The sequence below is a fragment of the Streptomyces malaysiensis subsp. malaysiensis genome, assembly GCF_040653035.1.
Lineage (GTDB): Bacteria > Actinomycetota > Actinomycetes > Streptomycetales > Streptomycetaceae > Streptomyces > Streptomyces malaysiensis.
This window is the reverse complement of record NZ_JBEZNG010000004.1, coordinates 343,058-397,535: the sequence shown is the minus strand read 5'-3', so window position 1 is coordinate 397,535 and position 54,478 is coordinate 343,058. Positions and strand designations below refer to the sequence as shown.

The 54,478-nt window shown below is 71.6% G+C and carries 49 protein-coding genes and 2 pseudogenes (1 of these 51 only partly in view); 35 read left to right on the top strand and 16 right to left on the bottom strand.

The window, feature by feature from the left end; translation table 11 throughout:
• Window positions 1-463: 463 nt before the first annotated feature.
• The 4 genes and pseudogenes from AB0E24_RS11295 to AB0E24_RS11280 form a co-directional block, all read left to right on the top strand.
• Window positions 464-694: pseudogene (locus AB0E24_RS11295) on the top strand ((2Fe-2S)-binding protein); the annotation flags it as partial.
• A 2-nt stretch (window positions 695-696) separates the two neighbouring features.
• Complete coding sequence (pucD, locus tag AB0E24_RS11290; RefSeq protein ID WP_359376212.1) at window positions 697-3,096, top strand: xanthine dehydrogenase subunit D; 2,400 nt, start codon at window positions 697-699, stop codon at window positions 3,094-3,096.
• Window positions 3,097-3,191: 95 nt separating this feature from the next.
• Complete coding sequence (locus tag AB0E24_RS11285; RefSeq protein ID WP_359376210.1) at window positions 3,192-4,343, top strand: XdhC family protein; 1,152 nt, start codon at window positions 3,192-3,194, stop codon at window positions 4,341-4,343.
• 177 nt (window positions 4,344-4,520) lie between these two features.
• Window positions 4,521-6,236 (top strand): glycoside hydrolase family 6 protein, encoded by a 1,716-nt coding sequence (locus AB0E24_RS11280; RefSeq protein ID WP_359376207.1) that lies wholly within the window; start codon window positions 4,521-4,523, stop codon window positions 6,234-6,236.
• A gap of 9 nt (window positions 6,237-6,245) precedes the next feature.
• Here the strand turns inward: AB0E24_RS11280 and AB0E24_RS11275 are convergent, their stop codons facing one another.
• The 3 genes from AB0E24_RS11275 to AB0E24_RS11265 all read right to left on the bottom strand — a co-directional run bounded on the left by AB0E24_RS11275 (window position 6,246) and on the right by AB0E24_RS11265 (window position 9,891).
• Window positions 6,246-7,136, bottom strand: coding sequence for a phosphatidylinositol-specific phospholipase C (locus AB0E24_RS11275; protein WP_069867103.1), 891 nt, complete (start codon window positions 7,134-7,136; stop codon window positions 6,246-6,248).
• A 143-nt stretch (window positions 7,137-7,279) separates the two neighbouring features.
• On the bottom strand, window positions 7,280-8,452 hold the full coding sequence (locus AB0E24_RS11270; RefSeq protein WP_079259353.1) for a magnesium and cobalt transport protein CorA: 1,173 nt from the start codon (window positions 8,450-8,452) through the stop codon (window positions 7,280-7,282).
• 482 nt (window positions 8,453-8,934) lie between these two features.
• Window positions 8,935-9,891, bottom strand: coding sequence for a helix-turn-helix transcriptional regulator (locus AB0E24_RS11265; RefSeq protein ID WP_069867101.1), 957 nt, complete (start codon window positions 9,889-9,891; stop codon window positions 8,935-8,937).
• Between the two features lie 85 nt (window positions 9,892-9,976).
• Here AB0E24_RS11265 and AB0E24_RS11260 point away from each other — a divergent pair, with 85 nt between their 5' ends.
• Window positions 9,977-11,719, top strand: a complete 1,743-nt coding sequence (locus AB0E24_RS11260; protein WP_359376203.1) for an AMP-binding protein — start codon at window positions 9,977-9,979, stop codon at window positions 11,717-11,719.
• A gap of 73 nt (window positions 11,720-11,792) precedes the next feature.
• Window positions 11,793-13,517 carry an AMP-binding protein gene (locus AB0E24_RS11255; RefSeq protein WP_079259355.1) on the top strand — a complete coding sequence of 575 codons (1,725 nt, stop codon included), beginning with the start codon at window positions 11,793-11,795 and terminating at the stop codon, window positions 13,515-13,517.
• Between the two features lie 157 nt (window positions 13,518-13,674).
• On the opposite strand, the gene AB0E24_RS11250 is transcribed toward AB0E24_RS11255, so the two are convergent.
• Together AB0E24_RS11250 and AB0E24_RS11245 are read right to left on the bottom strand one after the other, a co-directional pair.
• Window positions 13,675-14,439 carry a neutral zinc metallopeptidase gene (locus tag AB0E24_RS11250; RefSeq protein WP_232637385.1) on the bottom strand — a complete coding sequence of 255 codons (765 nt, stop codon included), beginning with the start codon at window positions 14,437-14,439 and terminating at the stop codon, window positions 13,675-13,677.
• A 134-nt stretch (window positions 14,440-14,573) separates the two neighbouring features.
• Complete coding sequence (locus AB0E24_RS11245; protein WP_069867097.1) at window positions 14,574-15,278, bottom strand: hypothetical protein; 705 nt, start codon at window positions 15,276-15,278, stop codon at window positions 14,574-14,576.
• Window positions 15,279-15,416: 138 nt separating this feature from the next.
• On the opposite strand from AB0E24_RS11245, the gene AB0E24_RS11240 reads away from it, so the two are divergent.
• The 5 genes from AB0E24_RS11240 (at window position 15,417) to AB0E24_RS11220 (ending at window position 19,368) form a co-directional block, all read left to right on the top strand.
• Entirely contained in the window at window positions 15,417-15,668 is a 252-nt protein-coding gene (locus AB0E24_RS11240; protein ID WP_069867096.1) for a hypothetical protein, read from the top strand.
• Complete coding sequence (locus tag AB0E24_RS11235; RefSeq protein WP_069867095.1) at window positions 15,665-16,036, top strand: helix-turn-helix domain-containing protein; 372 nt, start codon at window positions 15,665-15,667, stop codon at window positions 16,034-16,036. Before AB0E24_RS11240 ends, AB0E24_RS11235 begins: the two co-directional genes overlap by 4 nt.
• A 146-nt stretch (window positions 16,037-16,182) precedes the next feature.
• Window positions 16,183-17,052 (top strand): 2-oxo-4-hydroxy-4-carboxy-5-ureidoimidazoline decarboxylase, encoded by an 870-nt coding sequence (gene uraD / locus AB0E24_RS11230; protein ID WP_359376200.1) that lies wholly within the window; start codon window positions 16,183-16,185, stop codon window positions 17,050-17,052.
• A 5-nt stretch (window positions 17,053-17,057) separates the two neighbouring features.
• Window positions 17,058-17,939, top strand: a complete 882-nt coding sequence (gene pucL, locus AB0E24_RS11225) for a factor-independent urate hydroxylase (protein ID WP_359376198.1) — start codon at window positions 17,058-17,060, stop codon at window positions 17,937-17,939.
• A 58-nt stretch (window positions 17,940-17,997) separates the two neighbouring features.
• Window positions 17,998-19,368 (top strand): 8-oxoguanine deaminase, encoded by a 1,371-nt coding sequence (locus AB0E24_RS11220; protein ID WP_359376195.1) that lies wholly within the window; start codon window positions 17,998-18,000, stop codon window positions 19,366-19,368.
• Window positions 19,369-19,485: 117 nt separating this feature from the next.
• On the opposite strand, the gene aceB is transcribed toward AB0E24_RS11220, so the two are convergent.
• The gene (aceB, locus tag AB0E24_RS11215; RefSeq protein WP_359376193.1) at window positions 19,486-21,105 is read right to left on the bottom strand and encodes a malate synthase A; all 1,620 of its coding nucleotides are present in this window, start codon (window positions 21,103-21,105) and stop codon (window positions 19,486-19,488) included.
• Between the two features lie 137 nt (window positions 21,106-21,242).
• Entirely contained in the window at window positions 21,243-21,851 is a 609-nt protein-coding gene (locus AB0E24_RS11210; RefSeq protein WP_359376191.1) for a nucleotidyltransferase family protein, read from the bottom strand.
• 275 nt (window positions 21,852-22,126) lie between these two features.
• On the opposite strand from AB0E24_RS11210, the gene AB0E24_RS11205 reads away from it, so the two are divergent.
• Complete coding sequence (locus AB0E24_RS11205) at window positions 22,127-22,444, top strand: DUF5955 family protein (RefSeq protein WP_069867090.1); 318 nt, start codon at window positions 22,127-22,129, stop codon at window positions 22,442-22,444.
• Between the two features lie 212 nt (window positions 22,445-22,656).
• Here AB0E24_RS11205 and AB0E24_RS11200 read toward each other — a convergent pair whose 3' ends face one another.
• Entirely contained in the window at window positions 22,657-23,436 is a 780-nt protein-coding gene (locus AB0E24_RS11200; protein WP_069867221.1) for an IclR family transcriptional regulator, read from the bottom strand.
• Between the two features lie 75 nt (window positions 23,437-23,511).
• Complete coding sequence (locus AB0E24_RS11195) at window positions 23,512-23,790, bottom strand: hypothetical protein (protein WP_359376188.1); 279 nt, start codon at window positions 23,788-23,790, stop codon at window positions 23,512-23,514.
• Between the two features lie 96 nt (window positions 23,791-23,886).
• Here AB0E24_RS11195 and AB0E24_RS11190 point away from each other — a divergent pair, with 96 nt between their 5' ends.
• A complete protein-coding gene (locus AB0E24_RS11190; protein ID WP_359376186.1) occupies window positions 23,887-25,374 on the top strand; it encodes an NCS1 family nucleobase:cation symporter-1 in 1,488 nt (495 codons plus the stop codon).
• A 250-nt stretch (window positions 25,375-25,624) separates the two neighbouring features.
• Window positions 25,625-26,770 carry an allantoicase gene (alc, locus tag AB0E24_RS11185; protein WP_359376184.1) on the top strand — a complete coding sequence of 382 codons (1,146 nt, stop codon included), beginning with the start codon at window positions 25,625-25,627 and terminating at the stop codon, window positions 26,768-26,770.
• 8 nt (window positions 26,771-26,778) lie between these two features.
• Here the strand turns inward: alc and AB0E24_RS11180 are convergent, their stop codons facing one another.
• The gene (locus AB0E24_RS11180) at window positions 26,779-29,955 is read right to left on the bottom strand and encodes an NACHT domain-containing protein (RefSeq protein ID WP_359376182.1); all 3,177 of its coding nucleotides are present in this window, start codon (window positions 29,953-29,955) and stop codon (window positions 26,779-26,781) included.
• A gap of 64 nt (window positions 29,956-30,019) precedes the next feature.
• Window positions 30,020-30,628, bottom strand: a complete 609-nt coding sequence (locus tag AB0E24_RS11175) for a hypothetical protein (protein ID WP_141765303.1) — start codon at window positions 30,626-30,628, stop codon at window positions 30,020-30,022.
• Between the two features lie 404 nt (window positions 30,629-31,032).
• Here AB0E24_RS11175 and AB0E24_RS11170 point away from each other — a divergent pair, with 404 nt between their 5' ends.
• The 4 genes and pseudogenes from AB0E24_RS11170 to AB0E24_RS11155 all read left to right on the top strand — a co-directional run bounded on the left by AB0E24_RS11170 (window position 31,033) and on the right by AB0E24_RS11155 (window position 32,973).
• Window positions 31,033-31,233: a hypothetical protein gene (locus AB0E24_RS11170; RefSeq protein ID WP_232637403.1), complete on the top strand. Its 201-nt coding sequence runs from the start codon at window positions 31,033-31,035 to the stop codon at window positions 31,231-31,233.
• Between the two features lie 368 nt (window positions 31,234-31,601).
• Window positions 31,602-31,817, top strand: a complete 216-nt coding sequence (locus tag AB0E24_RS11165; protein WP_217489762.1) for an EF-hand domain-containing protein — start codon at window positions 31,602-31,604, stop codon at window positions 31,815-31,817.
• Window positions 31,818-31,990: 173 nt separating this feature from the next.
• Window positions 31,991-32,282 (top strand): annotated as a pseudogene (locus AB0E24_RS11160) (allantoicase); the annotation flags it as partial.
• 127 nt (window positions 32,283-32,409) lie between these two features.
• A complete protein-coding gene (locus AB0E24_RS11155) occupies window positions 32,410-32,973 on the top strand; it encodes a dihydrofolate reductase family protein (RefSeq protein WP_069867084.1) in 564 nt (187 codons plus the stop codon).
• Between the two features lie 14 nt (window positions 32,974-32,987).
• Here AB0E24_RS11155 and AB0E24_RS11150 read toward each other — a convergent pair whose 3' ends face one another.
• Window positions 32,988-33,845, bottom strand: a complete 858-nt coding sequence (locus AB0E24_RS11150; protein WP_347234064.1) for a LysR family transcriptional regulator — start codon at window positions 33,843-33,845, stop codon at window positions 32,988-32,990.
• Window positions 33,846-33,915: 70 nt separating this feature from the next.
• Here AB0E24_RS11150 and AB0E24_RS11145 point away from each other — a divergent pair, with 70 nt between their 5' ends.
• Complete coding sequence (locus AB0E24_RS11145; RefSeq protein WP_359376177.1) at window positions 33,916-34,647, top strand: SDR family oxidoreductase; 732 nt, start codon at window positions 33,916-33,918, stop codon at window positions 34,645-34,647.
• A gap of 365 nt (window positions 34,648-35,012) precedes the next feature.
• On the opposite strand, the gene AB0E24_RS11140 is transcribed toward AB0E24_RS11145, so the two are convergent.
• Window positions 35,013-35,870 (bottom strand): SCO6745 family protein, encoded by an 858-nt coding sequence (locus AB0E24_RS11140; protein ID WP_359376174.1) that lies wholly within the window; start codon window positions 35,868-35,870, stop codon window positions 35,013-35,015.
• Between the two features lie 170 nt (window positions 35,871-36,040).
• Between AB0E24_RS11140 and AB0E24_RS11135 the strand changes: the two genes are divergently transcribed.
• Window positions 36,041-36,871, top strand: coding sequence for an AIM24 family protein (locus tag AB0E24_RS11135; protein ID WP_359376171.1), 831 nt, complete (start codon window positions 36,041-36,043; stop codon window positions 36,869-36,871).
• Between the two features lie 55 nt (window positions 36,872-36,926).
• Here the strand turns inward: AB0E24_RS11135 and AB0E24_RS11130 are convergent, their stop codons facing one another.
• Window positions 36,927-37,142, bottom strand: coding sequence for a DUF6126 family protein (locus AB0E24_RS11130; RefSeq protein ID WP_069867081.1), 216 nt, complete (start codon window positions 37,140-37,142; stop codon window positions 36,927-36,929).
• A complete protein-coding gene (locus AB0E24_RS11125) occupies window positions 37,139-37,816 on the bottom strand; it encodes a helix-turn-helix domain-containing protein (protein ID WP_250850907.1) in 678 nt (225 codons plus the stop codon). Before AB0E24_RS11125 ends, AB0E24_RS11130 begins: the two co-directional genes overlap by 4 nt.
• A 168-nt stretch (window positions 37,817-37,984) precedes the next feature.
• On the opposite strand from AB0E24_RS11125, the gene AB0E24_RS11120 reads away from it, so the two are divergent.
• The 15 genes from AB0E24_RS11120 to AB0E24_RS11050 all read left to right on the top strand — a co-directional run bounded on the left by AB0E24_RS11120 (window position 37,985) and on the right by AB0E24_RS11050 (window position 52,695).
• Window positions 37,985-38,413, top strand: a complete 429-nt coding sequence (locus AB0E24_RS11120) for a ribonuclease (RefSeq protein WP_359376167.1) — start codon at window positions 37,985-37,987, stop codon at window positions 38,411-38,413.
• A 275-nt stretch (window positions 38,414-38,688) separates the two neighbouring features.
• Entirely contained in the window at window positions 38,689-39,657 is a 969-nt protein-coding gene (locus AB0E24_RS11115; RefSeq protein WP_079259369.1) for a sugar kinase, read from the top strand.
• Window positions 39,658-39,915: 258 nt separating this feature from the next.
• A complete protein-coding gene (locus AB0E24_RS11110) occupies window positions 39,916-40,569 on the top strand; it encodes a bifunctional 4-hydroxy-2-oxoglutarate aldolase/2-dehydro-3-deoxy-phosphogluconate aldolase (protein WP_069867078.1) in 654 nt (217 codons plus the stop codon).
• A gap of 249 nt (window positions 40,570-40,818) precedes the next feature.
• A complete protein-coding gene (locus tag AB0E24_RS11105; RefSeq protein ID WP_359376163.1) occupies window positions 40,819-41,718 on the top strand; it encodes a transporter substrate-binding domain-containing protein in 900 nt (299 codons plus the stop codon).
• A gap of 171 nt (window positions 41,719-41,889) precedes the next feature.
• Window positions 41,890-42,540, top strand: coding sequence for a TetR/AcrR family transcriptional regulator (locus AB0E24_RS11100; protein ID WP_079259370.1), 651 nt, complete (start codon window positions 41,890-41,892; stop codon window positions 42,538-42,540).
• 282 nt (window positions 42,541-42,822) lie between these two features.
• Window positions 42,823-43,461 (top strand): HAAS signaling domain-containing protein, encoded by a 639-nt coding sequence (locus AB0E24_RS11095; RefSeq protein WP_359376160.1) that lies wholly within the window; start codon window positions 42,823-42,825, stop codon window positions 43,459-43,461.
• A gap of 152 nt (window positions 43,462-43,613) precedes the next feature.
• Entirely contained in the window at window positions 43,614-44,381 is a 768-nt protein-coding gene (locus AB0E24_RS11090) for a GntR family transcriptional regulator (RefSeq protein ID WP_093701010.1), read from the top strand.
• A 282-nt stretch (window positions 44,382-44,663) separates the two neighbouring features.
• On the top strand, window positions 44,664-45,653 hold the full coding sequence (locus AB0E24_RS11085; protein ID WP_359376157.1) for a sugar ABC transporter substrate-binding protein: 990 nt from the start codon (window positions 44,664-44,666) through the stop codon (window positions 45,651-45,653).
• Window positions 45,650-46,702 (top strand): ABC transporter permease, encoded by a 1,053-nt coding sequence (locus AB0E24_RS11080; RefSeq protein ID WP_069867073.1) that lies wholly within the window; start codon window positions 45,650-45,652, stop codon window positions 46,700-46,702. Before AB0E24_RS11085 ends, AB0E24_RS11080 begins: the two co-directional genes overlap by 4 nt.
• A complete protein-coding gene (locus AB0E24_RS11075; protein ID WP_093701008.1) occupies window positions 46,699-47,547 on the top strand; it encodes an ATP-binding cassette domain-containing protein in 849 nt (282 codons plus the stop codon). Before AB0E24_RS11080 ends, AB0E24_RS11075 begins: the two co-directional genes overlap by 4 nt.
• 227 nt (window positions 47,548-47,774) lie before the next feature.
• The gene (locus AB0E24_RS11070; RefSeq protein WP_069867071.1) at window positions 47,775-48,929 is read left to right on the top strand and encodes an ROK family glucokinase; all 1,155 of its coding nucleotides are present in this window, start codon (window positions 47,775-47,777) and stop codon (window positions 48,927-48,929) included.
• A complete protein-coding gene (locus AB0E24_RS11065) occupies window positions 48,926-49,645 on the top strand; it encodes a hypothetical protein (protein ID WP_359376154.1) in 720 nt (239 codons plus the stop codon). Before AB0E24_RS11070 ends, AB0E24_RS11065 begins: the two co-directional genes overlap by 4 nt.
• A gap of 65 nt (window positions 49,646-49,710) precedes the next feature.
• Complete coding sequence (gene pcaDC, locus AB0E24_RS11060; RefSeq protein ID WP_359376151.1) at window positions 49,711-50,997, top strand: bifunctional 3-oxoadipate enol-lactonase/4-carboxymuconolactone decarboxylase PcaDC; 1,287 nt, start codon at window positions 49,711-49,713, stop codon at window positions 50,995-50,997.
• A gap of 125 nt (window positions 50,998-51,122) precedes the next feature.
• Window positions 51,123-51,770: an MBL fold metallo-hydrolase gene (locus AB0E24_RS11055; protein ID WP_351371233.1), complete on the top strand. Its 648-nt coding sequence runs from the start codon at window positions 51,123-51,125 to the stop codon at window positions 51,768-51,770.
• Between the two features lie 145 nt (window positions 51,771-51,915).
• Window positions 51,916-52,695, top strand: coding sequence for an exodeoxyribonuclease III (locus AB0E24_RS11050; RefSeq protein WP_359376148.1), 780 nt, complete (start codon window positions 51,916-51,918; stop codon window positions 52,693-52,695).
• Between the two features lie 75 nt (window positions 52,696-52,770).
• Here the strand turns inward: AB0E24_RS11050 and AB0E24_RS11045 are convergent, their stop codons facing one another.
• Window positions 52,771-54,478: the 3' portion of an SGNH/GDSL hydrolase family protein gene (locus AB0E24_RS11045; protein ID WP_359376145.1), read on the bottom strand. The gene runs 101 nt beyond the window's last position; the window shows 1,708 of its 1,809 coding nt (coding positions 102-1,809); the start codon falls outside the window, past its right edge — the gene reads right to left on this strand; the stop codon is at window positions 52,771-52,773.

Genomic DNA, 54,478 nt, shown 5'->3' with positions numbered 1-54,478 from the left:
CGTGGCCCGCCCCGTGGAGCCCGAGGCCCGCCCCGTGGAGCCCGAGGCCCGCCCCGTGGAGCCCGAGGCCCGCCCCGTGGAGCCCGAGGCCCGCCCCGTGGAGCCCGAGGCCCGCCCCGGGGGGCCCGGGGTCGGCCGCGCCGACGAGCAGCCCGAGGCGGGCCATCCTGGGGCGCCTGGGGCGACCCGCCCCGTGGGGCCTGATGCGGCCCGATCCGTGGCACCCGAGGCCCGCCCCGTAGAGCCTGATATGGCGCGTCCCGTGGAGCCCGGGGGCGGCCGCCCTGTGGGGCCTGAGGCTGCCCGCCCGGGGAAGTCCGGGGTCGGCGGCCCCGTGGGGCCCGGGACGGGCCGCCCCGGCGAGCCTGATGCGGCCCGTCACGCGGGGCCCGACGCGGGCCACCCCGTAGCGCCCGAGGCCGTCCGTCCCCGGCGGCCCGGGCCATCCCGCCCCGGGCAGGCCGCCCCGCTGGCCCCGGTGCAGCAGGCGTTCATCGACGCGGGCGCCGTCCAGTGCGGCTTCTGCACCCCGGGGCTGCTGGTGGCCGCCGATGAGCTGCTGGAGCGCAACCCCGACCCCTCCGACGCCGATATCCGCGAGGCGCTCTCCGGCAACCTCTGCCGCTGCACCGGCTACGAGAAGATCCTGGACGCGGTCCGCCTGGCGGCCGCACGCACCGGGGAGGCGGTCTGACCATGGCGGCCGACCGCACCACCAGTGCCCCCACCACCCTCACCCAGGCCACCGGAGCCGCCAGGGGGACCGTCGGCGAGTCCACCCTGCGCCCCGACGGCACCCTCAAGGTGACCGGCGAGTTCGCGTACTCCTCGGATCTGTGGCACGAGGACATGCTGTGGGGCTTCACCCTGCGCAGCCCGCACGCCCACGCCGCGATCAGATCCATCGACACCGGCGAGGCGCTCGCCCTGCCCGGGGTGTACGCCGTGATGACTCACGCCGACCTGCCCGCCGAGACCCACTACGGCCTGGAGATCCGCGACCAGCCGGTGCTCGCGAAGGACCGGGTCCGCTACCACGGCGAGCCCGTCGCGATCGTCGCCGCCGACCACCCCGAGACCGCCCGCCGCGCCGCCGCCCGGATCGCGGTGGAGTACGAGGAGCTGCCGCTGGTCGTCGACGAGGCCACCGCCACCGCACCCGACGCCCCGCTGCTCCACCCCGGCCGCCGGGACCACCACGCCGCCCACGTCCCGCATCCGAACATCGTGCACCGGCAGCCGGTCCGGCGCGGCGATGTGGCCGCCGCCAGGGCCCGCGCCGATGTGGTGGTCCGCCGGGACTACGAGGTGGGCATGCAGGACCAGGCGTTCCTCGGCCCGGAGTCGGGGCTCGCGGTGCCCGCCGAGGACGGCGGTGTGGACCTCTACATCGCCACCCAGTGGCTGCATGTGGACCGCGATCAGCTCGCCCCGGTCCTCGGGCTGCCCGCGGACAAGGTGCGGCTGACGCTTTCGGGGGTGGGCGGGGCGTTCGGCGCGCGCGAGGACATGTCCATGCAGGCCCACGCATGTCTGCTGGCGCTGCGCACCGGACGGCCCGTCAAGATCGTCTACAACCGGTACGAGTCCTTCTTCGGCCATGTCCACCGCCACCCCGCCAAGCTCACCTACGAACATGGCGCGACCCGCGACGGCACCCTGCTCTACGTCCAGTGCCGGATCGTCCTGGACGGCGGTGCGTACGCCTCCTCCTCCCCGGCGGTGGTCGGCAACGCCGCCTCCCTGTCGATCGGCCCCTATGTCGTCGAGAACGTCGATGCCGAGGCCATCGCCCTCTACTCCAACAACCCGCCCTGCGGTGCGATGCGCGGCTTCGGCGCCGTCCAGGCGTGCTTCGCCTACGAGGCGCAGATGGACGCGGTGGCGGCCGAGCTCGGCCTCGACCCGGTGGAGTTCCGGCAGCGCAACGCCATGTCCCAGGGCGCCACCATGCCCACGGGGCAACTGGTCGACTCCCCGGCCCCGGTCGCCGAGCTGCTGCGCCGGGTCAAGGCGCGGCCGATGCCGCCCGAGCGCGCCTGGGAGGCGGCGGGCGGCCCGGTGGACGTACGGGCCCTGCCGGGCGGGCTGTCCAACACCACCCACGGCGAGTCCGTGGTGCGCGGAGTGGGCTATGCGGTCGGCATCAAGAACGTCGGCTTCTCCGAGGGTTTCGACGACTACTCCACGGCCCGGATCCGGCTGGAGGTGATCGGCGGCGAGCCGGTGGCCCTGGTGCACACCGCGATGGCCGAGGTCGGCCAGGGCGGTGTCACCGTGCACGCCCAGATCGCCCGCACCGAGCTGGGCGTGGACCGGGTCACCCTCCACCCGGCCGACACCCGGGTCGGCTCGGCCGGCTCCACCTCCGCCTCCCGCCAGACGTATATGACGGGCGGCGCCATCAAACACACCTGCGAGGCGGTCCGGGAGGAGGTGCTGCGGCGCGGCCGTGAGCGGTTCGGCGCCGCCCACCCGGCGTGGGCCGCGGCCGAGGCGCCGCGGCTGGCGGACGGCAAGGTGGTCACCGACGGCGGCGAGGTGATCGGTGACCTCGCCGAGATCCTCGGCGACGGGGCGATCGAGCTGGAGCGGGAGTTCCGGCACCGGCCGACCGAGCCGTTCGATCCGCGCACCGGACAGGGGTTCGGCCATGTGCAGTACTCCTTCTGCGCCCATCGCGCGGTCGTCGAGGTGGACACCGAGCTGGGTCTGGTCAAGGTGGTCGAGCTGGCGGCCGCGCAGGACGTGGGCAAGGCGCTCAACCCGCTGTCGGTCGTCGGGCAGATCCACGGCGGTTCGGCGCAGGGGCTGGGGCTCGCCGTGATGGAGGAGATCGTCGTCTCGCCGGACGGGGCGCGGGTGCGCAACCCGTCGTTCACGGACTATCTGATCCCCACCATCCTGGACACCCCGGCCATGCCGGTGGAGGTGCTGGAGCTGGCCGACGACAACGCCCCGTACGGGCTGCGCGGTGTCGGCGAGGCGCCCACGCTCTCCTCGACCCCGGCCGTCGTCGCCGCGATCCGCGCCGCCACGGGCCTGCCCCTGAAGCGCGTGCCGGTCCGTCCGGAGCATCTGATCGACGGGCGCTGACCAGGGCATCGCCGCCGCCCTCCCGGGCCGGGGCAGATATCGGAAGGTAGATGTGTTGTTCCGGTTATAGACCCGCCCTCAAGGAGCTGATCACCATGCTGGACATCGCCGCCGAGCTGCACCGTTGGTGCGAGGAGGGCCGGGACTTCGCCGTCGCCACCGTGGTCTCCGTGGGCGGCAGCGCGCCCCGGCAGCCCGGCGCCGCCCTCGCCGTGGACGCCGACGGCACGGCGATCGGCAGTGTGTCCGGCGGCTGTGTCGAGGGCGCGGTGTACGAGCTGTGCCAGGAGGCGCTGCAAACCGGCGAGACCGTCCGCGAGACCTTCGGCTACTCCGACGAGGACGCCTTCGCGGTCGGCCTGACCTGCGGCGGGGTCATCGATGTCCTGGTCACCCCGGCCCCGGCGGCCGACCGCCGGGTGCGCCCGGTGCTCGCCGCCGCGGCGTCCGCCGCCGCCGAGGGCCGGACGACGGCGCTGGCCCGGATCGTGGACGGCCCGCCCGAGCTGCTGGGCGGCGCCCTGCTCGTCCACCCGGACGGCGGCTGGGACGGCACCCTGGGCGGCCACCCCGAGTTGGACCGTACGGCGGCCGCGGAGGCCCGCGCCCTGCTGGACGCCGGGCGCACCGCGACCGTGGTCATCGGCGCCGAGGGGAGCCGCTGCGGGCGGCCGGTCACCCTGCTCGCCGAGTCCAGCGTGCCGCCGCCGCGCATGATCGTCTTCGGGGCGGTCGACTTCGCGAGCGCGCTGGTGCGGATCGGGAAGTTCCTGAACTACCACGTCACGGTCTGCGACGCCCGTCCGGTCTTCGCGACCGCGCTCCGCTTCCCGGACGCCGACGAGGTGGTCGTCGACTGGCCGCACCGCTATCTCGACGGGACCGAGGTGGACGCCCGCACGGTGCTGTGCGTGCTCACCCACGACGCGAAGTTCGATGTGCCGCTGCTGGAGCGGGCGCTGCGGCTGCCGGTGGCGTACGTCGGCGCCATGGGCTCCGCCCGCACCCACCGGGACCGGCTGCGGCGGCTGCGCGAGGCCGGGGTGGACGAGCCGGAGCTGGCCCGGCTGCGCGCCCCGATCGGGCTCGACCTCGGCGCCCGTACGCCCGAGGAGACGGCACTGTCCATCGCGGGCGAGATCGTGGCACACCGGCGGGGCGGCAGCGGAATGCCGCTGACGGGTTCCGGGACCCCGATCCACCACGACGCGCGGGAGCCCGCGGAGCGGATCGGCTCGGTCGCCTGAGCCTGATCGCCTCGTCACCCAAAAACAGATCAGATCACAGAAGGATCTTCTGACATAAGGCCACTCCTGAGCGGGAAAAACCCTCCGCCAGCTGGCGGAAGGTTCATTTGCCGGGTGCCGGTTCCTGAGTGAGAGTCAGAAACCGACCTTGGTCCTGCCGCCCCCTGGAGTGCGCACGTGCGTAAGAGACGCAAGATCATCACCGTGTCGACGGCCGTCGCGGCCGCTGCCACCCTGCCCCTGCTGATGAGCCCCGTGGTGAGCGCGGCCGTGCTGGAGGACGACGACGAGTCCTCGCGCATGACCCGCCTCTACGCCCCGCCTCCGGACCGGGACTCCTACCGCCAGGTGGCCCGGCTCGCCTGGCGGGGCGACTTCCGCGACTCCGCCGGGCTCCTCTCCATGGTGCGGACGCCGCAGGCGGTCTGGTACGGGGACGAGACCCCGGAGCAGGTCGAGCGGCTGGTCCGCAGGACGACGCGGAGCGCCGACTGGCAGGGGAGGCTGCCGGTCCTCGCCCTCTACAACGTCCCGGGCCGTGACTGCGGCAGCTATTCGAGCGGGGGAGCGGACAGCCTCGCCGAGTACGAGGCGTGGATCGACGCCGTCGCGGCGGGCATCGGCGACCGCGAGGTGCTGATCATCCTCGAACCCGATTCGCTGGCGCTGCTGCCCTCCGACTGCGCCGACGCCTCGAACGCCGCTCAGACCGCCGTCGAGCAGCAGACCGTCATCGAGGAGCAGACAACCGCCGACGGGCAGACAACTGCGGACGAGCAGACAGCTGCCGATGGGCAATCAGCTGCCGATGGGCAACCGGCCGCTGACGGGCAACCGGCTGCCCAGGAGCAGCCGGCCGCGGAGGAGTCGCCCACCGAACTTCCGCCGCTGCCCGACCCCGGCGCGTCCACGGCCCCGCCCACCGGAACGGCCGCCCCCGGCACCGGCCAGGAGGCAGCGCAGACCCCGGGGCAGCAGCTCCCGGACGCGCTGCCCGCCACCTCCGAGACCCCGGCGCCCAAGCCCCCGGAAGTCCAGGAGCCCGCCGCCCTCGAGCCCTCCGCGTCCCAGACCCCCGCCCCCGAGCCCTCCACCGAGCAGCCCGGCACTCTCCCCGAGCTGCCCCCGCTCCCCACGCCCGACCCGGTGACCCCGGAGCCCGGGAACTCCGTCGACCCTGACGAGCTGGACACCCCGGTGGTCGAGGACCCGGAGACCGCCGCCCGCTACTCCGAAATCAACTACGCGGTGGACGTCCTCACCGCGCTCGGCCAGACATCGGTGTACCTGGACGCGGGCCACGCCGGCTGGCACTCCGTCAGCAGCATCGTGCCCCGTCTGATCAAGGCCGGGATCGACCGCGCCACCGGCTTCGCCCTCAATGTCTCCCACTACCAGACCGACCCGGACAGCACCTGGTACGGTCGGCTGATCTCCTCCTGCCTCGCCTACGCGGACGAGGGCGGGGACCCCGAGAAGTGCGCCGACCAGAGCTGGTCGCGGCGGCACGCCCGCCGCTGGCTGCGCGCCCACGCACCCGACGACCCGGCCGGTATGAAGCACTACGTCACCGACACCAGCCGCAACGGCCAGGGCCCCTGGACCCCCAGGGACAGGCACATCGACGCGCAGTCGTGGTGCAACCCGCCGGGGCGGGGCCTGGGCAGGCGCCCCACCACCCACACCGGCGACGCCCTGATGGACGCCGCGCTGTGGGTGAAGACGCCGGGCGAGTCGGACGGGCGGTGCCTGCGCGGCACGGACGGGCCCCTGGACCCGGTGCGCGGCACGGTCAACCCCGAGGCCGGGGAGTGGTTCCCCGACCAGGCGCTGGAGCTCGTGCGCTACGCGGACCCCGCGGTCAAGGTCTTCCGCCGGACCGCCGGCCGCTGACCGTCGCGGTCAGCCCGCCGGATTGTGCCGGACGAGGGCGTCGACCAGGCCGGACGTGGTGTTCGGGAAGTCCATCGGAACGATCCCGAGCCCGGTCCAGCCCTGTGTCTCGGCGCCCTCCAGGAACGACTTCACCCGGGGGTTGAGCCGGTCCGAGTTGGAGCGGGGCGGCAGCAGGGCGGCGGTGGACACATAGTTGATGAACAGCTTGCCGGGCTCGGCCGCCGCCTTGCGGAACTGCGCCTCGATCTTGGGGTACTTGCCGATGGGCTCCGCCATGTAGTCGTCCTGGATGTCGAAGAGCGACCCGTCGCCGTACCGCACCCCCGGCATGTTGTCCGAGTCGGCGAGCAGCACCACCCTGCCCCGGGCCTGGCCCAGGGTGGGGAGGGTGTTGTCCAGGCGGAACAGCGAGCGCCAGCCCTTGTCGTCCAGATAGGTGTCGAAGATCCGGCGGAACTCCGCGGCGCTCTCCTCCGAGTACTCCTGCTTGACCCGCATCAGCACGGTCTCCGACGGATGCGCGGAGAGGAAGGAGCGGCAGGCGCCGAGCACATCGTCGAAGTTGAGGTTCTGGTAGAAGGCGCCGTGGTGGATGGGGAAGGCGTTCTCGAAGGCGCGGCAGCGGATGTCCAGGAAGCGGATGCCGCTGTTCAGCTGGTCGGCGATGGTGGTGTTCTGACACTCCGTCCACGGACCGCCGAAGCGGGCGCCGGAGTCATGGCTTCCGGGCAGGGTCAGCCGCTGGACCGGGGTGGCGTCGGCGATGGCCGACAGCCAGTCCTGGGCGGCCGTCAGCCTGGGCGGCGCGGCGGTGGCCGTCGTGGCACCGCCGATGGCGGTGACCAGCCCCGCGGTGGAGAGCGCGGCCGCGCCCATGAGGAACCCTCGCCGGTCCATACGCCCACTCCCTCGCTCGCCTGCCCGTGCCGCACGGCATCGAAGCACAAACGGATGGGAGGGGCTACGGAAAACGGCTGAATCAGCGGTTCATCGAGGGATTCCCTAGAACCGCCGATCCAGCCGGTTGAGTTGGGGCGCCGTCAGAGCCAGTCGCGGCGTTTGAAGATGATGTACAGGCTGACGCAGACCACCGCCATCAGCAGGATCGCGAACGGGTATCCCCACACCCACTTCAGCTCCGGCATATGGGTGAAGTTCATCCCGTAGATGGTGCCGACCAAAGTGGGCGCGAAGAGGATCGCCGCCCATGCGGAGATCTTCTTGACCTCCTCGTTCTGCTCGAAACCCGCCTCGGCCAGCGCCCGCATCTCGGCGTTCTGCTGCTGGGTCACCAGGGTGGCGTTGACCGCGAGGATGTCGGTGAGGGCGGAGCGGAAGCCGTCCACGCGCTCGCTGGTGTGGGTGACGTGGTCGGCGACGTCCCGCAAATAGCGCTGGAGCTCCTCGTCGGTGCCGTATTTGTCGAACCCCGCCATCAGTCCGTGCAACATCCCGACCAGCGGGCGGGTGGCGCGCTGGAACTCCACCATTTCGCGGGAGAGCTCATAGATGCGCCGCGACACCTCGGGGTCGCCGCGGAAGACCTCGGTCTCGATCTCGTCGATATCGTTCTGCACCCCCGCCACCACCGGGGCGTAGCCGTCCACGGCCGCGTCGAGAATCGCGTACAGCACGGCCTCGGGGCCCAGCGCCAGCAGCTCGGGGGTGGACTCCATCCGGGCCCGCACCGCGGACAGGTCCGGGGCGGCGCCGTGCCGGACGGTGATGACGAAGTCGGGGCCCACGAAGACGTGCAACTCGCCGAAGTCCACCTCCTCGGGCGCGTCGAGATAGCGCGCGGCTCGCAGCACTACGAAGAGCGTCTCGCCGTAGCGCTCCAGCTTGGGCCGCTGATGGGCCTCCAGAGCGTCCTCGATGGCCAGCTTGTGCAGATCGAACTCCTCGGCCAGCGAGAGCAGCTCGGCCTCGCTCGGCCGGTACAGCCCGATCCACGCCATGGCACCCGTCTCCTCGCGCAGCCGCCGATAGGTGGCGGCGAGGGAATCGGGAGTGCCGACCCGGCGGCCGCCGCGGTACACGGCCGCGTCCACCACACTGCGCTCGTCGATCTCCGGCGGGGCCCCATCGGCCGACGCGGCCGGCGGCTCGCCGCGCCGCGGCCCCGGCGCGGGGCGCGGTGTGGCGTCGGCCCCGGCGGGACGCTGCCAGGGGTACCGCTTCGTGGGACGCGGGGTGCGGCGGCGCTCGGACATGGCGGGTCCTTTACGGATAGCGGGCTCGGAGCGGCGCCACCTCCGAGCCGAGCCGGGCGTCGTGCTCAGCGCGTACGGGCCGGGGCGGCACCTCGCGGCATACGACTGGGAGGTTCACCGTCCATGGACCTCACCTCCCGTGTCGTGAGCACTGACCTCAGTGCAGGATATCGCCCCATATGACCGTGGTGCGCCCCGGGGGAGCGGCGGACCAGGGGAAGCAACCACTTGATGCGATAGTTGCTCCAGATCAAGCAATTTCCGAAGGGGTACCCAGAGGGCCCGTGGCCCGGAGAGGCCAAGGCCCCGCAGGCCCGCAGTCCGGAGAGACCTCGCTCCCGGGCCGCGGAAGCCGCAACCGCCGCCCACCCCCGCCGACCCGGCGCCCGGCGACGCTGCCGCGCCTCCCACCCCCTGCTCCGCTGCTCAAACGCGCCGAAGGCGCGAAACGACGCCGCACCCAACCGACCCGAGAACGCGCGCTAAGGCAGCAGCCCCGCGCGGCGGGCCTCGACCACCGCGTGGAGACGGGTGCGGGCCCCCAACTTCCGCATGGACGACCGCAAATAGCTCTTGACCGTCTCCGGCCGCAACCCCAACCGCTCCGCCGCCGCCGAATTCGTCGCCCCCGACGCCACACACGCCAGCACATCCACCTCGCGCGGCGACAGATCCACCCCGTGCGGTCGGTCCCGCTCCCGGCCGCGCCCCGACGTGGCCCTGGCCAGCCGCCCGCACGCGGTGAGAATCTCCGCCCGCAGCTGGGGGTCGGGCACCCGGTGCGCCAGGGCCCGCAGATCGCCATGGGCCTCGCGCACCTCCTCCCACACCGCCGGATCGGTCCCCGCCACCGACTCCAGCGATTCCACCGACGCCAACGACTCCACCGATTCCGCCGTCGGCGCCCACCGCGCCCGCTGCCGCCGCTGCCGCGCCTCCGCCAGCAGCCGCCGCGCCTCGTCCCGCGCCGCCAGCTCCTGCGCCAGTTCGCGCTCCAGCGCCCGCTCCAGCTCGCGGGCCGCCTCCACCGCCGCGCTCAGCGCGCGGTCGCCGAGCAGCAGCGGCTGGCGCAGCGCGCCGTACAGCACTCCGCGCACCTGCCCGCGCACCACCACCGGCACCGCGAGCATCGAGCGCAGCCCTTCCGCACCCACCGCCGCGTCGTACTCATGGCTGATCGCCCGCGAGGTGGGGTAGTCCGCCACTGAGATCGGCCGGGACATGGTGAGGACCTTGCCGCCCAGGCCGTTGCCGGGTGTGATGGCCAGGTCCCGTAGGGAGTTGGTCGTGGTGCCGGTGAGTTCCGAGATCCGGAACTGCCGCGAGCCGGAGGACAGTCCGCCGAACGCGACGGGCAGCCCACCGCGTCGGCGCATCCGCTGAAGTGTGCTCCGTACGTCGACGACCCCGTCCGATCCCGCCACGGCCACCTCCCGCATCCAGCGCCACCCCCGTCCGGGGGTAGTGAGACTCAGATCACCCGTCGCACGATGCTAGCGAGCGGTACGCCATTCAGGAGGACAAGTGACAGCAATCAATCCGTCCCACGACTTCCGCGCGGCACGGGACTTCCTGCTCGGCCACCGCGAGGACTACACGGCGGCGTACGAGGGGTTCGGCTGGCCACGCCCGGAGCGGTTCAACTGGGCCCTGGACTGGTTCGACGGGATCGCCGCGCGGAGCGGCGACCGCGCCGCACTGCACATCGTCGAGGAGGACGGGAGCGAGATCCGCCTGACGTTCGAGGCGCTGCGCCGCCGCTCCAACCGGGCCGCGAACTGGCTGCGCGACCGGGGCGTCCGGGCCGGTGACCGCATCGTGGTCATGCTCGGCAACCAGGTCGAGCTGTGGGAGACCGCGCTGGCCGCGATGAAGTTGCGCGCCGTGGTCATCCCCGCCACGCCGCTGCTCGGCCCGCTCGACCTCGCCGACCGCATCGAGCGCGGCCGGGCGGGGCATGTGATCGTCCGGGCCGGGGACACCGGCAAGTTCGCGGACGTGGCGGGCGACTACACCCGGATCGCGGTCGGCGGCGCGTCCGCGGGCTGGCTCGCCTACGAGGACGCCGGAACCTCGGCCGTCCCGGCGGACATCACCGCGAACGGCCCGGCGGCCACCACAGCGGATGCCACCGACACCGACGACCCCTTCGTCCCCGACGGCCCCACCCTCGCCACCGACCCCCTGATGCTGTACTTCACCTCCGGCACCACCGCCCGCCCCAAGCTGGTCGAGCACACTCATATCTCGTACCCGATCGGACATCTGTCGACGATGTACTGGATCGGGGTCCGGCCGGGCGACGTCCACCTCAACATCTCCTCCCCCGGATGGGCCAAGCACGCCTGGTCGAATCTCTTCGCCCCGTGGAACGCCGAGGCCACTGTCTTCGTCCACAACTACACGCGCTTCGACGCCACCCGTCTGATGGCCGAGATGGACCGCTGCGGCATCACCACCTTCTGTGCCCCGCCCACCGTCTGGCGGATGCTCATCCAGGCCGATCTCACCTTGCTGCGCACCCCGCCCCGTGAGGCCGTCGCCGCGGGCGAGCCGCTCAACCCCGAGGTCATCGAGCATGTGCGGCGCGCCTGGGGGGTGACCATCCGGGACGGTTTCGGCCAGACCGAGACCGCCGTTCAGGTGGCCAACAGCCCCGGACAGCCGCTCAAGCCCGGTTCGATGGGGCGGCCGACCCCCGGGTTCCGGGTCGCCCTGCTCGATCCGGTCACCGGGCGGCCCGGCGAGGAGGGCGAGATCTGCCTCGACCTCACCGGCCCCGAGGGCCGCCCCGTCGGCCTGATGACCGGCTACGAGGGCGATGAGGAGCGCACCGCCGAGGCCACCGCGGGCGGCTACTACCGCACCGGGGACATCGGTTCGCGCGACGCCGACGGCTACATCACCTACATCGGCCGCGCCGACGACGTCTTCAAGGCGTCCGACTACAAGATCTCACCGTTCGAGCTGGAGAGCGCGCTGCTGGAGCACGAGGCGGTCGCGGAGGCCGCCGTCGTCCCGGCCCCCGATCCGGTGCGGCTCGCCGTGCCGAAGGCGTACATCGTGCTCGCGGAGGGCTGGGAGCCCGGCCCGGACACCGCGAAGACGCTGTTCGCGCACTCCCGCGCGGTGCTCGCGCCGTACAAGCGGATCCGCCGATTGGAGTTCGCCGACCTCCCCAAGACGGTTTCCGGGAAGATTCGCCGGATCGAGCTGCGTGAACGTACGGCACAGGGGGGCGGTATCGAGTTTCATGAGGAGATCTGATGACTGACGCTCATATGATGACCCACCCTCACGAACGTGAAGGCGTACGTGAACGTGAACACAAGGAGCTCCCATGACCGACCTGACCTCCGACCCACCGAGCTCAGCCGGGCTCTCCTACGCCAGCGGCCCCAGTGACCTCCCGCTGCTCGGCGAGACCATCGGCACCGCCCTGGGCCGCGCCGTCGAGCTGTACGGCGAGCGCGAGGCGCTCGTCGACATCCCCTCCGGCCGACGATGGACCTACGCCGAGTTCGGCCGGTCGGTCGAGGAGGTCGCGCTCGGGCTGATGGCCAAGGGGGTCGCCAAGGGCGACCGGGTCGGTATCTGGGCCATCAACTGCCCCGAATGGGTGCTGTTGCAGTACGCCACCGCCCGCATCGGCGCCATCATGGTCAATATCAACCCCGCGTACCGCGTCCATGAGCTGCGGTACGTACTCCAGCAGGCCGGAATCTCGGTCCTGGTCTCCTCCACCGCACACAAGACCAGCGACTACCGCCGGATGGTCGAGCAGGTGCGGTCGGCCTGCCCCGCGCTACGCGATGTCATCTACATCGGCGACCGGACCTGGGACGGTCTGGTGCGCGCCGGAGCCGATGTGGCCCCCGGGCGGCTGGCCGAGCGGGAGGCCCGGATCGGCTGCGACGACGCGGTCAACATCCAGTACACCTCCGGCACCACCGGCTTCCCCAAGGGCGCCACCCTCTCCCACCACAACATCCTCAACAACGGCTTCTTCGTGGGGGAGACCGTCCGCTACACCTCCGCGGACCGGATCTGTGTGCCGGTGCCCTTCTACCACTGCTTCGGCATGGTGATGGGCAACCTCGCGGCCGCCACCCACGGCGCCTGCGTGGTCATCCCCGCCCCCGGCTTCGACCCCGTCGCCACCCTGGCCGCCGTCGAACGGGAGCGCTGCACCGCGCTGTACGGCGTCCCCACCATGTTCATCGCCGAGCTGGCCCTGCCGGACTTCGCCACCTTCGACCTCAGCTCGCTGCGCACCGGGATCATGGCCGGATCGCCCTGTCCGGTGGAGGTGATGCGGCGGGTGGTCGCCGAGATGCACATGGAGGAGGTGTCCATCTGCTACGGCATGACCGAGACCTCACCGGTCTCCACCCAGACCAGGCCCGATGACGAGCTCGTACGCCGTACCTCGACCGTCGGCCAGGTGATGCCGCATGTCGAGGTCAAGATCGTCGACCCGGCGACCGGGGCGACCGTGCCCCGAGGCACCCGTGGCGAGCTGTGCACCCGCGGCTACTCGGTGATGCTCGGCTACTGGCAGGAGCCCGAGCGGACCGACGAGGCGATCGACTCGGCGCGCTGGATGCACACCGGCGACCTCGCGGTGATGGACGGAGAGGGATACGTCCAGATCGTCGGCCGGATCAAGGACATGATCGTCCGTGGTGGGGAGAACGTCTATCCGCGGGAGATCGAGGAGTTTCTGCACACCCACCCCAAGATCGCGGATGTGCAGGTGGTCGGCGTACCGGACGAGAAGTACGGCGAGGAGATCCTGGCCTGCGTGATCCTGCGCGAGGGCGCCAGGACCCTCACCCGCGATGAGCTCTCCCGCTTCTGCCGGGGCCGCCTCGCCCACTACAAGGTCCCCCGCTATCTGCGGCTCATGGACGCCTTCCCGATGACGGTCAGCGGCAAGGTCCGCAAGGTCGAGCTGCGCGAGGCGGCCGCCCGGGAGCTGCTGCCCGAAACCCGGTCCGAGGCCGATCCGGCCAGATCGGAAACACCGGTCGAGCGGGCCGAACCCCAGGCCGCGCACCACTGATGAGATGCGGGCCCCTCTGTCACAGCAGGGGCCCACAACCCCGCGCCGGGAACCGCCGCCCATCACCCGCGCCCGGGAACCGCCGCCCGTCACCGGGCCGCTGTCACACCCTGCCCGTCACCGGACCCTGTCACCGGCCGCCCCACGCCGCTGCCCGTCACTCGATGGCGTTCGGCAGGCAGGACTTCACCCCCGAGCGCGCGCCACGGCTGAAGTAGGAGACCCGCTGGGAGGCGTCGCCGTGGTCGGCGATATCGGTCCACGGGGTTCTGTCGGCGAGTGCGGTCAGGGCGTCCGCCAGCTCCTCGGTGTCGCCCTCCTCGAACGTGAGCGTCCCGTCCTGCGCGGCGCCGAAGAGGACCGCCCCGGCCAGGCAGTCGGCCTGGAGCTCACGGGCCAGGTCGACCAGGCCCGCGTCCAGACGGTTCTGGACGGCGTGGCCCCACTCATGGGCGATCACCAGATAGACCCAGGCGTCACCCCGCGCATGGCCCCAGCGCATCAGATCCATGTCCCACGCTATGTAGTCGCCGTCCGGGCAGTAGACGGCGTTGTCGTCGGGGAGGGGCTCGCTGCCGCACACCGGGGAGCCGGGGGTGCCGCCGTCGTAGGCCCCCAGCAGCCGGGGCGGGTTGTAGCCGCCGGTGAACAGCTGCGGCCAATGGGTCTGCCAGTAGGTGTTGGTGACGGAGACCGCCGCGTCGATGTCGCCCTCCACGCTCTTTCCACCGTCGCCTCCGGTGCCGTCGCCGCCAGTGGCGCTCGTGGGCGGGGCGGGTGTGCCGGACGGGGGCCCGGGGGCGGCCGAGGAGCTCTCCACCGTGGGCGGCGGCTCGTCGCCGCCTGCGCAGCCGGTCACCAGAAGGAGGGTCAGTGCGGCGATGAGCGCGGCCCATGACCTCGGGTACCACGGAACAGCCATCGTTCGGCCTCCGGCCGGTCGAGCGGATGGGACGGGTGAACGGTGGAGGGCGGCCCCTCAGCGGCCTCTCAGCGGTCCCTCAGTGGCCCCTCAACGGAAGCGTTCCCCGGTCATGAGCACAAGTGCCGACGGGGTCAGCCGTCCGGCGGCCCCATCCGGATCAGCGCGTCCGCCGGGTCGTTGACGGGCTGCGGGGTGCCGGTCAGATCCATGATGAACAGCGGCAGATGCAGCGCGTCGGCGCGCGCCCGCGCCTCCCGCGCGTAGCCCGCGAGCGAGAAGAAGACGCTCATGGCCGACTTCTGGAGCCCGTTCAGCCACAGGCACTCGATGTCCCGCAGCCCGGTGGGGCGGGTGGTCGGATCGACCTGGGCGACCACGCCCGTCCCGTAGAGATCCACCCCGGAGGCGGCCCGGTCGTCCGAGGGCCGCAGACCGCGGAAGCCGAGCCACTTCAGATACTGCGCGGCGGCGGTGACCGCGTCCCGCGCCGTACGGATCGTCACCGGCCGGAACGCCGGGCGCCGCACCGCCGCGCCGCCGAGTCCGGCCGCCGCACCCAGGCCGGCCAGGGGCGGCGCGACGGCCACGGGCACGCGGACCACCGCGCCGCAGTCGCAGCCCAGCTCCGGCTGCGGCCAGTGACCCTGGCGGCCGCAGGACGGGCAGTTCACCGCCACCCAGAGGTTCTCCCAGGTGCGGTGGCCGAGCTCCTCCGGGGTGCCGTCGCGGAGGACGGGCAGGGTGACCGGCGCACCGCACGCACAGGGGAAGGTGGGCGGTGTGAACGACTGCTCGCGACGGCACGCGGGACAACGCACCGGCACGTTGTCTGTCATCGGGGCGCTCCGTGGAGGAAGGGCGGACAGGGTATCCGTCCATGCTCCCCGAAGCGGGCCGCCGCCGGGAGGGACTTGGGCGTTTGGTCCCCCGTAGTGGGGGCGCCGTGTTACGGCGTGACGCAGTAGGTTGGCGGCGTGAGATTGAGGGTTGAGTTCACCACCGAACCGTTCGACCTCGACGAGGTGCCGCCGCATGCGGTGGCGGCCCGCGAGACCGTTCAGGCCGCCGCGCTGGACACCGTCGACGTCGGCCCCTTCGGCAACACCGCCGAGGGCGGGGCGGAGGCGGTGCTGGAGGCCGTGGACCGGCTGCTGCGCAGCTCCCTCGAAGCCGGTGCCACCCGGATCTCGCTCCAGGTCAATGTCATCGGGGAGGCCGAGGCGTGAGCGTACCGGCCGACCACCCCTTCGCCGCCGCGGTGAAACCGCTCGTGGACGCCATGGGCGGTGAGCTGATCGCCCCGGACCGGGCCCGGGGGGACGATGTGGTGCTCTCCTGGGAGGGCCGCCCGGTGGTGGCCGTAAGGCTGCCGCATCTCTCGGACTCGCTCGACCACATCCTCGCCGACCTCCAGCGCCGCCACGGTGTGCCGCTCTCGGCCCTCGACCGCAAGACCAAGCAGTCCGTCGTCCGCCACCTCGAACAGCGCGGCGCCTTCTCCGTGCGCCACGGCGTCGAAACGGTCGCCGGGGCCCTCGGGGTGAGCCGCTTCACCGTTTACAACTACCTCAACCGCGAGAAGAGCGGGGAGTGACCTGAGCCGGTACGCGCCCCTCGCGTACCTCCATCTGCGTACCCCATCTGCGTACCCCCGCTACGGAGCGACCGGCGGGGCTCCCGTTACGCGGATTTTTCAACAAAGTGTTGACGCCCGGCGAGGGAGCCTCCTAGCTTGCGAGAGTGACTTCCAGTGCTCCGCCGGGGCTGGCCCGGTTCAACGCGGTGGACGACCCGGACGCCGCCGCGATGCTGCGTACGGTGTGCGCCGGCCGGACCTGGGGCGCGGCCGTGGCGGGCGGGCGGCCGTACGCCACGGTCGGGGAGCTGCTCGACGCCTCCGACGCGGCCATGACCGGGCTCACCGCCGCCGACCTGGCCGAGGCGATGGCCGCGCATCCGCCCATAGGGCGGCCGACTTCGGGCGACGCCGCCTCGGCACGGGAGCAGAGCGGCGTACGGGACGCGGAGCGCGCGGAGCTGCTGGAGCTGAACCTCGCCTACCAGGAGCGCCATGGCCATGTCTTCCTGATCTGCGCCACCGGCCGCACCGGCGAGGAGATGCTGGCCGCGCTGCGCGAGCGGATCCACCATGACGCCGACACCGAGCGCGAGATCGTCCGCACCGAACTGGGAAAGATCAATCGCATCCGGCTGACCCGGCTGGTGGAAACCCTTTCAGGCCCCGCGGGCCCCGGCGGAAGGAGAGCGGCGATGGCGAGCGGCGCCACATCCGTGTCCACCCACATCCTGGACACCAGCATCGGCCGCCCCGCCGTGGGCGTGGTCGTCGAGCTGGCCGTCCGCTCGGGGCCCGGTGCGGAGTGGGCGGCGCACGCCGACTCCCTCACCGACGCCGACGGGCGCTGCACGGATCTGCCCGCCCTCCCCGAGGGCACCACCCACGCACGGCTGCGCTTCGAGACCGGGCCGTATCTGACCCACGCCTTCTTCCCGGAGGTCGCGGTCGCCTTCGCCGTCGAGCCGGGTGAGCACTACCACGTACCGCTGCTGCTCACCCCGTTCGGCTACTCCGTCTACCGAGGGAGCTAGCACCGATGCCCACGCTCGGCCAGAACCAGTACGGCAAAGCCGAAACCCGCGTCGTCCGGGTGGTGCGCGACGGCGCCGTGCACCACATCAAGGACCTCAGCGTCTCGGTGGCGCTGTCCGGGGAGATGGCGGCGGTCCACCTCTCCGGCAGCAATGCCAATGTCCTGACGACCGACACCACCAAGAACACCGTGTACGCCTTCGCCAAGGAGCACGGCATCGACACGGCCGAGGAGTTCGGCGTCCGGCTGGCCCGCCACTTCGTCACCGGCCAGGAGTCCATCCACCGCGCCCGCGTCCGCGTCGAGGAGTACGGATGGGAGCGGATCGAGACGTCCGGGAGCGCCCAGCACTCCTTCGTCCGCCGCGGCCAGGAGGTCCGCACCGCCCAGATCGGCTATGACGGCGAGCGCTGGGAGGTGATCTCCGGGCTCACCGGCCTCACCGTCCTGAACACCACGGACTCCGAGTTCTGGGGCTATGTCAAGGACAGGTACACCACGCTCCAGGAGGCCCACGACCGCATCCTCGCCACCGATGTGCACGCCCGCTGGCGCTACGGCTGGAGCGATGACACCCGGCCGATGCCGGACTGGGACCACGCCCACGCCGAGGCGCGCGGCCATCTGCTGAGCGCGTTCGCCGAGACCTACTCCCTCTCGCTCCAGCAGACGCTCTACCAGATGGGCACGCGGGTGATCGAGCGCCGGCCCGAGATCGACGAGATACGGCTCTCGCTGCCCAACAACCACCACTTCCTGGTCGATCTGGAACCCTTCGGCCTCACCAACGACAACGAGGTCTACTTCGCCGCCGACCGGCCGTACGGGCTCATCGAGGCCACCGTGCTGCGGGACGGCGTCGAGGCCAGGATCCCCACCGACTGACGCGACCGCGCCGACCGACCGCGACCCCCGACACCGACCCGACGGAAGGCCACGCTCCGTGAACCGCATCGTCATCGAGAACTGCGCCGTCGCCACCGTGGACGCCCAGGACACCGAGTACGCGTCCGGCCATGTCGTCGTCGCGGGCAACCGCATCGAGTCGGTGGGCGAGGGGCGCGCGCCGGAGGGGCCCGCGGGCGTCGTCCGCCGGGTGGACGGTACGGGGCATCTGGTGACCCCGGGCCTGGTCAACACCCATCACCACTTCTACCAGTGGCTCACCCGCGGCCTCGCCCAGGACAGCAACCTCTTCGACTGGCTGGTCGCGCTCTACCCCGTCTGGGCGCGGATCGACGAGCCGATGGTCCACGCGGCGGCCCGCGGCTCGCTCGCCATGATGGTGCGCGGCGGGGTCACCACCGCCATGGACCACCACTACGTCTTTCCGCGTGACAGCGGCGATCTGCTGGGCGCCGAGATCCGGGCGGCGCGCGAGCTGGGGGTGCGGTTCACCGCCGCCCGCGGCTCCATGGACCTCGGCGCCTCCGACGGCGGACTGCCGCCGGACTTCGCCGTGGAGTCCACCGAGGAGGCCCTGGCCGCCACCGAGAAGGCGATCGACACCCACCACGACCCGGGGTTCGACGCCATGCTGCGGATCGCGGTCGCGCCCTGCTCGCCCTTCTCCGTCTCCACCGAACTGCTCCGCGAGTCCGCCGCGCTGGCCCGCCGCAGGGGTGTACGGCTGCACACCCACGGCTCGGAGACGGTGGAGGAGGAGAAGTTCTGCCATGAGCGGTTCGGGATGGGGCCGACCGACTACTTCGAGTCCACCGGCTGGCTGGGCGAGGACGTGTGGATGGCCCACTGCGTCCATATGAGCGACACCGATATCGAGGCGTTCGGCCGTACCGGCACCGGGGTGGCCCACTGCCCCTCGTCCAACGCCCGGCTCGCCGCCGGGATCGCCCGCGTCCCCGATCTGCTCGCCGCGGGCGTACCGGTGGGCCTGGGCGTGGACGGCACCGCCTCCAACGAATCCGGTGAACTCCACACCGAACTGCGCAACGCGCTGCTGGTCAACCGGCTCGGCAGCCACCGCGAGAAGAGCCTGACCGTCCGTCAGGCGCTGCGCCTGGGCACCTACGGCGGTGCCCGGGTGCTCGGCCGCCAGGACCAGATCGGCTCGCTGGAGCCGGGCAAACTGGCCGACCTGGTGCTGTGGAAGCTGGACGGGCTCGGCCACTCGTCGATCGCCGACCCGGTCGCGGCCCTCGTCCTCGGTGCCCCCGCCCCGGTGACCCTGTCGCTGGTGAACGGCGCCCCGGTGGTGGAGTCGGGCCGGCTGCTCACCGTGGACGAGGACGAGATCGCACGGGAGGCGCGCGCCGAGGCCCGACGCCTGGCCCGTATCGCGGAAGGCGGCTGACGGCGGCGGATCGTGCCGCGCTCCCGCCTCCACACCCCGTGACGATCAGGGCCCGGACCGTACGCTCCTACGGTCCGGGCCCTTCCGCGTACGGGACGCGTGTACGGGGACGGCGGCTCAGCCCAGCAGTTCGTACGCGGGCAGCGTCAGGAACTCGGTGTAGTTCTCGTCCAGCGCGACCCTCAGCAGCAGATCGTGCGCCTGGTTCCACCTGCCCGCCGCGAAGGCGTCCTCGCCGACCTCCTCGCGGATCGCGGCCAGCTCCTCGGCGGCGACCTCACGGACGAGATCGGCCGTCGCCTTCTCGCCGTTCTCGAAGACGATCCCCGCGTTGACCCACTGCCAGATCTGGGAGCGGGAGATCTCGGCGGTGGCCGCGTCCTCCATCAGGTTGAAGATCGCGGCGGCGCCGAGGCCGCCCAGCCACGCCTCGATATAGCGGATGCCGACCTGTACGGCGTTGCGCAGGCCGTTGTGCGTGGGCCTGGCGTCGAGCGAGGCGATGTCGATCAGCTGGGCCGCGGTGACCCGGACGTCCTCGCGCAGCCGGTCCTTCTGGTGCGGCCGGTCGCCGAGGACCGCGTCGAAGGAGGCGCGGGCGACCGGGACCAGATCCGGATGGGCGACCCAGGAGCCGTCGAAGCCGTCGTTCGCCTCACGGTCCTTGTCGGCCTTGACCTTGTCGAACGCCACGGCGTTGACCTCGGGGTCGCGGCGCGAGGGGATGAAGGCCGCCATGCCGCCGATCGCGTGCGCGCCGCGCTTGTGGCAGGTGCGGACGAGCAGTTCGGTGTAGGCGCGCATGAACGGGGCGGTCATGGTGACCGCGTTGCGGTCCGGGAGGACGAAACCGGGGCCGCCGTCGCGGAAGTTCTTGACGATGGAGAAGAGATAGTCCCAGCGGCCCGCGTTGAGCCCGGAGGCGTGGTCGCGGAGCTCGTAGAGGATCTCGTCCATCTCGTACGCCGCCGTGATCGTCTCGATCAGAACGGTGGCGCGGATCGTCCCTTGCGGAAGGGAGAGGTGGTCCTGTGCGAAGACGAAGACGTCGTTCCACAGGCGGGCCTCGAGATACGACTCGGTCTTGGGGAGGTAGAAGTACGGCCCCTTGCCCTTGGCGAGCAGACGGCGGGCGTTGTGGAAGAAGTACAGCCCGAAGTCGACGAGGGCGCCGGGGACGGGGCTGCCGTCGGCGGCCCGCAGATGGCGCTCGTCGAGGTGCCAGCCGCGCGGCCGGGTCACGACGGTGGCCAGTAGGTCGTCGGGCAGCAGTGTGTAGCTCTTGCCCTCGGGGGAGGTGAAGTCGATCCGGCGCTCATAGGCGTCGATCAGATTCAGCTGGCCGCCGATCACATTCGCCCAGGTGGGTGCGGAGGCGTCCTCGAAGTCGGCGAGCCAGACCTTGGCGCCCGAGTTGAGGGCGTTGATGGTCATCTTGCGGTCGGTGGGACCGGTGATCTCCACCCGGCGGTCCTCGAGGGCTGGCGGCGCGGGCGCGACGCGCCAGTCGGGGTCGTCGCGGATGTGGGCGGTCTCCGGGAGGAAGTCCAGGCTGCTGGTGCGGGCGATCTCGGCACGGCGCTCCGCGCGGCGCGCGAGCAGCTCGTCCCGGCGCGGGGTGAAGCGATGGTGCAGCTCGGCCAGGAAGGCCAGGGCCGCCTCGGTCAGCACCTCTCCCTGACGCTCCAGCGGCTCGGCGTCGACGATGGTCAGCGGGGACGGCGCTGGTTCGGACATTGGACGCTCACTCCTTAGGCGAGTCTCGGCTGGACGCTCGCAATGCTTCTGTGCTGTGGATAGTAAGTTTCTCATAGTGGAAGTTCAATCTTTCGTTGAACCGCCCCGTGGTGATCCGCCTCGTCCGCCGGTGACCCTCACTCCAACAGCGTCAAGTCCTCGGGAGTGTCGATGTCGTCCGTACGGGCGATATCCGAGCAGTCGACGAGCGTGATGGCGGACTGGTGCGCTTGTAGATAGGCGCGTGCCCCCCGGTCGCCCACCGCACTCGCCGTGATGTCTCCCCACCGGTCCGCGCCGAACAGCACCGGATGCCCCCGCTCCCCGTCGTACGCGGCGGCCGCCAGGGTCGACGGCGAGCGGTACGCGGCCACCACCCGCGCCACGGCCTCGGCGCCGATCCCCGGCTGGTCCACCAGCGCGACCAGCGCCGCCCCCGCGCCCGTACCGGCCAGTGAGCCGAGCCCGGCCCGCAGCGAGGAGCCCATGCCCTCCGCCCAGTCGGGGTTGTCCACCAGCACGCACCCGGGCAGCCTCGCCCGCTCCCGTACGGTCTCCGCCCCGGCGCCCAGCACGATGTGCACCGGGGCGCAGCCGCCCGCCAGCAGCGCGTGCGCCGCGTGTTCCACCAGCGGCCGCCCCCGATGCGTCAAAAGTGCCTTGGGCCGCCCGCCCAGCCGCCGTCCGCCCCCCGCCGCCAGTACGATCCCGGCGACCTGCGCGGACTTCTCCGAAGTGCGATCCATGGCCCCTGCATACCGCACCTGAGGGCCGAGCGGGGGCTTCATCCCAGCCGGTCTGATTTTCGCTCTCCGTATAGCGCGTCGTGCACTGAGTGGCGTTAACTGATCCGCGGCCCCTTGTGTCCGAATCCACGTGAGGTGGAGGGTTGGGGCGGCCATGCGGGAGAGGGGGCAGGGTCGTGCGAGATGGCGCGAGGGGGAGAAGGGCAGTGTTGGCCAACGATGGCGCGAGGCTCTGGGGCGAACCCGGAGCCTTGTCAGTGGAGGGCGCCGCAGTCGTGGAAGCCAGGCGAGTGGCGGGCACCGATGACGATCCGAGGGCGGGCGAGCTGCGCCGTGCCGTGGCCCGGCTCAGGCGCGATCTGGCCGCCCACCCGGCGGAATTACCGGACCGGGCGATCGCGGACGACGAGCTCGCCTCGCTCGACGCCATGGCCCGCACCGGCGCCCCCGAGCTGCACCGACTGCGCCGTTCACTGCTCCTCATCGCGGGCGCCCTGGGCTCGGTCAGCGCCCTGGGCCCCGCCCTGACGAGCGTCCGCGCGGCGATCGACCAGTTCGGAAACGTTCCGCAAGCGGGCAGAGGAAGAGACTGACCGGGCAGGCCGGGTAGCGCCGCGCACGCCCGCGGCCGGCCCGGCCCGAGCCTGTGGCGTCCGCGCGGGCCGCCCGCGCTCGCGCCATGAGCCGCGTGCGTCGAACGTGACGTCGGGCTGCCCGGCGGTGCTTCCGGTCGGGCATTCGGCCCCGGGCCCGCCGCGAGGGCCGCACCTCATCGAGCCGAGCGGTTCAGCGGTCCCCTCCGCCGTCAGGCGGCCAGCGCTCCGGACAGCTCGGCCGCGACCTCCTGGAGGATCGGCACGATCTCCTGCGTGGCCTCGTCCGTCACCCGGCCCGCCGGGCCCGAGATGGAGATGGCCGCCGGTGCGGGGGAGTCGGGCACCGGGACCGCGAGGCAGCGCACGCCCATCTCCTGCTCGTTGTCGTCCACCGCGTAGCCCTGTTCGCGTACCTGCCGCAGCGCGTCGAGGAACACATCCGGCGAGGTGATCGTCTTCTCGGTCACCGCGGGCATGCCGGTGCGGGCCAGCAGGGCGCGCACCTCATCGGGGGGCGTGTCCGCCAGCAGCGCCTTGCCGACGCCCGTGGTGTGGGGCAGCACCCGCCGCCCGACCTCGGTGAACATCCGCATCGAGTGGCGCGAGGGCACCTGCGCGACGTACACCACCTCGTCGCCGTCCAGCAGCGCCATGTTCGCGGTCTCGCCGGTCTCCTCCACCAGCCGCGCCAGATACGGCCGCGCCCAGGTGCCCAGCAGCCGGGACGAGCTCTCGCCGAGCCGGATCAGCCGGGGCCCGAGGGCATAGCGGCGGTTGGGCTGCTGGCGGACGTAGCCGCAGGCCACCAAGGTGCGCATCAGCCGGTGAATGGTGGGCAGCGGCAGCCCGCTGCTGGTGGAGAGCTCGCTCAGCCCGACCTCGCCCCCGGCGTCGGCCATCCGCTCCAGCAGATCGAAGGCGCGCTCCAGGGACTGGACGCCACCGGATCCGGCGGTGGTGGCGGCGGTCTTGGACTCGGCGGACGGCACGTCGGTGTTCCTTTCCCAGCGGTCGGCACCGGCCCGCACACGGTGACGATCCGCTGCCGACCGGCCACGGGCAGCCTACCGGTCCCGGGCGACGCCCACAGCGGGCTTGCGCTCGCGGTCCGCGCCGGTCACGGCGGGTGTGGCGGGCGCCGGAACGGTCCGTGGCCGACCGCCCCCTTCCATGACGGCGGCGATCCGGGCCATCGCGGAGCGAAGCGCGAGTCCCGGCACCGAGATCACCGCGACCGAGCCGCTGTGGGGGCCGGAGTCGACCGCGGGCCACTTCGAGGGCTGTCTCAGCGCCGCCGCCGTACTGAGCCCGGGTTCGGCTCCGCCGGGCGGAACCGGGCCCATGGGCGACGTTCACGGCAACGCCCGTGTAATCGATCGGCAACACCCTCACGGCACCGTCTGCGGAAAAGATTTTCCGTCCCGTTCCCGGAGGGCCTCATGGCATCACCCGCCGCACCAGACCCCCGTCTCCACAACGAGGACCTCGCCCCCGCCGTGGAGCGCACCTGGGGGACGTACAGCATCTTCGCCATGTGGATGTCGGACACCCACGCGATCAGCAACTACGCCTTCGCGGCGAGCCTGTTCGTGCTGGGGCTGCCGACCTGGGAGGTGTTCCTGTCCCTGCTGGCCGGAGTCACCATCCTCTACTGGTTCATGAACCGCATGGGTCACGCCGGCCATCGCACCGGTGTGCCGTTCCCCGTGCTCGCACGGGCCAGCTGGGGGGTGTACGGGGCCAATGTCCCGGCCCTGTTGCGAGCGGTGATGGCGGTCGCCTGGTACGGCATCCAGACCTGGCTGGCCTCCGAGGCCCTGGTCCTCCTCGGCGTCCAGCTGGCGCCCTCGCTCGCCGATTACGACCACGACTCCATCCTCGGTCTGTCCACCCTCGGCTGGATCGCCTTCCTGACGATGTGGCTGCTCCAGGCGGTACTGCTCACCCGGGGCATGGAGTTCATCCGCAAGGTGCAGGACCTGGCCACCGGCCCGGTGGTCTGGGTGGTGATGCTCGCGCTCGCCGTCTGGCTGATCGCCAAGGCGGGCGGGGACATCTCGCTCACCAAGAGTCTGACCGGCCTCAGCGGAGGCGAGCAGCTCCATCAGAGCCTGATCGCGGTCAGCCTGACGGTCGCCACCTTCCTCACCCTCGTGCTCAACTACGCCGACTTCGCGCGGTTCACCCCGGACCACCGGGCCTACCGGCGCGGCAATCTGCTCGGGCTGCCGGTGAACTTCACCGCCTTCGCCGTCGTCTCCGTGCTGATGACGGCCGGCACGATCTCGGTATTCGGCACGGCGATCTCCGATCCGGTCGAGGTCATCGCGAAGATCGACAACCCCGTGGTCACGGTGATCGGCGCCCTGTCCTTCATGGTCGCCACCATAGGCATCAACGTTGTCGCCAACTTCGTATCGCCCGCGTACGACTTCGCCAATCTCGCGCCGAAGTACCTCGACTTCCGGCGCGGCGGCATGATCACGGCGGTGCTCGCGATCGTGGTCATGCCGTGGAAGCTCTACTCCAGCCCGGTCGTCATCCAGTACTTCCTGGGCGCGCTCGGCGCCTTCCTCGGCCCGCTGGTCGCCATCCTGCTCGTGGACTACTACCTGGTGCGGCGCGGCCGCATCGACGTGGACGCGCTGTTCAGCGCCGACGCGTCGGGAGCGTACTACTACCGCAAGGGCTTCAACCCGGAGGCGATCATCGCCTTCGTGCCCTCGGCCGCGGTGTCGGCGGTGCTGGCCCTGGTCAAGGGGTTCGAGGACGTGGCCCCGTTCTCCTGGGTCTTCGGAATGGCTCTCGCCGGAGGCATCTACGCCCTGAGGTCCGCGAAGATCCTGACCGGCGGGGCGCGGCCCGGTGCGCCGATTCCGTCGCAGGTGGCGGCGGGTGAGGTCTTGACCGGGCCGTCCCCCGAGTAAATCATTCAACAAAACGTTGAAGCGTTGAAGCTGCCGCGTGGGAATCAGGGCGGGGCCGAGGGCGAGGAGGGTGCCCGTGTCCGACGTGGAGCCGGCGCTGCGCTCGGCCAGGGTGGTCACGCCGGACGGCCTGCGCGGGCAGGACGCCGCACGGCGTCGTACGGTCCACCTGGCTGCGCGGCCGGAAGATCGCCGACCATGGCGCGCCGACCGAACCCACCGGCCGACTCCTGGAAAGGCAGGCCCGCACATGACCGCGCCGATCCCCCGCTTCACCGGCGACGCCGCCCCGTACGGCGGTGGCGACCCGTACGCCGACTACCGGACCGCCGACCTCCCCTTCACCCACCTCGTGGACCTGGCCGACCGGCGGCTCGGCGGCGGCGTGATCGCGGCCAACGACGAGTTCTTCGCCGAGCGCGAGAATCTGCTGAAGCCCGAAACCCCGCGCTTCGACCCCGAGCTCTTCGGCCACAAGGGCAAGGTCATGGACGGCTGGGAGACCCGGCGGCGGCGCGGCGCCTCGGCCGACCACCCGCATCCGGCCGAGGACGACCACGACTGGGCCCTGATCCGCCTCGGTACGCCCGGGGTGATCCACGGCATCGTCGTGGACACCGCGCACTTCCGCGGCAACTACCCGCGGGCCGTGAGCGTCGAGGCGACGGCGGTGGAGGGCGCCCCATCCCCCGAGGAACTCCTCGCCGACGACACCGCCTGGACCGAACTCGTCCCCCGTACCCCGATCGGCGGCCACGCGGCCAACGGCTTCCCCGTCTCCGTCCGGCGCCGCTTCACCCACCTCCGCCTCGAGCAGCACCCCGACGGCGGTATCGCCCGCCTCCGCGTCCACGGCGAGGTCGCCCCCGACCCGGCGTGGCTCACCGCCCTCTCCACCTTCGACCTGGTCGCCCTGGAGCACGGCGGCACGGCCGAGGACGCCTCCGACCGCTTCTACTCCCCGCCCGCCAACTCCATCCGGCCGGGCCGCTCCCGCAGGATGGACGAGGGCTGGGAGACCCGCCGCCGCCGCGACACGGGCCACGACTGGGTCCGCTACCGCCTCGCCGCCCAGGGGACCATCCGCGCCGTGGAGATCGACACCGGCTGCTACAAGGGCAACGCGCCGGGGTGGGCGACGCTGTACGGCCTCGACGCGACGTCCGGCGCGGACCCGGCCGACCCCACGGCACCGGCCTGGACCGAACTCCTGCCCCGCACCCGCCTCCAGCCCGACACGGTCCACCGCTTCCTCCTCGACGCGGCCCCACCGCTGACCCACGTCCGCATCGACATCCACCCGGACGGGGGCGTGGCCCGGCTACGGCTGCACGGCTCACTGACCGAGGACGGCGCGCGGCGGCTGGCGGCGCGCCATGCGGAGCTGAGCGACTAGCTCCGGCGTTACAAGTGCTGGACGCGGATGCCGGGACCGAGTTGTTCGGTCCCGGCGACTATTTGCGTCCTGCCCAGCTTGACGGTGAGCAGTGTCGGGGCCGTACGCCCGGCCAGGGATGAGAGGTCCAGGGGGCCGGGGTGCGGGCCCTGGCATGCGCCGAAGAACACTGTTTCGAGGGAGGGGACGGCGTTGAGCGGGCTGAGGTCCGCCGGAAGGGCGCAGCCGTAGAAGCTCAGGTCCGGGATGCTCAGGGAGGCTGACAAGACGGGGAGGGATGCGGTGAAGTCGAAGCCGCCCAGCCAAAGTCGTTTGAGGATGGTCGCCGCTGGAAGGCCGGCGAGGTTGCGCGGAGTCCCCGAGCCGGCCAGGTACAGCTTGTCGAGCGATGGCAGATCGTGAAGAAAAACCAGGTCAGGATCGCGGGGCAGGTCTCCCAAGTTCAGTGTCGCCAAGGTCCCTGGCATGGGGATCTCGCTCACGGGAGGGAGGGAAGACCAGCCGGTGAGGCTCAATTCCTGAAGCTGCGTGAGCGCGCTCAACGGTGAGGCGTCCTCCAGAGCAGCGTCTCCGGTGATCGATAGCGTGCCGAGCCGGGGATGGGCGGCGAGCGGGCTCAGGTCGTTGTCGCCCACCAGCCGTGAGATCCACAGCGACGAGAGTCCGGGGAGGCCCGTGAGCATCGCGAGACCGGAAGTGAGCGGATGGCTGATCAATATCTTCCGCGCCGACCGCAGCTTCCTGGCCGCGGCCCACTGGCTGGGGTGGGAGAGCCTTAGCGTGACGCGTTCCAAGGGAAACTTGGCGAGCACGCGCTGGGCGTACTCATCCGGATCGAAATACTCCCAGGCATCTGCGAGTTCTTGGTGCGCACCGACTCGTTCTGCCTCCGCGTAAGCACCCAGTACATCGAGCGCACGCTCGCCACCGATGAGTGCGGCGGTCCGCACGGCCGCCCTGACGGCCGCGTCCGTGAGACCGTCCAGCGAGCGCGGCAGCCGACGGAGCACCGGATCCCCCACCGCCGCGAGTGACACGGCGTCCTTCCGACGCTTCGGCGGCACCAGCACCCGGAGGTTCTCGTCCAGCCGCGCCGCGAGCCCCTCCTGCACGGACTCCATCGTCTCCAGGCAGGATGCCGCCAGCAGCCGCAGGCCCCGCGCATGGCGGCGTTCGGCCTCCGCGCGGTCGAGGATGCCGGTGACGAGTTCCTGCCGCTGGCTGCGGTTGGCGTGTCCGGCGGCCATGATGATGGTCTCCCGCCAGGTGTCCAGATGGGCCCGCTCGACCAGATTGCCGATGCGGTCCTCTGCCGCCGTCTCTTCTGCCGCCAGGTACTCCTGGAAGCTGCGGTGCAGGAAGTCGATGCGGTCCTCGGCGGGGACGCGCAGCACCCCCGAACGCGATACCAGGTGATCCAGCACCGCCTCGCCCTCGGCGTCCAGATGGCGCATCGACGCCACCTTGGCGGTGACATGGGTCAGCGCCTTCTCCGTCGAAATCTCACTGCGGTTGTTGTCCGAAAGCCGCCAGGCCAGATCTCGCAGCACGCACAGCTTGTCGGTCAGGCTGAGCTGTACGTCCAGCGCGCTGGGCACCCCGCGCTCCGCGTCCCGGCGCTGCACCAGCAGCTCCAGGGCGATGCGGTACAGCTCCATACGGTTGCGCGGCAGCCGTTGGCGCCGTCCCAGGTGTAGTGCGCACAGCAGGGCCGCCAGCAGGGGGCTCGCGGCGAGCGCCCGCAGATGCGGGCGGTCCTGGAGAGCGGTCAGCAACGCCCGCTCATAGTGCGGCAGTTCCTCCGGGGCGCACGGCAGCTCGCCGCCCTGGGCGCCCACCGCCTGGTGCCACTGCTGGACGAACGCCCGCAGATCCGCGGGGGTCATCCGCTCCAGCCCCACCGGGGCGAAGCCCTCCGCGCGCAGCCAGTCGCCGCGCGCGGCGGTCGGCCGGGACGTCACCACCGTACGGGTCTGCGGGTAGGCGTTGAGCAGCAGCCGCAGCCACTCCCGGACCTTGCGCCGTTCGCCCGCGATAAGTTCGTCCACCCCGTCGACGAGCAGCAGCACCCGCCCTGCCTGGGAAGCGCGATCCACCCAGGCGCGGGGCATATGGCCGGTCAGCGGCCCGGCCGTGGCGTCCAGCAGCTCTTCCGGGCGTGGCAGCTCACGGGAGGCGTAACGCCGCAGTTTGACCAGGACGGGGACCAGACCGTTCCAGTCGGCAAGATCCCCGCCGAAGGCCCCGCGCGCTGCGGTGACGGCCAGCCAGTTGAGTAACGTCGTCTTGCCGGAGCCGGCCTCCCCGCGCAGCAGAATGCGAGCCGACTCCTTCAGCACCGCCTCGACCCGTACGCTCGCCGACGACTCCTGCTCGGGACCGCCCCATGAGCTGATGCCCGTCCGCAGCAGTTGGTCGGGCCCACCGACTGTCCGCCGTGCCGCCCGGCCGTCCCCGTCCGTGCTGACCCGCAGACTGATGTAGGCGACGGACAACTTGGTGCGCGGGGCCTGACCGGCCGTGAAGCTGAACAGCTCCACCTCGTCCAGGGTGCGGCTGAGGAACTCCAGGTACTCCCTGCGGAAGGCTTCGTCCTGATCCGCCCCCTGCGGCGCGTACAGCGATCTGACCGGGAGCCGTTCCAGCACCCGGCTCAGCTCGGGGCCGAGCTCGCCCACCCGCCCCAGCAGTTCGGCGATCCCGCGCTCGGTGAAGACCGGGAGCCGCTGAAGGATCCGCACATAGCAGTCGCAGCACTCGGCCAGCACCCGCTCGTAGAAGTGCGTGGCCGCCTCGCCCAGCCCGGCGGGCGGGGGAGCGGAGGCCCGCACCCGGCGGGCGAGCTCGGCGGGGTTGGCGTCGGACCCGAGGATCGCCCCGTCGGACAGGTCCGCGCGACCGAAGGCCGCCGTCACGGCATCGAGCGCCGCCTGCCGCCCGTCCTCCTCCAAGTCCCGGAACTCATGCCCGCACATCGGCTCCAGCCGCGCCGCGACCGCGTCCGCGATTTGCTCGAACTGCCGCTCCAGGCCCCGCTGCGCCCGCAGCCCCGGCACCCGCCGCCGGACCAGGGCGGACATCTCCATCCGGCTCTCCTGCTCGCGCCGACGCGGTTCGAGCCATAACCGCACGACGCGGGTCGCGACCGTCCGCCCGAGATTGATGGCGGCTGCCTCAGCGCTCACTCCGCACCCCCCTTTCTGGGCGCCTCACTCCGGCTCCAGGGCCAACCTCCGGCCGGTGGTTCCGTCAGGCATCCTGTCCGCCCGTGAGACCCATGGGGTAGTTCTCCCGGATCAGCAGGCTCAGGTGTTCCCGAGCGCTGTCGAGTTGGGCCGCCGTATCGGCTGCCTCCTGAATCAGGTACTCCAGTCGTTCAGAGCGAAGTCCCTCCTGGAGAGCTTTGTTGACTTCTTCTCGATTGGCCAGCATCCAGGAGGCACGGGCGTCCACAGCCCTCTCGAACTCTTCGAGTAGGTCGGCGCAGTAGAGACGCATAAGGCCAAGCAGCGTGCGGCGGGCAGCCTGGCGTCGCTTCGCGGAGTTCCAGCGCTGAGCCAAAGGTGCCGACGGGCGCATGATTTCTTCGATATCGCGCTGCGCCGCCTCGACGTACCCGGCTTTAAGCGGAATTTTGAGGAACGGTACACGGATTGGCGTGCCTGCGTTGTTGGGGCCACAGACGCTACCCGTCGATCGCCTGGTCAGGTGTTGGGATCTGAGGCGCTCGAGTGCTTCGCTGGTGCTGGTCGCGGCCTGGCACCACTCATGCAGGATCTCGTGCAGCTCCATCAGGGCTTCGTGCATGTTCGGCCATACGGGCGTCCCATTGGCATTGTCCGAGACTTTGTGCAGCATGCTGCTGGCCGCCTTGGCGACGACTGTTGCCTCAGGACCTACTGGCATTCGGGACCCCCAACCCTGAGTGACCAAGTCTCCCTACGCTAGACGCGCTCCAGGGCGTGCGAGGGGCGAATCGCTGAACGCAGGGGGTGCGGGTCAAGCGGCCTCGTAGTGGTGTGCCCAGGTGCCACGCGCCACTTGGCCCAGGCGGGATCATCGAACAGTCCCTCAGCGTCTCCAAGTCCGGCCCGGCGCAGAAACTCGACGACTTCCGCCTCCGGGAGGCCGATGATCTGCCGCGCAGTCACCCGCCTGTCGCCAGTTCCGAGCGGCGGGTGGGCCATTCTCGGGGTAGCGCCCACGGCTCCAGTGTGTGCCAGCGGGAGAAGCGCTGCACACGGAGCTGCGAGCCTTTGTACATGAACATCAGCCGGTCGAAGCTCGCCCTGGGGGACCGTGACGGGGCTCTCGAATCGCTCGAAGCGGCTTGGGACGTCGCGCCGGAGATGGCCCGTGTCCATCCGACCAGCCAAGAGCTGATGCGCGTGCTGACCTCGCTGCACCGCCGCAGCAACCCGCGCCTTACGAAGCTGGCCAAGGGGGCGGGCGTGCCCTTCTGAACCATCGGAAGAGTTCCCGGTCCGCCGAGGAAATGCGGCTGACGACCGGCACGAAGATCGCGGTCGCGCGCATGACCTTTACCAAATGGTCTCCCCCTCTTCTGGGCGAGGTTCCTCTCATGCTGGGGCCCCGGCGTCTTCCTCGCCTGGCTCAGCAGCGATGTGGCGGGCGGCAACAGGCTGAACACGTGCGAAGTGATCCTGCCGTGGGCACGACTCGCTAGATTCGCCCTGCCTCCCTGGTCATCGGTGTCCTGGCAGCCATCTGGTCGACCCGGCGCGCGCCCCGCTTCGGTGTGCTGCGGGCGATCAATGCGCAGTAACATCGCACAACATTCAACGAGGAAGGGCGAACCCACGTGGTGGACATGAAAGCGGCCGCGCGCAAGGTCTTTGACGCATACGACCTCGATGCCGACGGGCAGATAACCGCCAAGGAATACCAGCAGGTCGTCGCCGAGCTGCGCGGCGAGCACCTCACCGACGAACAGGCGCAGCAATTCATCGACGTACTCGACATGGACGGCGACGGCACGATGTCGTTCGAGGAGTTCTGGGCCCCGATGCAGGGCGTCGCGGACTGACCACCGGCGTAGGCGCCGGGGCGGGCGTAGGCCATGCGGCTGCGGGCACTCGGCGCTGAGCCACGGGTGTGCGCACCTCCGGACTGCGCGGAGCCGCAGGCCGCGGTCAGCGTGCCGCCGTCGCGCCGGGCATCCCGGCCAGCGGTGGCAGGGACCGTCCGCCGGAAGGAGCCGGCAACGCGCCGGGGCGGGCGACGCTGTACGGCCTCGACGCGACGTCCGGCGCGGACCCGGCCGACCCCAGGGCACCGGCCTGGACCGAGCTCCTGCCCCGTACCCGCCTCCAGCCCGACACGGTCCACCGCTTCCTCCTCGACGCGGCCCCACCGGTGACCCACGTCCGCATCGGCATCCACCCGGTCGGGCGCCATCGCCCGGCTGCGGCTGCACGGCTCACTGACCGAGGACGGCGCGCGGCGGCTGGCGGCGCGCCATGCGGAGCTGAGCGGCCAGGTCGTGTCCTGAAAGATCGCCGCCCTTCGTGAAGATCTTCGCGTGGGGCGAGGAGATCCGAGGGGATCCCGCGAGCAGCGATGAGTCCTGCGGCGTCCGGCGGTCGTACTGTCGAACGCCCTACCGAGGAGGACTTCCGATGCGCAGCGTGACCTATTCGATGAACGTCTCACTCGACGGCTACATCGTCGGGCCGGACGGCGGCTTCAACTGGACGGTCCCCGACGAGGAGGTCTTTCGCTTCTGGATCGACGAGATCCGAGAGGTCGGCGTCCACCTGTTGGGACGGCGGTTGTACGAGACGATGCTGTACTGGGAGACCGCCGAACAGGATCACTCGCTCGACGACGCAGAGCTCGAGTGGGCCGCGCTCTGGAATCCGCTCCCCAAGGTGGTGTTCTCCACCACGCTGTCGACGGTGCGGGGCAATGCCCGCCTGGCCTCCGGCGGCCTGGCGGAGGAGCTGGAGCGGTTGCGAGCCGAGCCGGGGGAGGGCGACATCGCGATCGGCGGCGCGACTCTCGCCGCCGAGGCGGCCGCGTCGGGTCTGATCGACGAGTACCGGGCCATCGTCTACCCGGTGCTGGTCGGCGGCGGCATTCCGTTCTTCCCCCGGCACGAGCGCCGGGTGGATCTCGAACTCGTCGAGACCCGCACCTTCAACTCAAAATTCGTCTACCTCCGCCACCGCGTGGCGCGCTAGTGGCTTGGCCCGCTCTACCCGCCGTGGCCCGTCGCCTTGCCCGTCACGGCGGCGGCCGCGCGGACGAAGGCGGCCAGGGCTGGGGAGGTGGCGTGCTCGGGCCAGGCGAGGACGAGCGTGGTGGGCTCGGCATCATCGACTGGGACAGCGACCAGGTCGTCGCGGAGCTGGTCGCTGATGGAGGAGGGGAGGACGGCGACCATGCGGCGCAAGGCGATGAGGTGGAGAAGCTGCCCAAGGTCGTGGACCTCGGGTCCGTGTGAGCCACCCCCAGATGCGCCCGGCCAGCGCGGCAGGGGCTCCCCGGCGAGGTCGTTCAGGCAGACCCGGGTACGGCCCGCGAGGCGATGCGAACTCGGCATCACGAGAAGTTGAGTCTCGGTCAGGAGGTCCTGGGTGTCCAGGCCGGTGAGGTCGTGGTGGGGGCGGTGAAGCAGGGCGGCGTCGGCACGACCCTCCCGCAGGAGGATCTCACGCTCGCCGAAGCTGCACACCAGCTCGACCGGCAGCGCACCCGGCTCAGCCTGATAGGCGTCGAGGATCGCGGGCAGCAGGCCACCGTCGCCGCCCGGCTTGATGACCAGGATCAGACGCGGGTCGGCGCGGCCGGCCCGCCGGGTGCGGCGCGCCGCGGCCGACGCGGCGTCGAGCACCGTACGGCTCTCGCGGAGCAGGACGGCCCCCGCCTCGGTCAGTGCGACCCGGCGACTGCCACGTTCCAACAGGGCCACGCCCAGCCGTCGTTCGAGCTGCTGAATGGCGCGGGAGAGCGGCGGTTGGGTCATCCCTAGCCGGGCGGCCGCCCGACCGAAGTGCAGTTCCTCGGCGACAGCGGTGAAGTAGACGAGCTCGCGGACCTCCAGTCTTTCCATACCCACACGGTATCGCTGCGTACCTGATCGGTGTTGGAACTCCCGGCCGCCCCCGTGGTGGGCTGAACGCATGACAGAAACCACAACTGCCCTGGTCACCGGTGCCAACAAGGGCATCGGGCGCGAGGTCGCAGCCCGGCTCGCCTCGCTCGGCACGAACGTCCTGCTGGCCTCGCGCGACCCGGACCGCGGTGCGGCAGCCGCAGCCGACCTGGGCCCGCGGGTGTACCCGGTCACCCTGGACGTCACCGACCGCGCCAGCGTCCTATCCGCCGCCCGCTGGATCGAGGAGCGCTTTGGCCGGCTGGACATCCTGGTCAACAACGCCGGCATCTCTGGCGACCTCGCCGCCCAGAGCCCTGGCAGTGTTGAACTGCCCGCTGTACGCGAGGTGTTCGAGACCAACGTGTTCGGCGTGATCAGCGTGACCACCACGATGCTGCCGCTGCTCGCCCGCTCCCCCGCCGCCCGGATCGTCAATGTCAGCAGTGGACTGGGCTCCATCGCCCGGATGACCGATCCCGAGGACTACCTCACAACCCGGCCCCCGTTGGCCGCGTACGTCCCGTCCAAGACCGCACTCAACTCGCTGACCGTGCAGTACGCCAAGGAACTGCGCAGCCGCAACATCCTGGTCAACGCCGCCGATCCGGGGCCGTGTGCGACCGACTTCACCACCGCGTTCCCCGGCCTCACCCGCACCGCGGCCGACGGCGCGGCCGTGGTCGTCCGGCTCGCCACGCTGCCCGATGACGGGCCGACCGGCGGCTTCTTCGACGAGCACGGCCCGGTTCCCTGGTGAGCTGCCTGTCAGGGAACCGAGGGACGGGGTGGTGGGGGTCAGCCCGGACGGGATGGGCGAGCCGGAGACCGCGCCGGCGCCCGACGGGCCGCAGCGCCCGGGTTACCCGCCGGACCGCCCCGGCAACAGCCGACGGAAGGGTAGCGGACCGTCAGGCAGCCTTGGCCGGGTACTCGGTCCAGGTGCGGATGGGTGAGTCGGGGGCGAAGCTGGTCTTCGGTTCGGCGCGGGCATTTCGCCAGCGCACGTAGGCGCCGATGGCGGCGTTCTGTTTCTCCGGGGCTTGCGTGTTCGAGCGGCTTCGCGGGACTCGCCCAGGTTGCTGGGCACCTCGGCCGGTGTGTGCGGGCGCCGCCCGTCACCGCTCACCCCGTCGGCTTCGGGAGTCCGATCGGGTTGGGGAAGCGCAGGGCGGTGGCGCAGGCGGTGGCCAGGGGGGTGAGCAGGCGGACCAGGGCCGTCACCTCCTCGGGGCCGAGCGGCCGCCAGGGGCGTTCCGCGGCTCGGTCCGTCGCGGTCTCGGCGGTGCGGAGCAGTTTGTGTGCGGCCTCCGTCGCTGCTCCGTCCGGGGCGAGCAGGCCGCGGTCGGTCAGCCGTCGGGTGGCGGCCTCCCACTCCTGGTCGGTCCAGCCGCGGTGGGGCTGGAGCTCGGTGCGCGGGAGGTCCATGGCGGAGCGCAGGACGAGGGCCTCGCAGCCGTCGAGACCGGCGGCGACGAGGGCCGCCACATGGCCGTCACCGCGGTGCTCGCGCAGCAGGGTGGTCGCGTGCCACAGCCGCTCGACGGGTTTGTCGGGGAAGTCCAGCGCGCCGTTCGCGGTGGCCAGCGGCCGGCCGGAGCCGTCCAGGCCCGCCGCGCGGGGGACCAGGGCCTCGGCGGCGCGCTCCACCTCGCGCTCGTGCCCGGCGAGCAGCCGGGCGAGGGCGGCCGCGGCGCCCGCGCGGCGGAGCTCCAGGGCCCGCTCGGGGGCGGCCAGCGACCAGATGTCGGGCAGGGCGCGGGCGACCATGGCGGGCGCGAAGCTGAAGAAGGCCGCCACGACGGGCTCCGGCCCGACCGGCCCGAGCGGTGCGGCACGGCCCGCGAAGTAACCGCGCCAGAAGCCGCGGAGCCCGGCGTCCTCGTACGCGGTCCGGGCCTCGGGGGCGAAGTACGCGACCGCGTGGATCGGCTCGTAGAGGGCCCACATCGTGCGGGCGGTCGTCGCGGCGCTGGTGTTCATCGCCATCCTCCCTGCTCCCTTCGGCGTCGACCCGGGGCCGGATCACGACCGGCATTGTGCCAAGCTCACGGAACCTGGTGGACCGGGTCGGACGTTGACCCGGATGTCCGGTTATGACGCCACCTGACGGCACCTGGCACCACCTCACGCGACCTTCGAGGAGATTGGCTGTGACCCTGCGGCAAGAGATCGTCGGCAACGCCATGCAGATGGCGGTCTGCACCCTCCAGCCGGGGCAGACCGTCTACTGCGAGGCCGGGAAGTTCCTGTTCAAGACGGCGAACGTGACGATGGAGACCCGGCTGTCCGGACCCGGCGGGGGCGGCGGCCAGGCCGCCGGGAGCAATGGCGGGAGCGGTGGGGGCGGCGGGATGGGCGGGATGCTGCGCCAGGCCATGGGCACCGCCATGCAGGTGGGGCAGCGTGCGCTGGCCGGGGAGTCGCTGGCGTTCCAGTACTTCACCGCCACCGGCGGCGAGGGCACCGTCGGCTTCGCGGGGGTGCTGCCCGGCGAGATGCGGGCGCTGGAGCTGGACGGGACACGGGCCTGGTTCGCGGAGAAGGACGCCTTCGTGGCGGCCGAGTCCACCGTGGGGTTCGGGATCGCCTTCCAGGGCGGGAAGACCGGGCGCAGCGGCGGCGAGGGGTTCATCCTGGAGAAGTTCACCGGGTATGGCACCGTGATCATCTGCGGTGCGGGCAACTTCATCGACCTCAACCCGGCCGACTTCGGCGGCCGCATCGAGGTCGACACGGGCTGCATCGTGGCCTTCGAGGAAGGCATCCAGTACGGCGTGGAGCGCATCGGCGGGCTCAACCGCCAGGGGCTGATGAACGCGGTCTTCGGCGGTGAGGGGCTGTCCCTGGCCACGCTGGAGGGCAATGGACGGGTGATTCTCCAGTCGCTCACCATCGAGGGCCTGGCGAACGCCCTGAAGAAGGCCCAGGGCGGCGACAAGCAGGGGCCGACGGGCGGAATGTTCTCCACCCACGCCGGGTGACGAGACCCACGCGGGGTGAGGAGCGGCCCGTGGGCCATGCCCCGCCGGACTCCGCCTACTTCGCGCCCGCCACGTAGAAGAGGAGGAAGAGAAAGCCGGCGATGAAGTGGACGCCCACGAGGTAGATGAAGACCCGCACCGTGAACGTCATCGGCGCCCGGTCCTCCTCGCGCGGGCCGGTCCGGGCGTTCGCCGTCGGGGTGTCCGCCGGGTCGTGCGTCGGGGTGTCCGTCGGGGCGTCGGCGGCGCTCATGTCGTTCGCGTCCTTCATGGCATACCGTGCCTTCCTCGGCGAGGGGCGTCGCCGAGGCACAGCTCGGCCGCGCCGCTCTGGAGCAGCGTGTGGACGAAGAGCAGATCGACCCCGCCGGGTGAGGCGGCGGCGATGCGGTGCGGGGTGAGGGAGTCGAAATGGGCCGCGTCGCCCGGGGAGAGCGCGTGGATGGTCTCGCCGAGGATCAGCCGCAGCCGGCCCCCCAGGACGTAGAGCCACTCCTCGCCGGGGTGGACCCGCACCAGATCCTCCTGGGCGGCGGACCGCTCCGGCACATGCAGCCGCAGCGCCTGCATGGCCCGGCCGGAGCCGCCGGCCTGCCAGTAGGTCCAGCCGCCCGCCGCCTGAGCCTCCATGCGGTCGGCCCGTACGACCGGGTCCCGCTCCGAGGACGTTTCGCCCAGCAGGTCGGATACCGTGGTTCCGTAGGTACGGGCCAAGGTCAGCAGCATCGGGAGCGAGGGCTGGCGGCGGCCCGTCTCCAGCCGGGACAGATGTGCGGGGGAGAGCCCGACGCGAAGGGCGGCGGCCTCGAGCGTAAGACCACTGCGTCGTCGCAGGTCACGCAGGCGGGGAGCGACAGTGGGCAGTTCGGCGGACGGTCCGCCGGGGTCACCGTCGGCCGGTCCGCCCGTGGGCCACTCGGCGGGCCCGTGGGGGAGCGGGTTCATATCTCCGGTATAGCCAGCCTTGACCTCTGAGGCAAAAGTTTTGCCCGAGAGGCAAAGGTTACGCTTCCGTTACCTCTTCTGACGCTTCGCGCAGTTCTTGTGAACTCCCGGCGAACGGCGACGACTTGGGATTGACACACCAGCGTCTACGCGCGTCATGCTATCCGTATGACAATCCCCCCACGGATCGCCCGCATCGGTGCCCTCGGCGCCCTCGTCTCGACGCTGATCATCGGCGGTACGGCCACCGCGGCCACCGCCGTCACCGCGTCGGCATCGCAGACCGTTGCGTCGTCGCAGGTCATCGCGGCCGTTGGCGATATCTGCTACTCGGACCTGCCGTCCCAGGCCCATGACACCCTCGACCTGATCGAGCAGGGCGGCCCCTACCCGTTCCCCCAGGACGGCACCGTCTTCCAGAACCGTGAAGGCATCCTGCCGTCCCAGTCCTCCGGCTACTACCACGAGTACACCGTGATCACCCCGGGCTCGGACGACCGTGGCGCCAAGCGCATCGTGACCGGTAACAAGACGGACGAGGACTACTACACGTCCGACCACTACGCCTCGTTCGACCTGGTCGACTACGGCTGCTGACGCGGCCCCACCGAAGACCGCCACCCCCCGCCCTGCGGCCGCTGCCCCCACCGGGGCAGCGGCCGCAACAGGGTGACGGCCCGTCCGCCCAGCCGGTCCGTCCGTCCGCCGGTCCGTCCGCCGGTCCGCTTGTCCTTCCGCCCCCGCCCGCCTGCCCGTTGCCCGCCCGTTCGCCTCGCTCTACGCCCCGAAACGGTCACCGCCCGGGAACCCCGAGCGGGCCATTGTCGTTCCTTCCCGATACCGTCTCGGTAGCAGCGGACGTGCGGGGAGGCATGGTGGCGAACGGTCCGGAAGTGGTCACGTGCGGAGAGGCCATGCTCCTCCTGCTCGCCGAACCCGGGGTTCCGCTGGACCGGGCCATGCATTTCCGCAGGTCGGTGGCGGGGGCTGAATCCAATGTGGCCGTGGGCCTCGCTCGGCTCGGCCATGGTGTGCGCTGGCTCGGCCGGGTCGGTGCCGATCCCGCGGGGGAGGCGGTGCTGCGCGAGCTGCGCGCCGACTGTGTGGATGTCGCCCACGCGATCGTGGACGACCACGCCCCCACCGGGCTGCTGATGCGGGACAGCCACGCGTACCGCGCCATCGATGTGCAGTACTACCGCATGGGGTCGGCCGCCTCCCGGCTGACGCCCGAGCAGATACGCCCCGAGGCCCTCCACGGCACCCGGTTGCTGCACCTGTCCGGGATCACGCCGATGCTCTCGCCGACCGCGGCGGCCGCGAGCCGCCGCCTGGTGGAGCTGGCCCGGGAGGCCGGGGCCAGGGTCTCCTTCGATCCGAACGTACGGCACAAGCTGGGCGGCGCGGCGCAGTGGGCCCAGACGGCGGGCCCGTTGCTGCGCGACGCCGATATCGTCCTCGCGGGCGAGGACGAGTTGGAGCTGCTGACCGCCCAACCCGCCGACGAGGCCGCGCGGGAGCTGCTGCGCGGCGGGGCCGACGAGGTCGTGATCAAGCGCGCCGACCACTCCTCGACCGTTCTCACCGCGGACGGCAGCTGGGATCAACTGCCCCATGCGGTGCCGGTCGTCGACCCGATCGGGGCCGGTGACGGCTTCACGGCCGGCTATCTGTCGGCGCGTCTGCGCGGGCTGCACGAGGACCAGGCGCTCGCCGAGGCGGCGTGCGTGGCCGCCCTGGTCGTCCAGGCCGCCACCGATACGGACGGGCTGCCCACCGCCGCCGCGCGGGACCGGGCGCTCGCCGAGCTGTCCAAGGGCGGGGATCCGGCATATCGCTGAGCCGCCCCGCCGTAGCCACGGACCACCCGGAGGGCGCGGACACCGCGCACAACAGCGCACAACACAGACAACACACATAGCAGCCACAGCACGGAGCAGCACGGACAGCACCGGTAACACCGACCAGCCCGATACCGATCCACCAAGCGCATCACAGCACCGCACATCGTCCACCGCACACCGAAAACGCCGCATATCCCGGAGGCAAGCCGGGGCGGCATCGCCAGCAGCACTGGGAGAGGAAAGGCGGCGACCGCCGTGTACCGCTGGGAGATCACCCGGGCCGCGCTCGCGCAGCGCGTTCTCGCCATCGTCCGCAGCGACAGCTACGACCACGCCCACGCCACGGCGGACAGTCTGCTCTCCGCCGGTATCACCAGCCTGGAGATCTCGCTGACCACGCCCTTCGCCCTGGAGGCGGTCACCACCCTGATCCGGGAGGTCGGCGATGACGCGGTGATCGGCGCGGGCACGGTGCTCGATGCCGCCTCGGCCCGGATGGCGGTGGACGCGGGCGCCCGCTTCCTCGTCTCACCGAGCCTGGACCCCGAGGTCATCCGCACCGGTCACCGCTACGGCCTGCCGGTCTTCCCCGGCGTGGCCACACCCACCGAGGCGGTGCGCGCGATGGAGCTGGGCGCGGACGCCCTGAAGCTCTTCCCCGCCTCCGCCTACGGGCCCCGATGGGTCAGCGATGTACGGGCCGCGCTGCCGCAGGCCGCCGTGATCCCCACCGGCGGGGTGACCCTGGCCGAGGCCCCGGACTGGATCGCGGCCGGGGCCGTCGCCTGCGGAATGGGCTCGGCGCTGTCCGAGGGCGACCGGGACACCGTGGGCAAGCGCGCCGCCGAGCTGCTGGCCCGTCTCGCGGATGTGGCGCCACCGCTGGACTCGGCCCAGGAGTTGTTCTGACGGCGGTGCATGAGCCGTTCCGACCGGCGGCCCGCAAGCCGTTCCGGCGGCGTCGTGCGAGCCTTACGGCGACATGCGAGCTGTAAGGACGCCGACACGCGAGCCGTAAGGACGGCGGCACGCGAGCCGTAACGGCGGCGGGATCCGGCCGGTGGTCAACGGCTTCCCGTGGGACGGGACTTCTGCCACCCTGAGCGCGCTGTGATCATGCGGCTCGTAGCGGCCGCCCGCCCGCGCCCAGGAGGTGCCGTGAGACGTACCGTCACGCTGTCCGCCCTCGCCGCCATGCTCGCCGTCACCGCCGCAGGTTCGGCACTGGCCGTCGGCACGGCGTCGAAGCCCACCTCGAAGTCCACGTCGAAGCCCGAGTCGAAGGCCGAGTCGGCGCGGGCGTCCGCCGCCGACCGCGCTCGGCAGCAGCGCGGCACCCGGCTGGACCGGGTGCCCGAGCGCGGCGTGCTCAAGGTGTGCACCACGGGCGACTACCGGCCCTTCAGCCATCGCGACCCCACGTCCGGCGCCTACACCGGTATCGACATCAAGATGGCCGGGGATCTCGCCAAGAGCCTGGACGCCAAACCGGCGTTCGTGCCCACCACCTGGGCCACCTTGGTGGACGACCTCGTCGCCGGGCGCTGCGACGTCGGCATGGGCGGGGTGTCGGTGACCCTGGAACGCGCCCGTAAGGCGTACTTCAGCGAGCCGTACCTCACCGACGGCAAGACACCGATCGTGCGCTGCGAGGACAAGGACAAGTACCGCACGCTGGAGGAGATCGACAAACCGGGCGTACGGGTGGTGGTCAACCCGGGCGGCACCAATGAGCAGTTCGCCCGAGCCCATGTCGAACAGGCCACCCTCACCGTCCATCCGGACAACACCACGATCTTCGACGAGATCATCGAGGGCCGCGCCGATGTGATGATGACGGACGCCAGCGAGACCCGCTACCAGTCCGCCATCCACCCGGAGCTGTGCGCGGTCCACCCCGACGAGCCGTTCTCGTTCTCCGAGAAGGCGTACGCCCTGCCACGCGGCGACGCGCAGTTCAAGGAGTACGTCGACCAGTGGGTCCATCTGGCCACGCACGACGGCACGTACCAGAAGTACGAGGGTGAATGGATGAAGCAGATGAAGCAGATGAAGTAGATGAAGCAGATGAAGCGGATGAAACGGTCGAAGCGCTGAAGCCGTTGGAGCCGCCGAAGCCCTGAGCGGGCAGTGCGGCGGCGGACGCCCGGCGGCTGAAAATCTCGGCACCGGTGTACGACTCTCGCGTCCGCCGCCCTTCCGCGGCGCCCGGAGCGGGAAGATGGCCCCATGAGTCCCGCCCATCCCGTGCGCCGCCGCTCGGACGCCGTCGCCAACCGCGCCGCCCTCCTCGACGCGGCCGAGCGGGTCCTGCTCCGTGACGGGCCCGCCGTGCCGCTGGACGTGGTGGCGCGCGAGGCCGGGGTCGGCATCGCCACGCTGTACCGGAACTTCGCCGACCGCGAGGAGCTGTACGCGGCCGTCACCCACCGCTCCTACGCGCTCGTGGCCGCCCTCGCCCAGGAGGCGGAGGACAGCGCGGCGCCGCCGCTGGACGCGCTGGCCGGTTTCCTGGACCGGCTCCTCGCCGAATGCCGCCACCTCGCCCTGCCGCTGCTCGGCGGCCCTCTACCGGAGGACGGGGGCGATCCCCTCGGCCCGCGGATCTCCCGGTCGCTGGCGGCCGTTCTGAAGCGGGGCGTCGACGACGGTTCGATCCGCCCCGACGCCACCGCGGCCGACCTCGTGGTCACCGGCGCGATGCTCGCGCCCGCCCAACTCCCGCCCGAAGCCTGGGGCCGCGCCGCCCGCCGTATCGCCGCGCTCGTCCTGGACGGTCTGCGCGCCCGCTCCGACACCGTCCGGCTCCCGGCCGGGCTCACCGGGACCGAACTGGACCGGGCCATGACCCGTGGCGGGGGCGAGGCACCGGCCTACTGAGCGCTCCGCTGGACGTGCCCTGACCTGCCGTCGATCGTCCGCGACGCCGTTGCGGCCGGTCGCGCCCGCGCGGCGGAGCCGCATATCGGTCGCGGCCCCGCGCCCCTTCGGGGCGCCACCGAACCGCCGCCGACTTCCGCCGAGCCGCGTAGCCTGTCGACCGCAGCGGGATGCGCATTTGCGCGAATCCGGGCGCGGCTCCCGTGCGGGTGCTACACGCTGACGGATGCCGGTTGTAACGCCCTGGACCGGTGACCGTTTCCTCGTACCCGGAGAGACGACATGAGCAGTCCCCTCAGCCACCCCCTCGTGCGGACCTTTCTGTCCTCGGTCGAGCGGCGGACCGCGGCGCTGCCCGCCGCGTGGCGGGAGGAGTTGCTCGAGGATCTGCGCGAGGAGATCGCGGCGGCGCTGGCGGACGACCGGGACGGTGATGCCGCCGGGGAACCCGCCGGGGACCACGACACGATCGGCGAGGAGCGGGTGCGGCGGGTGCTCGACTGGATCGGAACCCCGGAGGAGATCGCGGCGGACGCGCTGGCCGAGGAGTCCGGCAGCATCCCACCCGAACCGGAGAACGTCGGCGCCACCTGGACGACGCTCGGCATCGCCGTGCTGCCCGTGCCGCTGTGCCTGGTCCCGGGGGTCGGCATACCGCTGGGGCTGGTCGCCGCGCTCGGCGCGCTGGTCCGGCTGTGGCGGTCCGCGCCGTGGGCGCGGCACGAGAAGCGGCAGGCCACCCTGTTCGTCCTGTCGCCCCTGGTGACGGTGCCGGTGCTGGCGGCGGCCCTCTCCCTGGCGTTCGACGGGATCACCGCCCCCGCGTTCGTGGCCTCCTTGCTGATAGCGCTCACCCTGCCGGTGGCCGGCGCGATACGGCTGGCCCGGTCCGCCGCCCGGCTGCGTGAACGGACCTGGTAGGGCGGGTAGGGCAGCCGGCAGGGCGGGTAGGCCCAAGCGATCGGTCGACAGCGTTGTCGGCCCCGTGGGGCCGCCTGTGCGTAGTTTGTCCGGACAACAGAACTTCACGACTTCCCGTCATGTGCTCATCCGGATACCCTCAGCCCGTGGCTATGGAGGAAGAAGACTCTTCGGGCGGGGCGGAGGCGCTCCAGCTCAGCGTCGATCGCAGCAGTCCGGTCCCGCTGTACTTCCAGCTGTCCCAGCAGCTCGAGGCGGCGATCGAGCAGGGGCGGCTGGCGCCCGGGAGCCTGCTGGGCAATGAGATCGAGCTGGCCGGGCGGCTCGGGCTGTCCCGCCCCACCGTCCGGCAGGCCATTTCGTCGCTGGTCGACAAGGGGCTGCTGGTGCGCCGCCGGGGCGTGGGCACGCAGGTGGTGCACAGCCAGGTCAAGCGTCCGCTGGAGCTGAGCAGCCTCTACGACGACCTGGAGGCGGCCGGTCAGCGCCCCGCCACCCGGGTGCTGCGGAACACCACCGAGTCCGCGACCGCCGAGGTGGCCGCCGCGCTCGGCATCGCCGAGGGCGCCGAGGTGGTGCTGATCGAGCGGCTGCGGCTGGCGCACGGCGAGCCCATGGCCCATCTGCGCAACCACCTCCCCGTGGGCCTGCTCAAGCTGGACAGCGCCGAGCTGGAGGACACCGGGCTCTACCGGCTGATGCGCGCCGCCGGGATCACCCTGCACAGCGCCCGCCAGGCGGTCGGCGCCCGTGCGGCCACCGAGGAGGAGGGGAAGCAGCTCGGGGAGCCGGCGGGCGCGCCCCTGCTGACCATGGAGCGCACGACCTTCGACGACACCGGCCGGGCCGTGGAGTTCGGCTCGCACATCTACCGGGCCTCGCGCTACGCCTTCGAGTTCCAGCTGCTCGTACGCCCCTGAACCCCGCGTCGCACCCCGCGGGCGGCCCGCGTCGCACCGCGCTTCCACCCGCGCCGGGCCCTTTTGTCCTTGACGTGTGCCGCGTCCCCGGTTACAAGTCCTCCAGCCGTACGGGCGCCGGGCCGCTGACCACCCCGGAAGTCCCGGCGAGTACCGGTGACGGATACTTGGGCGGCGGCCGGGACCGATCATGCGGTACCCGGCCGTGAAGGTGACAGCGGGACGAACACACAGTGAGAAGGGCGGGTCTTCGTGGCGAAGTTGCGGAGAGGGGCGCGCGCGATGACCGCGGCCGTGCTCGCGGCGGTGCTGGGTACGGCGTTGGCGGCGTGCAGCGATACGGGCGGCAAGCGCGCCGAGGAGCGGGCGGCCCGGGAGGCGGCCGCCGGGGGACGGGCCGCGGTCAACACCCCGAAGTGGACCTTCGCCATGGTCACCCACTCCGGCGACGGCGACACCTTCTGGGACATCGTCCAGAGCGGTGCCAAGCAGGCCGCGGTCAAGGACAACATCAGGTTCCTCTACGCCCACAACGAGGAGGGCAAGGAGCAGGCCCAGCTGGTCCAGTCCTACCTCGATCAGAAGGTCGACGGCCTGATCGTCACCCTCGCCAAGCCCGACGCCATGAAGTCCGTGATGAAGAAGGCGCAGAAGGCCGGGATACCGGTGATCACCGTCAACTCCGGCTCCGAGGTGTCCAAGGCGTTCGGCGCGCTCACCCACGTCGGCCAGGACGAGGCCATCGCGGGCGAGGCCGTCGGCGACGAGCTCGACAAGCGGGGCCGCGAGAAGGTGCTGTGCGTGATCCACGAGCAGGGCAACGTGGGCCTGGAGCAGCGCTGCGACGGCGCGGCCAAGACCTTCGACGGCAAGATGGAGAAGATCTACGTCGAGGGCACCAACATGCCCGATGTGCAGTCCTCGATCGAGGCCAAGCTCCAGTCGGACAAGGGCATCGACACCGTGGTCACCCTCGGCGCGCCCTTCGCGGACACCGCGGCCAAGGCCGCCGACTCGGCGGGCAGCAAGGCCGAGATCGACACCTTCGACCTCAACGCCAAGGTGGCCGCCTCGCTCCAGAGCGGCAAGCTGGGCTTCGCCGTGGACCAGCAGCCGTACCTCCAGGGCTATGAGGCAGTGGACCTGCTGTGGCTCAACCGCTACAACGCCGATGTGCTCGGCGGCGGCAAGCCGGTGCTCACCGGTCCGCAGATCATCACCAAGGACGACGCCGCCGAGCTCGCGGCGTACACGAAGCGGGGGACCCGATGAGCGCGGAGGCACCGCCCGCCGAAGAGGAGCTCTCGTCCCCGCGGCCGGTGCGCGGCTCGCTGCCGCGGCGGCTGGTGGGCCGGCCGGAACTGGGCGCGGTCGTCGGCGCGGTGGCCGTCTTCGTCTTCTTCTCGGCCGTCGCCGACGCCTTCCTCCAGTGGTCCAGCTTCAGCACCGTGCTGTACGCCTCCTCGACCATCGGGATCATGGCGGTGCCGGTGGCGCTGCTGATGATCGGCGGGGAGTTCGATCTGTCGACCGGGGTCCTGGTGACCAGTTCGGCGCTGATCTCCTCGATGTTCTCGTACCAGATGACGGCGAACGTATGGGTCGGCGTCGGGGTGTCCCTGCTGGCCACCCTCGCGATCGGCTTCTTCAACGGCTATCTGCTGGTCCGCACCAATCTGCCGAGCTTCATCATCACGCTCGGCACCTTCCTGATCCTCCAGGGCTGCAACCTCGGCTTCACCAAGCTGATCAGCGACACCGTCTCCACCAAGAGCATCGCCGACATGGAGGGCTTCCCCTCCGCCCACAAGGTCTTCGCCTCGCATCTGACCATCGGCGACGTCGAGGTGCAGATCACCGTCCTGTGGTGGTTCGCCCTGATCGCGCTCGCCACCTGGATCCTGCTGCGCACCCGCGCCGGAAACTGGATCTTCGCGGTGGGCGGCGCCAAGGAGGCGGCCCGCGCGGTCGGCGTACCGGTGGCGCGCACCAAGATCGGCCTCTATCTGGGCGTCGCGCTGGCCGCCTGGATCTCCGGCCAGCATCTGCTGTTCAACTACGACGTGGTCCAGTCCGGCGAGGGCGTGGGCAATGAGCTGCTCTACATCATCGCCGCCGTCATCGGCGGCTGTCTGCTGACCGGTGGCTACGGCTCGGCGGTCGGCGCGGCCGTCGGCGCGTTCATCTTCGGCATGACCAACAAGGGCATCGTCTACGCGCAGTGGGGCGCCGACTGGTTCAAGTTCTTCCTCGGGGCGATGCTGCTGCTCGCCACACTGCTCAACTGGTGGGTCCGCAAGCGGGCGGAGGAGAGCAAATGAGTACGTCCCAGACATCCGAGACATCTCCGGCATCCCGGACGGCCCTGGTCGCCTTGCGCGACATCAGCAAGTACTACGGCAATGTCCAGGCCCTGGACGGCGTCTCCCTCGAGGTGCACGCCGGGGAGATCACCTGCGTCCTCGGGGACAACGGTGCGGGCAAGTCCACCCTCATCAAGATCGTCGCCGGGCTGCACCAGCACGACGGCGGCACCTTCACCATCGAGGGGGAGGAGACCCGGCTCGGCTCCCCGCGCGAGGCCCTCGACCGCGGTATCGCCACGGTCTACCAGGATCTGGCCGTGGTCCCGCTGATGCCGGTGTGGCGGAACTTCTTCCTCGGTTCCGAGATCCATAAGGGCCGCGGCCCGCTCCGGCGCCTCGATGTGGCGGCGATGCGCGCCACGACCCACCGCGAACTGCTGCGCATGGGCATCGAGCTGCACGATGTCGACCAGCCCATCGGCACCCTCTCCGGCGGTCAGCGCCAGTGCGTGGCCATCGCCCGCGCCGTCCACTTCGGGGCGAAGGTGCTGATCCTCGACGAGCCGACGGCGGCGCTGGGCGTCAAGCAGTCCGGGGTCGTGCTCAAGTACGTCGCGGCCGCCCGGGACGCGGGCCTCGGGGTGGTCCTCATCACCCACAACCCGCACCACGCCTATCTCGTCGGCGACCGCTTCGTCCTGCTCAAGCGGGGTGCCATGGCGGGCAGCCACGCCAAGGACGAGATCGCCCTGGAGGAGCTCACCCGGCAGATGGCGGGCGGCAGCGAGCTGGAGCAGCTCAGCCATGAGCTGGCCCGCACCCCCGCCCCCGATCTCTCGGGAGGGGTCGCCAAGGGCTGAGCGGCCGGGCCGTCGGCCGTGTTCTGGTGCTTCCCATGGGCTTCGCGCCGTAGGCTCGCCATGCGGCATGAGGCGCGGGTGAGGCACAATCGCACGGCGGGCCACACCCGCCACGACCGACGCACCCGAGGCCCCGCGGCCTCCCGAGACCCCCGCAGGGACGACGAACTCTTGCGAGCACGTACCCGCAGCGACCGCACCCCCCACACCGGCGAGGGGGCCGGCCGATGAGCATCTACCGCGAACGAGTGCACCGGGGCTCGGCCCGGGCCACCGTGCTGCGGACCGTCGGCACCCGTGAGCGCCGCTCGCACCTCAGCGCGCCCCGGGTGCCCACGGTCGGCATCGACATCGGCGGCACCAAGGTGATGGCCGGGGTGGTCGACGCCGACGGCAACATCCTCGAGAAGCTGCGCACCGAGACCCCGGACAAGTCCAAGAGCCCCAAGGTCGTCGAGGACACCATCACCGAGCTGGTGCTGGACCTCTCCGACCGGCACGATGTGCACGCCGTGGGCATCGGCGCCGCGGGCTGGGTGGACGCCGACCGCAACCGCGTGCTGTTCGCGCCGCATCTGTCCTGGCGCAACGAACCGCTGCGCGACCGGCTCGCGGAGCGGCTCGACGTCCCGGTCATGGTCGACAACGACGCCAACGCCGCCGCGTGGGCGGAGTGGCGGTTCGGCGCCGGGCGCGGCGAGGACCATCTCGTCATGATCACCCTCGGCACCGGGATCGGCGGTGCGATCCTGGAGGACGGCCAGGTCAAGCGCGGCAAGTACGGGGTCGCCGGGGAGTTCGGCCATATGCAGGTCGTCCCGGCCGGCCACCGCTGCCCCTGCGGCAACCGCGGCTGCTGGGAGCAGTACAGCTCCGGCAACGCCCTCGTCCGCGAGGCCCGGGAGCTGGCCGCCGCCGAGTCCCCGGTGGCGTACGGGATCACCGACCGGGTCGGCGGCAACATCCAGGAGATCACCGGACCGCTGATCACCGAGCTGGCCCGCCAGGGCGACGCCATGTGCGTCGAACTGCTCCAGGACATCGGCCAGTGGCTCGGCGTCGGCATCGCCAACCTCGCCGCCGCCCTCGACCCCTCCTGCTTCGTCATCGGCGGAGGCGTCAGCGCCGCCGACGATCTGCTGATCGGCCCCGCCCGGGACGCCTTCCGGCGCACCCTCACCGGCCGCGGCTACCGGCCGGAGGCCCGGATCGTCAAGGCGCAGCTGGGCCCCGAGGCCGGGATGGTCGGCGCGGCCGACCTCGCCCGGCTGGTGGCCCGTCGCTTCCGGCGCGCCAACCGCCGCCGCGTCGAGCGGTACGAGCGCGCCGGGTCCTACTCCCCGCTGCGGCTGGCGCCGCGCAGCCAGGCGGGCCGCGAGTGACCGCCGCCGAGCAGCACCCCGGCCCCGCGATGCCCCCGGCCGACGGCGTTCGCCCGACCGACGGCATGCGCCCCGGCGGCCCCACGCCCGGTGGACCCGCCTCCGGAGGACCGGCTCCCGGAGGACCCGCCCCCGGCGGGCTCACACCCGGTGGCCCCACGCCCGGCGGACCCACATCCGGCGGGCCGACTCCCGGCGGTGGCCGTCCGCCCCGCCGCTGGCTCAAGGCCCTGGTCGTCTTCCTGCTGATCGCCATCCCGGCGGGCTATCTGGTGATCTCCGCCCTCCAGAGCCGCAACGGCGGTGAGGACAAGGCGGAGGCGGCGTCGGCCAAGGGGCTCAGCGCGGGCTATCCGACGCGGGTGCAGCGGCGCATATACGACGTGCCGGTGCCGCCCCACTCCAAGAAGGTCGCGTTCTACGAGACCAACTCCTGGAAGGTCAGCTCGCTGTACGTGCAGTTCGTCACGGACCGCGATGGTCTCGACGCCTTTCTGGCCAAGATCGGCACCCGTCGCTCCGCCCTGGCGGAGGGCGAGGTGACCATCACCGGCGACCAGGCGAAGAAGGTCGGCTGGCAGGTCGGAGCGGCCGGTCACGACTGGGCCGGGATGGTGCTCAAACAGAAGGATCCGCAACCGAAACTGAGGATCACGGTCAAGTTCGACAGCCCGGAACATCCGAAGGTTTACGTGGTCTCCACGGTTACGCCGTAGGTCCTTCACGTCCTGGGCGCATCGCGCCCGAAAACCCCGCCGCTCGTGTCGGATACCGTTTTCGGGTGAGCGAGACGAAGACACTTCAGTACCGGACCGATGGACCCGAGGACGGGCCCGTGCTCGTCCTCGGACCGTCGTTGGGCACCACCTGGCATATGTGGGATCGCCAGATACCCGAACTCTCCCACCACTGGCGCGTCCTCCGCTTCGACCTCCCCGGCCACGGCGGCGCGCCCGCCCATCCGGCCGCCTCCGTGGCCGAGCTCGCCACCCGGTTGCTGGCCACCCTGGACCAGCTCGGCGTGGAGCGCTTCGGCTACGCGGGCTGCTCGATCGGCGGGGCCATCGGCGCGGAACTCGCCCTGCGACATCCCCATAGAGTGGGCTCACTGGCCCTCGTCTCCGCCTCCCCGCGCTTCGGCAGCGCCGACTCCTTCCGGCAGCGCGGCGTCGTGGTCCGCACCAACGGCCTCGACCCGATCGCCCGCGCCACCCCGGAGCGCTGGTTCACCCCCGATTTCGCCGCCGCCCAGCCCGCCATCGTCGACTGGGCCGTCCAGATGGTCCGCACCACCGACCCCGGCTGCTACATCGCCGCGTGCGAGGCCCTCGCCGCCTTCGACGTCTGCGCCGAGCTCAGCCGGATCGGCGTCCCCACCCTCGTGGTGGCCGGTGCCGACGACCAGGTCACCCCGCCCGCCGACGCCCGCGTCCTGGTCGCCGGAATAGCGGACGCACGGCTCGCGCTGGTCCCCGGCGCCTCCCATCTCACCCCCGTCGAACAGCCGATGGCCGTCACCGATCTGCTGGTGCGCCACTTCTCCAGCTCCTGGCAGAGCGCGGACCACCCGACCGGGATGACCGCGGTCCCCGCGCCGCCGCCCAAGCCCGTGATCTCGCCCGTACAGCCCGGCGCCGAGGTCGTCGAATACGGCCACCATGTGCCCGATCCGTTGCTGGACACCCGCTCCGACGCGTACGACCAGGGCATCAAGGTGCGCCGCGAGGTGCTCGGCGACGCCCATGTGGACCGGGCGCAGTCCCTGGCCGACGAGTTCACCGACGACTTCCAGGACTTCATCACCCGCTACGCGTGGGGCGAGGTGTGGACCCGGCCCGGTATCGACCGGCGGACCCGCAGCGTGGTCACCCTCACCGCCCTCGCCGCCCGCGGCCATCTCGACGAACTCGCCTTCCACACCCGGGCCGCGCTGCGCAACGGGCTGACCCCCACCGAGATCAAGGAAGTGCTGCTGCACACCGGGGTCTACTGCGGGGTGCCGACCGCCAACTCCGCCTTCGCCGTGGCCCAGCGGATCATCCGCGAGGAGACGAGCCCGGAGGGCTGAGCGCCCCGCCGGAAGTGCCGCATGTCGATACAGCCCCGCGTCCCTTCAGGGCGCTGCCGAACCATGGCGGACTTCCTCCGACCCGTTCAGTACGGCCAAGGGGTCCCGGTAGCACAATGATCTCCATGAAGCTCACCAAGAAGGGCCATTCCTGCGTCCGGATCGAGAAGGACGAGCAGACGCTCGTCATCGACCCCGGGACCTTCAGCGAAGAGGACGCCGCGGTCGGCGCGGACGCGATCCTGGTCACCCACGAGCACTTCGACCACTTCAACGAGGAGCGGCTGCGCACGGCGCTCGACGACAACCCCGACGCCCAGATCTGGACGCTCCACAGCGTCGCCCACCACATCTCAGCGGCGTTTCCCGGTCGGGTGCACACCATCGGGGAGGGCGACACCTTCAGCGCGGCGGGATTCGACATCGAGGTGCACGGCCAGCTGCACGCCATCATCCACCCCGACATCCCCCGGATCACCAATGTGGGCTATCTGCTGGACGGCACGCTCTTCCACCCCGGCGACGCGCTCACCGTGCCCGCCGGGCACCGGGTGGACACGCTGATGCTGCCGGTACACGCCCCCTGGAACAAGTTCGCCGAGATCCTCGACTACGTCCGCGCGGTCGACCCGCGCCGGGCCATCGACATCCACGACGCCCTGCTGTCCGACCTCGCGCACACGGTCTACGGCCGGATGCTGGGCCCCGACGGCCCCGGCACGGGCGGGGCCGAGCACCTGCGGCTGACATCGGGCGAATCCCTCGCCCTCTGAGGGGCGGCTCCCGGGCGGGGGCGGGCGTCCTACGAGGACTGTGCTCCGAGGACTGTCCTACGAGGGCCGTTCCACGAAGGCCGTTCCAAGGGCCGTCCTACGAGGGCCGGGCGGGCTGTCGGAGGCGGGATGTAAGTTGTGCCCTATGCGCATCGCGACCTGGAACGTCAATTCGATCACCGCCCGGCTGCCCCGGCTGCTCGCCTGGCTGGAGAACAGCGGCACGGACGTCCTGTGCGTCCAGGAGACCAAGTGCGCCGAGTCCGCCTTTCCGTACGAGCCGCTGCGCGAGCTCGGCTACGAGGCCGCGGTCAACGCCACCGGACGGTGGAACGGAGTGGCGCTGCTCTCCAAGGCGGGCCTCACCGACGTCACCGTCGGCCTCCCCGGCGGCCCGGACTACGACGGCGGCCAGGAGCCGCGGGCGATAGGCGCCACCTGCGGCCCGGTCCGCCTCTGGTCGGTCTATGTGCCCAACGGCCGGGAGATCGGCCACCCCCACTACGACTACAAGCTGCGCTGGCTGGAGGCGCTGCGCACCACCGTCGCCCAGGACGCGGCCGGTGAGCGCCCCTTCGCCGTCCTCGGCGACTTCAATGTGGCGCCCACCGACGAGGACGTCTGGGACCGCGCCGCCTTCGACGGCCTGACCCATGTGACGGACCTGGAGCGCGAGGCCCTGGCCGCGCTGCGCGACTCGGGGCTCTCGGACGTGGTGCCGCGGCCGCTGAAGTACGACCGCCCCTTCACCTACTGGGACTACCGGGAGCTGGGCTTCCCCAAGAACCGCGGAATGCGGATCGACCTGGTCTACGGCAACGAGCCGTTCGCCAAGGCCGTCGGCGACGCGTATGTGGACCGCGAGGAGCGCAAGGGCAAGGGCGCCTCCGACCACGCCCCGGTCGTCGTCGACCTGGAGGTGTGACCCGCCTCGGCGGAGCGCCCTTGCCTCGAAGGGGGAGCGCCCTCGCCTCGAAGGGGGAGCCCTCGCGGCTCCCCCTTACCCCACCAGCTTCCGCAGGTCGATCGAGTCGGCCAGCGCCCGCAGCCCCGCGTCCCCCGGATGCAGATGGTCCCCGCTGTCGTAGGCGGGCAGGATGCGCGCCGGGTGTTCGGGGTCCCGGACCACCGCGTCGAAGTCCAGCACGGCGTCGAACACCCCGCCGCTGTCGCGGATGAAGGCGTTGACGGCCGAGCGCCGCACATCCGCGTCCGCCGTGCACAGCGACTCGCCCTCGCACGGCGCGATCGTCGCCCCGATCACCCGCAGCCCGCGCTCACGCATCCGCGCCGCGACCGACCGCAGACCCGCGATCAGCTCCTCGGCCGAGCTGCCCCACCGCAGATCGTTGATGCCCTGGAAGACAACGACCGTACGGGCCCCGGTCTGGGCGAGCACATCCCGCTCCAGCCGGTGCCGAGTGCTGACCCCGCCGGTGTCCGTGGAGACGCCCTCGCCCGGATAGCGGTCGGCGACCACGCGGTTGGCCGAGATGCCCGCGTTGAGCACCCCGTACGCCGGAACCTCGGACTGGCCGAGCAGCCGGCGCGAGAGCACATCGGGCCAGCGGCGGTTGGCGTCATTGGTGGACTTGGTGCCGTCGGTGATCGAGTCGCCGAGCGCCACCACCGAACCCGGCCCGCCCCGCACATCGATCCCGGTCAGGAACGGCCAGGTGGTGAGGGTGCCGGTGAAGGACTCGGCGCCCGTGTCACCGGTCCGGTCACCGCTGCCCGCCGCGCTCAGATACGACCGCTGGGTGGCCTGGCTGTGCACCGGCACCGCCTCGACCGGATCCGGCAGATGGATGCTCACCAGCAGATTGGCGTCCGCCGGAACCGGGAAGTCCACCGGATCGCTGAACGCCTGCGCACCCGCGGGGATCGCGGTCCCCGGCCGCCCGCCGAAGGTCAGCGGCACCGGTGCGCCCTGCGCCGACGCACCGCTCGCCTGGAGCGCGACCGTCGCCCGGCCGATCCGTACGGGCGACGCGGCGAAGGTGTTCTCCAGCCGGATCCGGGCCCCCGGCCCGCCCGCGCTGGTGTGCACCACCAGCCGCAGCGTCTGATCGGTCCACGGCCCGACCTTGGTGTACCCGGCGGTGCTCGCCGCCCAGCTCCCGGTCCAGCCGTACGCGGGCCGCCGCAGCGCCGCGGCGAAGACATGGAGGTCGGCCGCCGGGCCCGGATCCCTCGGCAGCACCACCGACGCGACCTCCCGGCCGCGCTCCAGCGGCACCGTCACCGCGTACAGCCGGGCCGTCTCCTGCCGCTGCCCGGCGGCGGTGTTGAGATGGGGCAGGCCGACGGCCTTGGTGGCGGCGGGGCCGGCCCGCCAGTCCGGTGCGCTCAGCGTGTACGGACGGCTCGAACCGTCGCGGTAGCGCACCGCCCCGACACCGCTCGCCCCGGCGCCGGGCCCGTTCGGCGAACTGCTCGCCACCAGGAACGTCAGCGCCTCGCCGCGTCCGCGCAGCCGCACCGCCTGTCCGTCGGCGATCACGTTGTCGGGCCGTGCCCCCGCGCTCCTCGGCCAGGTCAGCCGCGCCGCGTCCAGGGCGATATCACGCCCCGGGGTCCAGCCGGCGGCCCCCAGATCCTGTGCGGAGAGCGAGGCGCCCGCGCCGTCGAAGTCCGCGTCACCCGGCCGGGTGTCATCGCTGACCGCCCTGTTGTCGAAAAGCCGCTCCAAAGGGAGCGGCTTGTGG

What these genes read in the sequence shown, in the direction of transcription:
- AB0E24_RS11055 (WP_351371233.1), top strand. Translation starts at nt 51,123, where the DNA reads ATGAAGCTCACCAAGAAGGGCCATTCCTGCGTCCGGATCGAGAAGGAC.
- AB0E24_RS11075 (WP_093701008.1), top strand. Translation starts at nt 46,699, where the DNA reads ATGAGTACGTCCCAGACATCCGAGACATCTCCGGCATCCCGGACGGCC.
- AB0E24_RS11285 (WP_359376210.1), top strand. Translation starts at nt 3,192, where the DNA reads ATGCTGGACATCGCCGCCGAGCTGCACCGTTGGTGCGAGGAGGGCCGG.
- AB0E24_RS11100 (WP_079259370.1), top strand. Translation starts at nt 41,890, where the DNA reads ATGAGTCCCGCCCATCCCGTGCGCCGCCGCTCGGACGCCGTCGCCAAC.
- AB0E24_RS11170 (WP_232637403.1), top strand. Translation starts at nt 31,033, where the DNA reads ATGAACATCAGCCGGTCGAAGCTCGCCCTGGGGGACCGTGACGGGGCT.
- AB0E24_RS11190 (WP_359376186.1), top strand. Translation starts at nt 23,887, where the DNA reads ATGGCATCACCCGCCGCACCAGACCCCCGTCTCCACAACGAGGACCTC.
- AB0E24_RS11085 (WP_359376157.1), top strand. Translation starts at nt 44,664, where the DNA reads ATGACCGCGGCCGTGCTCGCGGCGGTGCTGGGTACGGCGTTGGCGGCG.
- AB0E24_RS11130 (WP_069867081.1), bottom strand. Translation starts at nt 37,142, where the DNA reads ATGAAGGACGCGAACGACATGAGCGCCGCCGACGCCCCGACGGACACC.
- AB0E24_RS11115 (WP_079259369.1), top strand. Translation starts at nt 38,689, where the DNA reads ATGGTGGCGAACGGTCCGGAAGTGGTCACGTGCGGAGAGGCCATGCTC.
- AB0E24_RS11070 (WP_069867071.1), top strand. Translation starts at nt 47,775, where the DNA reads ATGAGCATCTACCGCGAACGAGTGCACCGGGGCTCGGCCCGGGCCACC.
- pucL (WP_359376198.1), top strand. Translation starts at nt 17,058, where the DNA reads ATGCCCACGCTCGGCCAGAACCAGTACGGCAAAGCCGAAACCCGCGTC.
- AB0E24_RS11125 (WP_250850907.1), bottom strand. Translation starts at nt 37,816, where the DNA reads ATGAACCCGCTCCCCCACGGGCCCGCCGAGTGGCCCACGGGCGGACCG.
- AB0E24_RS11165 (WP_217489762.1), top strand. Translation starts at nt 31,602, where the DNA reads ATGAAAGCGGCCGCGCGCAAGGTCTTTGACGCATACGACCTCGATGCC.
- AB0E24_RS11175 (WP_141765303.1), bottom strand. Translation starts at nt 30,628, where the DNA reads ATGCTGCACAAAGTCTCGGACAATGCCAATGGGACGCCCGTATGGCCG.
- pucD (WP_359376212.1), top strand. Translation starts at nt 697, where the DNA reads ATGGCGGCCGACCGCACCACCAGTGCCCCCACCACCCTCACCCAGGCC.
- AB0E24_RS11275 (WP_069867103.1), bottom strand. Translation starts at nt 7,136, where the DNA reads ATGGACCGGCGAGGGTTCCTCATGGGCGCGGCCGCGCTCTCCACCGCG.
- AB0E24_RS11140 (WP_359376174.1), bottom strand. Translation starts at nt 35,870, where the DNA reads ATGAACACCAGCGCCGCGACGACCGCCCGCACGATGTGGGCCCTCTAC.
- AB0E24_RS11195 (WP_359376188.1), bottom strand. Translation starts at nt 23,790, where the DNA reads ATGGGCCCGGTTCCGCCCGGCGGAGCCGAACCCGGGCTCAGTACGGCG.
- AB0E24_RS11080 (WP_069867073.1), top strand. Translation starts at nt 45,650, where the DNA reads ATGAGCGCGGAGGCACCGCCCGCCGAAGAGGAGCTCTCGTCCCCGCGG.
- AB0E24_RS11210 (WP_359376191.1), bottom strand. Translation starts at nt 21,851, where the DNA reads ATGGATCGCACTTCGGAGAAGTCCGCGCAGGTCGCCGGGATCGTACTG.
- AB0E24_RS11270 (WP_079259353.1), bottom strand. Translation starts at nt 8,452, where the DNA reads ATGTCCGAGCGCCGCCGCACCCCGCGTCCCACGAAGCGGTACCCCTGG.
- AB0E24_RS11120 (WP_359376167.1), top strand. Translation starts at nt 37,985, where the DNA reads ATGACAATCCCCCCACGGATCGCCCGCATCGGTGCCCTCGGCGCCCTC.
- AB0E24_RS11090 (WP_093701010.1), top strand. Translation starts at nt 43,614, where the DNA reads ATGGAGGAAGAAGACTCTTCGGGCGGGGCGGAGGCGCTCCAGCTCAGC.
- AB0E24_RS11095 (WP_359376160.1), top strand. Translation starts at nt 42,823, where the DNA reads ATGAGCAGTCCCCTCAGCCACCCCCTCGTGCGGACCTTTCTGTCCTCG.
- aceB (WP_359376193.1), bottom strand. Translation starts at nt 21,105, where the DNA reads ATGTCCGAACCAGCGCCGTCCCCGCTGACCATCGTCGACGCCGAGCCG.
- AB0E24_RS11145 (WP_359376177.1), top strand. Translation starts at nt 33,916, where the DNA reads ATGACAGAAACCACAACTGCCCTGGTCACCGGTGCCAACAAGGGCATC.
- AB0E24_RS11155 (WP_069867084.1), top strand. Translation starts at nt 32,410, where the DNA reads ATGCGCAGCGTGACCTATTCGATGAACGTCTCACTCGACGGCTACATC.
- AB0E24_RS11150 (WP_347234064.1), bottom strand. Translation starts at nt 33,845, where the DNA reads ATGGAAAGACTGGAGGTCCGCGAGCTCGTCTACTTCACCGCTGTCGCC.
- AB0E24_RS11245 (WP_069867097.1), bottom strand. Translation starts at nt 15,278, where the DNA reads ATGACAGACAACGTGCCGGTGCGTTGTCCCGCGTGCCGTCGCGAGCAG.
- AB0E24_RS11050 (WP_359376148.1), top strand. Translation starts at nt 51,916, where the DNA reads ATGCGCATCGCGACCTGGAACGTCAATTCGATCACCGCCCGGCTGCCC.
- alc (WP_359376184.1), top strand. Translation starts at nt 25,625, where the DNA reads ATGACCGCGCCGATCCCCCGCTTCACCGGCGACGCCGCCCCGTACGGC.
- AB0E24_RS11265 (WP_069867101.1), bottom strand. Translation starts at nt 9,891, where the DNA reads ATGCGGGAGGTGGCCGTGGCGGGATCGGACGGGGTCGTCGACGTACGG.
- AB0E24_RS11255 (WP_079259355.1), top strand. Translation starts at nt 11,793, where the DNA reads ATGACCGACCTGACCTCCGACCCACCGAGCTCAGCCGGGCTCTCCTAC.
- AB0E24_RS11250 (WP_232637385.1), bottom strand. Translation starts at nt 14,439, where the DNA reads ATGGCTGTTCCGTGGTACCCGAGGTCATGGGCCGCGCTCATCGCCGCA.